Annotated in this window: 52 protein-coding genes, 1 tRNA gene and 1 other RNA gene (2 of these 54 running past the window's edge); 38 read left to right on the forward strand and 16 right to left on the reverse strand. The window is 68.2% G+C overall.

Annotation, left to right across the window (positions count from 1 at the left end):
- A protein-coding gene (locus tag FHU38_RS01425; RefSeq protein ID WP_208415514.1) for a PQQ-dependent sugar dehydrogenase crosses the window boundary here: on the forward strand, positions 1–1,717 show its 3' portion. It extends 1,301 nt beyond the left edge of the window; the window shows 1,717 of its 3,018 coding nt (coding positions 1,302–3,018); its start codon lies beyond the left edge, outside the window; its stop codon occupies positions 1,715–1,717.
- A gap of 75 nt (positions 1,718–1,792) precedes the next feature.
- Here FHU38_RS01425 and FHU38_RS01430 read toward each other — a convergent pair whose 3' ends face one another.
- On the reverse strand, positions 1,793–2,437 hold the full coding sequence (locus FHU38_RS01430) for an FAD-binding protein (RefSeq protein WP_313886635.1): 645 nt from the start codon (positions 2,435–2,437) through the stop codon (positions 1,793–1,795).
- Between the two features lie 103 nt (positions 2,438–2,540).
- Here FHU38_RS01430 and FHU38_RS01435 point away from each other — a divergent pair, with 103 nt between their 5' ends.
- Positions 2,541–3,203: a GNAT family N-acetyltransferase gene (locus FHU38_RS01435; RefSeq protein ID WP_243852177.1), complete on the forward strand. Its 663-nt coding sequence runs from the start codon at positions 2,541–2,543 to the stop codon at positions 3,201–3,203.
- Here FHU38_RS01435 and FHU38_RS01440 read toward each other — a convergent pair.
- Positions 3,164–5,056: a DUF2075 domain-containing protein gene (locus FHU38_RS01440; protein WP_167165757.1), complete on the reverse strand. Its 1,893-nt coding sequence runs from the start codon at positions 5,054–5,056 to the stop codon at positions 3,164–3,166. The two genes, FHU38_RS01435 and FHU38_RS01440, sit on opposite strands and share 40 nt — an antisense overlap.
- A gap of 575 nt (positions 5,057–5,631) precedes the next feature.
- Here FHU38_RS01440 and FHU38_RS26900 point away from each other — a divergent pair.
- Positions 5,632–5,898: a hypothetical protein gene (locus FHU38_RS26900; RefSeq protein WP_208415515.1), complete on the forward strand. Its 267-nt coding sequence runs from the start codon at positions 5,632–5,634 to the stop codon at positions 5,896–5,898.
- A 7-nt stretch (positions 5,899–5,905) separates the two neighbouring features.
- On the opposite strand, the gene FHU38_RS01450 is transcribed toward FHU38_RS26900, so the two are convergent.
- Together FHU38_RS01450 and FHU38_RS01455 are read right to left on the reverse strand one after the other, a co-directional pair.
- Positions 5,906–8,320, reverse strand: coding sequence for a LuxR C-terminal-related transcriptional regulator (locus tag FHU38_RS01450; RefSeq protein WP_208415516.1), 2,415 nt, complete (start codon positions 8,318–8,320; stop codon positions 5,906–5,908).
- Positions 8,317–9,552, reverse strand: a complete 1,236-nt coding sequence (locus FHU38_RS01455) for an Hsp70 family protein (RefSeq protein ID WP_167165759.1) — start codon at positions 9,550–9,552, stop codon at positions 8,317–8,319. The genes FHU38_RS01450 and FHU38_RS01455 overlap by 4 nt, the downstream gene beginning before the upstream one ends.
- A gap of 260 nt (positions 9,553–9,812) precedes the next feature.
- On the opposite strand from FHU38_RS01455, the gene FHU38_RS01460 reads away from it, so the two are divergent.
- The 4 genes from FHU38_RS01460 (at position 9,813) to FHU38_RS01475 (ending at position 14,959) form a co-directional block, all read left to right on the forward strand.
- The gene (locus tag FHU38_RS01460) at positions 9,813–11,258 is read left to right on the forward strand and encodes an IniB N-terminal domain-containing protein (RefSeq protein WP_167165761.1); all 1,446 of its coding nucleotides are present in this window, start codon (positions 9,813–9,815) and stop codon (positions 11,256–11,258) included.
- A gap of 96 nt (positions 11,259–11,354) precedes the next feature.
- Positions 11,355–13,160: a dynamin family protein gene (locus FHU38_RS01465; RefSeq protein ID WP_167165763.1), complete on the forward strand. Its 1,806-nt coding sequence runs from the start codon at positions 11,355–11,357 to the stop codon at positions 13,158–13,160.
- Positions 13,157–14,419 (forward strand): GTPase, encoded by a 1,263-nt coding sequence (locus FHU38_RS01470; protein ID WP_167165765.1) that lies wholly within the window; start codon positions 13,157–13,159, stop codon positions 14,417–14,419. The genes FHU38_RS01465 and FHU38_RS01470 overlap by 4 nt, the downstream gene beginning before the upstream one ends.
- Before the next feature lie 96 nt (positions 14,420–14,515).
- On the forward strand, positions 14,516–14,959 hold the full coding sequence (locus FHU38_RS01475) for a limonene-1,2-epoxide hydrolase family protein (RefSeq protein WP_167165767.1): 444 nt from the start codon (positions 14,516–14,518) through the stop codon (positions 14,957–14,959).
- Between the two features lie 2 nt (positions 14,960–14,961).
- Here FHU38_RS01475 and FHU38_RS01480 read toward each other — a convergent pair whose 3' ends face one another.
- Genes FHU38_RS01480 through FHU38_RS01495 form a run of 4 tightly spaced genes read right to left on the reverse strand, consistent with a single transcriptional unit; the run spans position 14,962 to position 18,608 of the window.
- The gene (locus FHU38_RS01480; RefSeq protein ID WP_167165769.1) at positions 14,962–15,327 is read right to left on the reverse strand and encodes a hypothetical protein; all 366 of its coding nucleotides are present in this window, start codon (positions 15,325–15,327) and stop codon (positions 14,962–14,964) included.
- Positions 15,320–18,079: an FtsK/SpoIIIE domain-containing protein gene (locus FHU38_RS01485; protein WP_167165771.1), complete on the reverse strand. Its 2,760-nt coding sequence runs from the start codon at positions 18,077–18,079 to the stop codon at positions 15,320–15,322. The genes FHU38_RS01480 and FHU38_RS01485 overlap by 8 nt, the downstream gene beginning before the upstream one ends.
- 8 nt (positions 18,080–18,087) lie before the next feature.
- Entirely contained in the window at positions 18,088–18,333 is a 246-nt protein-coding gene (locus tag FHU38_RS01490) for a hypothetical protein (RefSeq protein WP_167165773.1), read from the reverse strand.
- Positions 18,334–18,347: 14 nt separating this feature from the next.
- Entirely contained in the window at positions 18,348–18,608 is a 261-nt protein-coding gene (locus tag FHU38_RS01495) for a hypothetical protein (RefSeq protein ID WP_009156656.1), read from the reverse strand.
- Positions 18,609–19,008: 400 nt separating this feature from the next.
- Here FHU38_RS01495 and hisS point away from each other — a divergent pair, with 400 nt between their 5' ends.
- On the forward strand, positions 19,009–20,295 hold the full coding sequence (hisS, locus tag FHU38_RS01500) for a histidine--tRNA ligase (RefSeq protein ID WP_167175315.1): 1,287 nt from the start codon (positions 19,009–19,011) through the stop codon (positions 20,293–20,295).
- A gap of 30 nt (positions 20,296–20,325) precedes the next feature.
- Here the strand turns inward: hisS and FHU38_RS01505 are convergent, their stop codons facing one another.
- Positions 20,326–21,504: a cytochrome P450 gene (locus FHU38_RS01505; protein WP_167165775.1), complete on the reverse strand. Its 1,179-nt coding sequence runs from the start codon at positions 21,502–21,504 to the stop codon at positions 20,326–20,328.
- Between the two features lie 100 nt (positions 21,505–21,604).
- Here FHU38_RS01505 and FHU38_RS01510 point away from each other — a divergent pair, with 100 nt between their 5' ends.
- Positions 21,605–22,162, forward strand: coding sequence for a TetR/AcrR family transcriptional regulator (locus FHU38_RS01510; RefSeq protein ID WP_167165777.1), 558 nt, complete (start codon positions 21,605–21,607; stop codon positions 22,160–22,162).
- Between the two features lie 85 nt (positions 22,163–22,247).
- Here FHU38_RS01510 and FHU38_RS01515 read toward each other — a convergent pair.
- Positions 22,248–22,337 (reverse strand) — tRNA-Ser (locus tag FHU38_RS01515).
- 238 nt (positions 22,338–22,575) lie between these two features.
- Here FHU38_RS01515 and FHU38_RS01520 point away from each other — a divergent pair.
- Positions 22,576–24,420 (forward strand): transketolase, encoded by a 1,845-nt coding sequence (locus tag FHU38_RS01520; protein ID WP_167165779.1) that lies wholly within the window; start codon positions 22,576–22,578, stop codon positions 24,418–24,420.
- A 103-nt stretch (positions 24,421–24,523) separates the two neighbouring features.
- Here FHU38_RS01520 and FHU38_RS01525 read toward each other — a convergent pair whose 3' ends face one another.
- A complete protein-coding gene (locus FHU38_RS01525) occupies positions 24,524–25,024 on the reverse strand; it encodes a hypothetical protein (protein ID WP_167165781.1) in 501 nt (166 codons plus the stop codon).
- Between the two features lie 74 nt (positions 25,025–25,098).
- On the opposite strand from FHU38_RS01525, the gene FHU38_RS01530 reads away from it, so the two are divergent.
- From FHU38_RS01530 to FHU38_RS01570, 9 genes are all read left to right on the forward strand, one after another.
- Positions 25,099–26,154 carry a permease gene (locus FHU38_RS01530; protein ID WP_208415517.1) on the forward strand — a complete coding sequence of 352 codons (1,056 nt, stop codon included), beginning with the start codon at positions 25,099–25,101 and terminating at the stop codon, positions 26,152–26,154.
- An 85-nt stretch (positions 26,155–26,239) separates the two neighbouring features.
- Complete coding sequence (locus FHU38_RS01535) at positions 26,240–27,391, forward strand: GAF domain-containing sensor histidine kinase (RefSeq protein ID WP_167175321.1); 1,152 nt, start codon at positions 26,240–26,242, stop codon at positions 27,389–27,391.
- 132 nt (positions 27,392–27,523) lie between these two features.
- Positions 27,524–28,144 (forward strand): response regulator, encoded by a 621-nt coding sequence (locus FHU38_RS01540; protein ID WP_167165783.1) that lies wholly within the window; start codon positions 27,524–27,526, stop codon positions 28,142–28,144.
- A gap of 160 nt (positions 28,145–28,304) precedes the next feature.
- A complete protein-coding gene (locus FHU38_RS01545) occupies positions 28,305–29,117 on the forward strand; it encodes an ABC transporter ATP-binding protein (protein WP_167165785.1) in 813 nt (270 codons plus the stop codon).
- Positions 29,114–29,914, forward strand: coding sequence for an ABC transporter ATP-binding protein (locus FHU38_RS01550; RefSeq protein ID WP_167165787.1), 801 nt, complete (start codon positions 29,114–29,116; stop codon positions 29,912–29,914). The genes FHU38_RS01545 and FHU38_RS01550 overlap by 4 nt, the downstream gene beginning before the upstream one ends.
- A complete protein-coding gene (locus FHU38_RS01555; RefSeq protein ID WP_167165789.1) occupies positions 29,915–30,793 on the forward strand; it encodes a branched-chain amino acid ABC transporter permease in 879 nt (292 codons plus the stop codon).
- Positions 30,786–31,958 carry a branched-chain amino acid ABC transporter permease gene (locus FHU38_RS01560; protein WP_167165791.1) on the forward strand — a complete coding sequence of 391 codons (1,173 nt, stop codon included), beginning with the start codon at positions 30,786–30,788 and terminating at the stop codon, positions 31,956–31,958. Before FHU38_RS01555 ends, FHU38_RS01560 begins: the two co-directional genes overlap by 8 nt.
- Positions 31,955–33,208 carry an ABC transporter substrate-binding protein gene (locus FHU38_RS01565; RefSeq protein WP_167165793.1) on the forward strand — a complete coding sequence of 418 codons (1,254 nt, stop codon included), beginning with the start codon at positions 31,955–31,957 and terminating at the stop codon, positions 33,206–33,208. Before FHU38_RS01560 ends, FHU38_RS01565 begins: the two co-directional genes overlap by 4 nt.
- A gap of 179 nt (positions 33,209–33,387) precedes the next feature.
- Positions 33,388–34,509, forward strand: coding sequence for a 5-methyltetrahydropteroyltriglutamate--homocysteine S-methyltransferase (locus tag FHU38_RS01570; protein WP_167165795.1), 1,122 nt, complete (start codon positions 33,388–33,390; stop codon positions 34,507–34,509).
- 66 nt (positions 34,510–34,575) lie between these two features.
- Here FHU38_RS01570 and FHU38_RS01575 read toward each other — a convergent pair whose 3' ends face one another.
- Both FHU38_RS01575 and FHU38_RS01580 read right to left on the reverse strand, forming a co-directional pair.
- Entirely contained in the window at positions 34,576–35,208 is a 633-nt protein-coding gene (locus FHU38_RS01575; RefSeq protein ID WP_313886636.1) for a potassium channel family protein, read from the reverse strand.
- Between the two features lie 25 nt (positions 35,209–35,233).
- Positions 35,234–36,598: a TrkH family potassium uptake protein gene (locus FHU38_RS01580; RefSeq protein ID WP_167175324.1), complete on the reverse strand. Its 1,365-nt coding sequence runs from the start codon at positions 36,596–36,598 to the stop codon at positions 35,234–35,236.
- Positions 36,599–36,701: 103 nt separating this feature from the next.
- Between FHU38_RS01580 and FHU38_RS01585 the strand changes: the two genes are divergently transcribed.
- Positions 36,702–37,499 carry an IclR family transcriptional regulator gene (locus tag FHU38_RS01585; RefSeq protein WP_167165799.1) on the forward strand — a complete coding sequence of 266 codons (798 nt, stop codon included), beginning with the start codon at positions 36,702–36,704 and terminating at the stop codon, positions 37,497–37,499.
- Between the two features lie 89 nt (positions 37,500–37,588).
- Positions 37,589–38,767: a 4-hydroxybenzoate 3-monooxygenase gene (locus FHU38_RS01590; protein ID WP_167165801.1), complete on the forward strand. Its 1,179-nt coding sequence runs from the start codon at positions 37,589–37,591 to the stop codon at positions 38,765–38,767.
- Between the two features lie 4 nt (positions 38,768–38,771).
- Here the strand turns inward: FHU38_RS01590 and gndA are convergent, their stop codons facing one another.
- Complete coding sequence (gene gndA, locus FHU38_RS01595; protein ID WP_167165803.1) at positions 38,772–40,220, reverse strand: NADP-dependent phosphogluconate dehydrogenase; 1,449 nt, start codon at positions 40,218–40,220, stop codon at positions 38,772–38,774.
- A 108-nt stretch (positions 40,221–40,328) separates the two neighbouring features.
- On the opposite strand from gndA, the gene FHU38_RS01600 reads away from it, so the two are divergent.
- The gene (locus FHU38_RS01600) at positions 40,329–41,198 is read left to right on the forward strand and encodes a helix-turn-helix domain-containing protein (RefSeq protein WP_167165805.1); all 870 of its coding nucleotides are present in this window, start codon (positions 40,329–40,331) and stop codon (positions 41,196–41,198) included.
- On the opposite strand, the gene FHU38_RS01605 is transcribed toward FHU38_RS01600, so the two are convergent.
- On the reverse strand, positions 41,195–41,389 hold the full coding sequence (locus FHU38_RS01605) for a hypothetical protein (RefSeq protein WP_167165808.1): 195 nt from the start codon (positions 41,387–41,389) through the stop codon (positions 41,195–41,197). The two genes, FHU38_RS01600 and FHU38_RS01605, sit on opposite strands and share 4 nt — an antisense overlap.
- A gap of 240 nt (positions 41,390–41,629) precedes the next feature.
- On the opposite strand from FHU38_RS01605, the gene FHU38_RS01610 reads away from it, so the two are divergent.
- The 11 genes from FHU38_RS01610 (at position 41,630) to FHU38_RS01660 (ending at position 51,698) form a co-directional block, all read left to right on the forward strand.
- Positions 41,630–41,881 (forward strand): DUF397 domain-containing protein, encoded by a 252-nt coding sequence (locus FHU38_RS01610; protein WP_167165810.1) that lies wholly within the window; start codon positions 41,630–41,632, stop codon positions 41,879–41,881.
- A 61-nt stretch (positions 41,882–41,942) separates the two neighbouring features.
- Positions 41,943–42,035, forward strand: an RNA gene (ffs, locus tag FHU38_RS01615) — signal recognition particle sRNA small type.
- A 65-nt stretch (positions 42,036–42,100) separates the two neighbouring features.
- Positions 42,101–44,146, forward strand: a complete 2,046-nt coding sequence (locus FHU38_RS01620; protein WP_167165812.1) for a DNA polymerase III subunit gamma and tau — start codon at positions 42,101–42,103, stop codon at positions 44,144–44,146.
- A gap of 95 nt (positions 44,147–44,241) precedes the next feature.
- Positions 44,242–44,601, forward strand: a complete 360-nt coding sequence (locus tag FHU38_RS01625) for a YbaB/EbfC family nucleoid-associated protein (RefSeq protein ID WP_009156631.1) — start codon at positions 44,242–44,244, stop codon at positions 44,599–44,601.
- 1 nt (position 44,602) lies between these two features.
- The gene (recR, locus tag FHU38_RS01630; protein WP_167165814.1) at positions 44,603–45,199 is read left to right on the forward strand and encodes a recombination mediator RecR; all 597 of its coding nucleotides are present in this window, start codon (positions 44,603–44,605) and stop codon (positions 45,197–45,199) included.
- Entirely contained in the window at positions 45,189–45,779 is a 591-nt protein-coding gene (locus FHU38_RS01635) for a uridine kinase family protein (RefSeq protein ID WP_167165816.1), read from the forward strand. Before recR ends, FHU38_RS01635 begins: the two co-directional genes overlap by 11 nt.
- Positions 45,780–45,967: 188 nt before the next feature.
- A complete protein-coding gene (locus FHU38_RS01640) occupies positions 45,968–47,650 on the forward strand; it encodes an ABC transporter substrate-binding protein (RefSeq protein WP_167165817.1) in 1,683 nt (560 codons plus the stop codon).
- 9 nt (positions 47,651–47,659) lie between these two features.
- A complete protein-coding gene (locus FHU38_RS01645; protein WP_167165819.1) occupies positions 47,660–48,682 on the forward strand; it encodes an ABC transporter permease in 1,023 nt (340 codons plus the stop codon).
- Between the two features lie 3 nt (positions 48,683–48,685).
- Positions 48,686–49,660, forward strand: coding sequence for an ABC transporter permease (locus FHU38_RS01650; RefSeq protein ID WP_167165821.1), 975 nt, complete (start codon positions 48,686–48,688; stop codon positions 49,658–49,660).
- A gap of 5 nt (positions 49,661–49,665) precedes the next feature.
- Positions 49,666–50,655, forward strand: a complete 990-nt coding sequence (locus tag FHU38_RS01655; RefSeq protein ID WP_167165823.1) for an ABC transporter ATP-binding protein — start codon at positions 49,666–49,668, stop codon at positions 50,653–50,655.
- Positions 50,652–51,698 (forward strand): ABC transporter ATP-binding protein, encoded by a 1,047-nt coding sequence (locus FHU38_RS01660; RefSeq protein ID WP_167165825.1) that lies wholly within the window; start codon positions 50,652–50,654, stop codon positions 51,696–51,698. Before FHU38_RS01655 ends, FHU38_RS01660 begins: the two co-directional genes overlap by 4 nt.
- Here the strand turns inward: FHU38_RS01660 and FHU38_RS01665 are convergent.
- The gene (locus FHU38_RS01665; protein ID WP_167165827.1) at positions 51,655–52,584 is read right to left on the reverse strand and encodes an EamA family transporter; all 930 of its coding nucleotides are present in this window, start codon (positions 52,582–52,584) and stop codon (positions 51,655–51,657) included. The genes FHU38_RS01660 and FHU38_RS01665 overlap by 44 nt on opposite strands.
- Before the next feature lie 122 nt (positions 52,585–52,706).
- Here FHU38_RS01665 and FHU38_RS01670 point away from each other — a divergent pair, with 122 nt between their 5' ends.
- The 5 genes from FHU38_RS01670 to tsaA all read left to right on the forward strand — a co-directional run.
- A complete protein-coding gene (locus FHU38_RS01670; protein ID WP_167165829.1) occupies positions 52,707–53,975 on the forward strand; it encodes a cation:proton antiporter domain-containing protein in 1,269 nt (422 codons plus the stop codon).
- Positions 53,976–54,301: 326 nt separating this feature from the next.
- Positions 54,302–55,381: a hypothetical protein gene (locus tag FHU38_RS01675; protein ID WP_243852178.1), complete on the forward strand. Its 1,080-nt coding sequence runs from the start codon at positions 54,302–54,304 to the stop codon at positions 55,379–55,381.
- Positions 55,382–55,486: 105 nt separating this feature from the next.
- Entirely contained in the window at positions 55,487–56,395 is a 909-nt protein-coding gene (locus tag FHU38_RS01680) for a LysR family transcriptional regulator (RefSeq protein WP_167165830.1), read from the forward strand.
- Positions 56,396–56,438: 43 nt separating this feature from the next.
- Entirely contained in the window at positions 56,439–57,356 is a 918-nt protein-coding gene (locus tag FHU38_RS01685) for an SDR family oxidoreductase (RefSeq protein ID WP_167165833.1), read from the forward strand.
- A 28-nt stretch (positions 57,357–57,384) separates the two neighbouring features.
- On the forward strand, positions 57,385–57,399 hold the 5' portion of the coding sequence (tsaA, locus tag FHU38_RS01690) for a tRNA (N6-threonylcarbamoyladenosine(37)-N6)-methyltransferase TrmO (RefSeq protein WP_167165835.1). Its footprint extends 393 nt past the window's final position; 15 of the gene's 408 nt are visible here — the first part of the coding sequence; its start codon is at positions 57,385–57,387; its stop codon lies off the right edge, out of view.

Consider the following 57,399-nt stretch of genomic DNA (forward strand, 5'->3'; position numbering starts at 1 on the left):
CTTCGACGGCGACCCGCTGACCTACCACTGGGACTTCGGGGACGGTCAGACCGCGAGCGGACCGAACGTGACGCATACCTACGCCGAGGGGACGGAGCGGTTCACCGCGACGCTCACCGTCACCGACTCGCTCGGCGCGTCGTCGAGCACGCAGGTCACGGTGGTGCCGGGCAACCACACACCGGTGATCGACGCGCAGACTCCGGGTGACCGCACGTTCGCCGTCGGAGAGCCGGTGCGGCTCAGCGCGACGGCCACCGACGCCGAAGACGGTCCGCTGGGCGTGCACTGGCAGGCGACCGTGCTGCACTGTCCCGAGGAAGCCACCTGTCACGCCCACCCGACCGAATCGGCGGACAGCCCCACGTTCGAGCAGCCGTTCACCGACCATCCGGACTCCCGGATGGAGTTCACGGCAACGGCGACGGACAGCCAGGGGGTCACCACGACATTCACCTACACCGCGTGGCCGAGGGAGCATCGGCTCGCGCTGGACAGCAACGTGCCCGCCGCGCTTGAAATAGCCAGCGAAGGCGGCGGGGGTGGCGCGAGCACCGGGCGCAGCGCCACGCAGGTCACCGAGGGCGCGCAGGTCAGCGTCTCGGCGGCGGCGGTGGCGCTGGACGGAGCGTCGGAGTTCGCCGAGTGGGCCGACGGCTCCTCGGAGCGGGTGCGAACCTTCGAGATGGCCGACGCCGACGTCGTGCTCACCGCGCTGTACTCCACCCCGGTCGCTCAGCGTTACGCCTCCGACCCGGATGTCAGAGCCCTGCTCGGCGAGCCGACCGGTCCCGAGGTGATCGATGGTGGGGTGTACTACCGCAGCTACGAGCACGGGCGTCTCTACTGGTCGCAGCCCGCGGGCACGCACGAGGTGCACGGCCCGATCGCGGACAAGTACGTCGGCCTCGGCGCTCACCGCGCCTTGGGTCCGCCGACAACGGACCAGCGCACGACACCCGACGGAATTGGTCGGTACAACCACTTCGAGGGTCGTACCCCCGGGCTTCCGGCGTCGGTGTATTGGACGCCGGACACGGGTGCGCACGGCGTTTGGGGTGCGATCCGGCAGCGTTGGGCGGCGTTGGGTTGGGAACGTGGGCCGCTGGGTTATCCGGCGACGGATGAGTCGGTGACGCCGGATGGGGTTGGCCGGTACAACCACTTCTCCAAGGCGGCGTCGGTGTATTGGACGCCGGACACGGGTGCGCACGGCGTTTGGGGTGCGATCCGGCAGCGTTGGGCGGCGTTGGGTTGGGAACGTGGGCCGCTGGGTTATCCGGCGACGGATGAGTCGGTGACGCCGGATGGGGTTGGCCGGTACAACCACTTCTCCAAGGCGGCGTCGGTGTATTGGACGCCGGACACGGGTGCGCACGGCGTTTGGGGTGCGATCCGGCAGCGTTGGGCGGCGTTGGGTTGGGAACGTGGGCCGCTGGGTTATCCGGCGACGGATGAGTCGGTGACGCCGGATGGGGTTGGCCGGTACAACCACTTCTCCAAGGCGGCGTCGGTGTACTGGACTCCGAGCACCGGAGCACACTCGGTGTACGGCGCGATCCGCGGCCGCTGGCGCACGCTCGGCTGGGAACGGTCCTACCTCGGTTACCCGACGACGGACGAGTTCTCGGTGAACATCGGCAGGCGGGGCAACTTCCAGCGCGGCTACATCGTGTGGAACTCCTCGACCGGAGCGGTCACCGACCGCCGGTACTGAGCGAGCCGTCGGGAGGGTTGTGGCCGGATGTGGTCGCAGCCCTCCCCCGCGTTCGGGGTCGCAACACCGGCACGGTCAGCGGGCTCGTCCCGCTCCGTTGCCCGCGATCCTGCCGAACACCGAACCGTTGGTGAGGCCGCTGCCACCTGGGTAGTTGAAGTAGAAGATGCCTCCGACGAGTTCTCCGGCCGCGTACAGCCCCGGGATGGGGTAAAGGTCGGTGTCGAGCACCTCCGCGTTGGTGTTGATCCGCAAACCGCCGAAGGTGAACGTGATCCCGCATGTCACCGCGTAGGCCTCGAACGGTCCCCGCTCGATGCGGTTGGCCCAGTTGGTCTTGTCCACCGCGAGCCCGTGGGTGCGCCGCTTGTCCTTGACGTTGGGGTTGAATGGGGTCGCGGTGTCGACGGCGGCGTTGTAGGCGGCCAACTCGGCGAGGAAGCCGTCGGTGTCGACACCGTCCAGCTTGCGGGCCAGCTCCTCCAGTGTGGCCGCGGTGACCTTGGTGACCTGGCGGATGCGGTACTCGTCCCGCAGTAGGTGACTCACCTGCTGATCGAAGATCTGCCATGCGAAGTGGCCGGGTTGTTCCAGGATGCGCCGCCCGTACTTGGCGTAGGTGTAGGCGCGGAAGTCGGCGCCTTCGTCCACGAAGCGCCTGCCGTGGGCGTTCACCATGATGCCCCAGGGGTAGCTGTGCTTCTGGAAGTTGTCGCCCACCGACAGGTCGGGCGGTAACCCCGGCCGAGCAGGCGATGGCCGACGTGATCCTTGATCTGGGGCGCAACGGGCAAGTCGCGTGCTGAGTGTGGAGGGTACGGCGATGACGGTGAACAGTTGGAGCGAACGCTCGTCCGGCTCGGACCCGGTGCTGGAAACCACCAGGATGCGCCTTCGCCGTTTCACAGCGGCCGACGCGGAAGCTCTGGCAGCTCTGCATGGCGACCCGGAGGTGATGCACTACCTCGATGACGGGCGGCCGGTGCCGCCCACCGTCGTGGTTGAGCGGAACCTTCCCGCGATCCTGCGTGAGTACGACCAACTTCCGGACGGGCTCGGCTGCTTCGCCGCCACCGAAGTGGCCAGTGGCGGCTTTCTGGGTTGGTTCAGCTTGCGGCCCGCGAGCAGCGTCGGCCTCGACGGCGGGATCGAACTGGGGTACCGGCTCCGCCGCGCGGTGTGGGGCAGGGGGTATGCGACCGAAGGGGCCCGCGCGCTGGTTCACCACGCCTTCGCCGCGCTCGGCGTGGAGCGGTTGGTCGCGACCACGATGACCGTCAACACCGCATCCCGGCGGGTGCTGGAGAAGGCGGGGCTACGGCTGGTTCGTACGTTCCACCAGGCGTGGCCCGAGCCGATCGAGGGCGCCGAGCACGGAGACGTGGAGTACGCGCTGACCCGCGAAAGCTGGCAGCGGGACTCCCGGTGTGATGTCCAGCCTGCCTGTCAGCGCGCCATCTCAGCCAGGAACGCTTGCGTTTCCTGATCGGTTGAATACAAGCAGACGCCCTGCATACCCCGCGTCAACAGAACCTTGTACGTGTTGCGGATCAAGCCTGCGAAGTGGGGTTCGTCGGCCTTCTTGACCGCCGGATCGTGGGAACGTTCTCTCCGCGCCACCCACCGCCCGTCCCGGCGAACGAAGTCGGGGCCGAAGATCACTCCCGCCCAGTCGTACTCGAAACCCTGCGCGGTGTAGATGCAGCCAACCTGGCCGAATCCACGCTCGTCAGATGCCCAGTAGTACGACTCGGGCGCGTCCGGAACGCGCTTGTCGGGCTTGGCGTTCCATGGTCGCTTCCAGCCGCCGATCACCACGTCTTCGACGAGGCGCTTGCCGTTGTCGGTACTGATCGGGTCACTCCACGGCCAGCAATAGCCTGCCGCGATCCGGGCGGTCCCGCCCTGCTCGGCCTGCTTCATCAGCAGCCAGGACTCCATGGCTTCCGGAGAGTCGGCGCTGGTGACCGCGAACTCGTCGTCAAGCGGCGAGGCGAGTTGACTCCAGCGCACCGGCCGCAGCGGGTCAAGGCCGAGAATGCGAGCCACCCAGGTGTCGAACGCGGCCGAGCCGCCACAACGGAACTGTCCATGCAGGTGTACGACTTCGAGTTCACACCCCTTCGCCGCTGCGGCGGCGGTGATCTCGTCGAGTGAGCCCATCTCCCCTGGCCGCACGATCTGGTTCTCATCAAGCAGGAAGACCGGCACCGAGGCCACGTCGATCAGCTCGTCGATCTGTCGGCCCGCACGCTGTCGGACTTCCTTCCTGGTATAGCGGTTGACGCTCGTCTCGCGAATCCGGTGTGCTTCATCGCAGATCAGCACATCGAGTTCCCTAGGCTCGGCCGCGGTGTAGTTGTTGAAGTACTTGAACAGTCCCTGTACCCGGCGGTTCCGCCTGCCGGCGATCTTGCGCATGGTGTTGGTGAACGCGCTGGATCCTGTCGCGTGGTGGACAGGACGGCCGCTTCTCGCGAGCTCACCGACGAGGCTCAATGCGATGGCGCTCTTTCCCGACCCGGGCCCGCCGAGCACGACCACGACGGTCTTCGTACTGGCCGCGCGAGCCTTGTGCAGAGCCCGCATGACCAGTTCGTAGGCCACCTTCTGCTCGTCGAGCAAGATGAACTGTTCCCGCTCCTGGATCTCCTTGGCCGCCAGGTTCAGCAGTGGCTTCGACGGGGCGTGATGAAAGTTCAAGAAGTCGTCGGCTGCGGTGAGTGCGGCCGTACGGCTGCCTTGATGGTCCAGAACGGCACGCAGGTGTCCTACCAGCTCGGCCCTGTCGTCCAGAGTGAAGAGCCGACCGTGCTCACTCGGCGCGTGCTGCTTGAGCGACGCGATGCCAAAGTCCTGGGCGTTGTGCAGGTAGGCGATGCCGTGAATGACATGCGGACGCGCCGCGAGGGCCGGTGTCGAGTCGATGAGGTACTGGCAGTAGGCCCGCACCTGTTCGATGGGGTGCAACAGAGTGTCGGCGCCGTAGCCAGGAACGCGGACGAGGTCGTAGGCGACGAGTTCCGCATGGGACCACTGCTTCAGCTCCACGAGCACGTAGCTCGGCTCGCCGGTTCTGGGGTGAGTGCCGCAAAGAACGGCGTCGACGCGCTTGGGGCTATGCGGTAACCGGTGTTCGAGAAGAACCTCGACGTGCCCCAGACCAGCGTCGGCCAGGTCCGCGAGTAGCACTGGGAGGCTGCGTCGCCATGACCGTACCTCGCCGACTCCTACCCGTGCGTCGAGCTGGAACTTGGCCTGCCCCGACAGCAAGACGTGCAGCCGATCGGCGCTCGCTTCTTGTCGCAGGTCTGCCGCGCTTCGACGAACGAGCGCCACTTCCAACCCCCACTGGGCACGCGTGTTCCACGCGCGGGTGGGGGGCAGCGACGAAGCGGCTACTTCGGTGCCCGTCGGGCCGCGATCCTGAGTCGCAAGGCTAGTGCGTGCAGGGGCGGTCGCATCCCATGGGGTGCTGATGAGTCCACTGAGCAGTCCCCTTACTCGGCTACGGTCGGCTGTCTCGGTGTGAGTCGCCGACTCGTTGTCACGATCCGCGAAAGCCGGTCGCAGGCGCAGCGGTGGCGTGGGCGAGGTCAGCGACTCCGCGGTGACGCTTCGCACGCTCGCCTTATCGGTTGGGGTTGCACGACGGTTTCCCGCGTGCTGCACGCTAAGCCTGGGCAAACCCACCGCGCCCGCTTGCGGCGCGGCGATCCGGCGCGTCCGGGAGCTGGCAGGCGAACTCGGTTACCGGCCCAACCCGCATGCCAGCAGTTCGCGCACCAGGCGCGGCAACCTCGTCGCGGTGCTGGTGCCACGGCTGTCGGACACCGTGCTGGCGACGATCTGCGAGGGCATCGGCGAGGCGGCGGGCGAACGGCCTGTCGACGCTCATCACCAACACCAGGAACGTGCCCGCCGTACAGCGGGCCCGCGCCGAACGGGTTCTCGGTCACCGGGTGGACGGAGTGATCTTCGGTGACGCCTTTGTGGACATCGCGTTGCTCGCCGAGATCTCCGCGAGCGGTATGCCGTTCGTGCTCGTCAACCGGGGCCGAGTATCGCTCGCCATGGAACTCCTCGCCGAACCGCTTCGCGGTGCTCAGGTCACTTCCCCGCTGCTGCGGCCCGTGCTGGCGATACGCGAGTCCACCAGCCCGGCCCGACCACGGCCGTAACCGGGCATCACGACTCCTCGGCGAGAATGCCGCGCAGCTGCGCCAGCAACTCGCCGCGGCTGGTGGCACCCAGCCGCTGCCGCATGCGGGCCATGTGGTGCTCCACAGTCTTCGCCGAGATAAAAAGCCGGTCTCCGACCTGCTTGTACGTCATGCCCGCAACTACCAACTCGGCGACCTGCCGCTCCCGGTCGCTGAGCGCGGGCGTGCCATTGGGCGTCGACGAGGTCGCGGCCGACCGCCCCTGCAGTATCCGCGCGCAGTCGAGCAGGGACACCATCGCGGCCCGGTCGGTGGTCCTGATCGCGGCCTGTCCCGCCAGCCGGGCGCCGTCCCACCACAGCCCCACACCGTGCAGTCCCTTCGCCGCCGCCTCGACCCGTTGTGGGTCAACGGCGCCGGTGAGCACGTTGAGCCAACACTCCGCTGCCTCGGCGACGACGGCGTGGTAGCGACTGTGGTCGGCGCCGTTCGCGAGCGCCGCGACATGTTCACGCGCCTCCGCCTGTTGTTCGGCCATGATCGCGGCGTGCAGCCCGCTCCAGTGCAGCGGTGTACTCCACAGTGGTGGGTCGCCGAGCCGGTGCAGCAGCTCGCCCGCCTGCCGGACGTGGAGGGCGAGCCGGTCGCGGTCACCCAGCCTGGCCGCGGCCACGATGAACTCTCCGAACGGCAACAACGTGAACAGATCCACCCGGTGGCGCATCACCGCCTCGCACGCCTCACCCCAGATCGTGCGCAATCCGGCGAGGTCGCTCGCCCTGCGGGCGAGTCCGGCCCGAAGCCCCACCGCGAACAGCCAGTCCCTCGGTGCGAGCTCGGACTCCACCGCGGTGAGCCGCTGGGTCGCCAGCTCGGTGTCGCCGCGCACCATCGCGATCCACGCGAGCAGCAGCCGATGCCGGTTCGCCAGCGCACGACCGCCCGACCCGGCGGCGATCGCGCGTTCCAGCAGGGTCTGCGCGATCCCCAACTCTCCACAGTGGATGCCAACCAGCGCGCCGAGCGCGGACGGGCTTTCCGGCAGCAATGGTGAGCCGCCTACCGGCTCCAGCATTTCCGCCGCGTTGACCAGGGTGGACAGTGCGCCCGACGCGACGCCGGTGACCGACTCCAGGACGCCACGCGCCATGGCGGACATCGCGCCCGACAGCAGCGTTGGTGGCTGCGCGCGGCCGGGTTCGAGGCTAACCGTTCGCGCCTCGTCGAGCCTGCCGGTGCCGACGAGGCACAGCACGGCGTACAGCTCGGACAGTTCCGTCGCCGACCAGCGGTACAGTTCGGCACTTCGCGCGAGCTGACCACGATGCACGAGCGCGGTGCCCGCCGTCAGTGCCGCCTGGCCCCGGTCGGGCGCCTGCGGGTCGGCGATCACCTGGTCGGCCAGCCGCAGCGCGGTGTCCAGATCGCCCGCGCGAGCGGCGGCCTCCGCCCAGCGTGCTCCGACGGCCGTCGGTGACCTGCCCGCGTCGACAGCAGCGGAGAGGAACTTGGTGGCCAGCGCCGGGTCAGTGTCGGCGGCCTCGGCCGCCGCGGCTTCGAACGCGGCCGCGGCCTCGGTGCCGGTGTAGCCGCTGCCAAGCAACGGCCGGACGAGCGTGAGGACGGGACCACCGCGCCGCAGTTGCAGCCGGACGAGCCGCTGTGAGACGGCCAGCCTGCGGTCGGCAGGCACCAGCGCGTCCAGCGCTCGCGCCGCGATCGGGAGCAGCGTGCCGTCATGGGCGAGCAGTCCGGTCGCTCTCGCGGCGTCCACGGCATCGGCGACGCCAGCGTGGTCACGGTCGAGCAACCTGCTCAGCAGGTCGGCGTCCAGCCCCGAGCCTGCCCTCGCGGCGAGCAGGAGCAGCAGAGTGTGCTGACCGAGCCGGTCGAGTTCGGGGCGGAACTCCGCGAGCGCTCGTGCCGGAATCTCCGGCTTGTCGCCGATGGCGGTGGCCAGCCGTGTCACGAACCCAGGAACTCCGCCGGTCTGCTTGTGCACGAACTCGGCGAGTCCCGCGCGTTCCTTGCCCAGCAGCGCCGCGACCCGCTGGCGGTCGAGCGGGCGCAGCACGAGTTGCCCGCGTAACCGTGCCAGCGCGCCGTTGAGGTCTTCTGACCTCGGCCAGGGCCGGGTGGCGATCACCAGGCCGGTGCGTTCGTTGTCCGCGAGTTCGCGCAGCCGCGCCAGTTGTGGCTCCGCCAGTTCGTGTGCGTCGTCGACGAGCACCAGCTCGGCTCCGTCGTGCTCGCCGAAGCGGGCGGTGGGAACACCTCCGCGTTCGCAACCGCGGGCGAGTTCATCCAGTACCGCTGTCTTGCCGTACCCGCCAGGCGCGACGATCGCGAGTCTTGCGGGCATGAGCCGTCCGCTCGCGACGGCAGCGCACAGTTCGCGCGTCGGATCGTCGAGCACGATGTCGGAGTGCGTTGCGATCAACGGTCCTCGTCTCGTTCGGTTGTCGAGGAGCCGCCCTTGCGGGCGAGGGAGAACCGCCGCTTCGGTGGCTCGAGTGGAGTGATCTCCACCGGCGGCCGCGGCGGCGGCGGTTCAAGCTCCTCGTCGGCCTGCCCGAACACGGCGGGTAGCTCGTGGCTGCCAGTGACGAGCGTGCCTGAGGTCTCCGCCTGCGCGGGTGGTGCGGGCTCGTGCCGTGGTTGTGCGGCTAGCGCGGCACCTCGGCACAGTGCGGTGCCGGGGTCGTCGTCGACCGCGACAGGGCACGAAAGCATAGTCTCCGCCAGCCGCGTGGCAAGTGGGATGCGGGCGGTGCCACCGGCGAGGGTCGCACACGCTAACTGCTCAGGCGGCACGGTGGACGCCAGTCTTTCCAGCCCGCTCACGGCGGCACTGAGTACCGGCCGCGCCAGGTGTTCGAACTCCTCGCGGTTGAGATAGACCTCCTCGGTCACGATCACTTCGGGCACCTGGGAAAGCCGTTCCTTCGCCGCGATGCAGGCGGATCGAAGCCGCGCCATGGCGCCGGGGTCGTTCTCGTCGATGCCCGCGCGCGGCAGCACGTGCCGCAGTAGTAGGTCGTCGAGCCGCGAACCGGCCTCACCCTCACCGCCTGCGTGGTTGAGCAGTTCGAACCCGCGGGGGCCCCTGCGCAGCACGGCGGTCTCGACATGTTCCCCGCCGATCGCACATACCGCGACAGCCTTGCCGACCTCGATGTCCTGGTTCCACAGGCAGCTCTCCGCCGCCGCGATCGGGCTGGGCAGTGCCAGCACGCCAGGCAGTTGTGCCTGGTCGAGCGCTTCGTGCAGCAGCCCGCGCCGAAACGCCGACCAACCCGGCGGGTGGGTGACCACGATGCGTTCCGGTTGTGATCCCTCCATCTCGGCCACCCGGTCGGCCACCCAGCCGATCAGCGCGGCGGCGAGCGACTCGGCCGGGTACGACACGTCGCCGAGGACGAAGGGCACCGGGTCACCCGTTCGGTGTAGGGGGGATCTGGCGATACGTTCCGGCTCGGCGGGGGCGCGGTGCAGGGCAGCCTGGCCAACCAGCAGGTCACTGTCACGGGAGACGTACACCACGGCGTCGACCCACGGCGCGCCCGCTGAGAGCGTCACCACCTCGGGCGGGCCCCATGGGCCCCCCTGGTACCTGGACACCGCCGCCGTGGCACGGGTCGCACCGAGATGAATGCCCAGCACATAACGCATCTGCGGCGTTTCCTCACGTTCGGTCGCTTCGGTGGTGCGGTGTTGGGTTCTTTCGTATCAAAGCGGTGTGTGGGCACAACACCCCCGAAGCCGCGACGGCGCGATCCCCTAATCCCCTAATTCGGGCCCGGTTTCACGTTGGCAACGATCCGGACCGATCCCCGATGCCTCGTACCCGGGGAACTCATACCGTCTGCCGCGGCGAGCACGCCCCGGACGCGCTCGCCCCAAAGACATAGACGAACGAGGAGAGATTTCCCTTGATCAAGGAAGAGGGCCAGGTCTCGCAGGAGGCAACCGTGGCCGAGCCCGCACCGCAGGTCACCACCGCGCAGGAAGGCTCCGAGACCTTTGAGGTCGCGCCGCAGGAGCAGACACTGCACGACTTCGTGCTGAACCTGCTGAACGACAGCGCCGCGCGTGCCACCTTCGCCGACGACCCCGCCCACGCGCTCGGCTGTGCCGGGCTCGGCGACATCACCGCGCAGGACGTGCAGGAGGTGATCCCGCTGGTGATGGACTACGGCCAGCTTCCGGACGCTAGCTCACTCGGTTCGCTCGCTGACCTGCCCGTTGGCGCGGGCGGCCTAGAGGGCGCCATCGCGCAGCTGCAGAGCGTGGCCGACGTGGCGGGGATGGAGCGTCTCGGCGGCATGGAAGGCATGGAGGGCTCTGATTTCCACGGTGGCATGACCTCCGCTCTCGGCGGTTTCGCTACAGCTGGCACTGGCGGTCTCGACGGTGTCAGTGCAGCGATCGAGTGGACCACTCAGGTTGCCACTGGCGAGGCTGTCGCGTCGCTGAGCGCCGATGGTGCCAACATCGGTTCCAGTGTCGACTCCGTCGCGGGGCACTTCGCCGGTCTTGGTGGCGTCGGACTGGAGAGTTCCGGTGGCGGCGCTTCGTTCGAGAACGACTTCGCCAGCGGCACCGGCATGCTCGACGCCAGCCTCGACGGCGTTGTCGGCGACCTCGCGATCGACTCCGAGCGGGTCGACCTCGGTGCCTTCTCGGCGGTCGGCGCCGACGGCGTTGCGGGTGGCGTGGCACTCGACAGCGACCTGATTTCGGTCGAGGGCAGCGGGGCTGCTTCTCTCAACTCCTTCGTCGCGGGCGGCTCGATGGAGACCCCGCTCGGCACATACGGCGTCGAGCTCTCAGGCGCGCCTTCCGCGCCCGCCATCCCTGAGCTGGATGCCACGGGCGACCTCGCCGACTGCCTCGACACCGACGCGCTGAACAGGGGCAGCGAGGCGGCCGCCAGCACGCTGGCCACCTACGTGACCTCCGGTGGCGCGGCGCTGGGCGGCATCGCTCCGGTCAACGTGCCGGACGCGGCGAACCTGCCCACCAACCTTCCGGCGAACCTGCCAGCCGACGTGCCTGCCAACCTGCCCGTCGACGTGCCCACCGAGCTGCCGTCCACCGCCGCCGAGGTGGCACGCAGCGTGCCGGAGACCGGCTCGCTGCCGGTGGATCTGCCTGCCGAGGTTCCCACCGACCTTCCGGTCGACTTGCCGGTGGACCTGCCGACGTCGCTGCCCGACCTGCCGGTGGCCAACCCGCTGCCCGCCCCGCAGGACCTGCCCGGTGCCGACCAGGTGACCGACGCCGTCAGCTCCAGCCCGCTCGGCGGTGTGGCCGACACCGGTCAGCAGCTGCTGTCGGACACGCCGGGTGTTGGTGACCTGGACCTCGGGCACTGACAACCTGCGATTTCGGAGTGATAACAGGCTGGGCTCGGTGAAAATCACGAGCCCAGCCTTCACTGCGGAGAGTTAACAGGGCACACTGTCCGTCCGATGATGGCTTCGCCCTGGCTCGACGTGCTGGATGAGACCATCCAGGCCTGTGCGGCGCAGGACCGCGCGGATCTGGTGCAACGCCTGCGCATGCGCAGGTCTGAGCTGGTCACGCCCAAGGTACGCGTCATCGTGCTTGGCGAGTCGAGCCAGGGCAAGAGCCAACTGATCAACGGCCTGCTCAACGCGCCCGTCTGCGCCACGGGCGACGACGTGACCACCACCGTGCCGGCGATCGTCGAGCACGCCGCCTCACCCGTGGGTGCGCTCGTCACCGGCGAGGTGACGCCCGCTCTGGAAAGCGCCGACCGCGTCCCTGCGGCGGCCGAGTCGGTCACCGCGCAGGCCAACAAGCAACCCGGTGTCGTCAGAGCCGAGGTCGGGTTGCCGCGCAAGCTCCTCGAATCCGGACTTGCCCTTATCGACACCCCACCCGTCGGGCCAGAGGTTTCCGAACTGACCCGAGCCACGCAGTCCGTGCTGCCGCAGGCCGATGCCGTGCTGCTGGTCAGTGACGCCACCCGGGAACTGACCCCAGCCGAGCTGGATCTGCTGGAGCGGGCCAGCACACTGTGCCCCACCGTCGTGGTGGTGCTCACCAAGATCGACCTGGTCCCCGGCTGGCGACTGGTGGCCGAGCGCAACCGTGCCCGGCTGGCCAAAGGTGGCTTTCCCGCGACGGTGCTGCCGGTGTCCGCGGCGTTGCGGCTCGCCGCGGCACGTAGTGGCGATTCGGTGCTGAACGAGGAGTCCGGCTACGGCGCGCTGGTCTCCTACCTGCATCGGGACCTGATGGGCCAGGTGGAACTGCTGCGCCGCCGCTCGGTGAGCGCGCTAACCCGCATGACCGTCGACCAGCTTGTGGTGCCGCTGCGCGAGCGGCTGTCGAAGGTGCAGGACAGCGCGACCGACGAGCTGACCGCCCGCTGGCGTGCCGCCGGTCGGCAACTGGAGGAGCTGCAGCGGGAATCGGCACGCTGGCAGACCGTGCTCTCCGACGAGGTCGCCGACCTGATGGCGGACCTGGATTTCGATCTGCGGGACCGCACGCGACGCATCCTGCGGGAGGCCGACGAGTACTTCGAGGTCGCCGACCCCGCCAAGGACTGGGACGAGTTCGAGGACTGGCTGCGCGAGAACCTGAAGGCGGTGGCGGAGGCCAACTCCAACTGGCTGCTCGACCGGTTCGAGTGGATCGCCCGCAAACTCGCCACACAGATCGCGCCGCACCGGCCGGAGGTGTTCGCACCGGAAACGCTGCTCGACGACGTCTACCGCAACGAGGTGGGGGACCTGCGGATGCCCACGGTGGAGCGGTTCACCATCGGGCAGAAGCTGTTCGTCGGCATGCGCGGCTCCTACAGCGGTCTGCTGATGTTCGGGCTGGCCACCACGCTGGCCGGGATGGACCTGATCAACCCGATCTCGATCGGTGCGGGCGTGGCCTTCGGCGCGAAGAGCGTCTTCGAGGAGCGGGGCAACCGGCTGAAACGGCGCCAGGCGACCGCGCGCACGGCCGCGCACCGCCATGTCGACGATTTCTTCCTCACCTACGGCAAGGAGAGCAAGGACACCGTGCGTCTGATCCACAGGGAGCTGCGGGACCGCTGCACGGCTGTGGCGCACGAGCTGCGTGCGGAGATCTCGGAGACGGCCAAGCGCATCAAGCAGGTCATCGACGCGGAGACAGCGCAACGCGGCACGGCCACCCGTGAACTGACCAAGGGCATCGAACAGCTCGACCTGCTGCGCAGACGCGGCCAGGCACTCGCGGGCATGTCCGCCGTGCGCGGGCTCACGGCGTGAACCTGCCGGACCGAGCCTGGACCCTGCTGAACCAGGCACTCGACGTCTACGCGGACAGTCCAAGGGCGATCAACTGGCTGCGCCGCCACCTCGCACGGTTCACCGACCCGTTGCGGCTTGCCGTCGTGGGAGCCCACGCGTCGGGCAAGTCCACCCTTGTCAACGCCATCGCGGGCGAGTGCGTCGCGACCGAGGGCGGGCAGGGCATGGCGTGGTACCAGGTGCCGCCGGTCAGGTCACAGTCGCCACTCACCTTGATCGACACGCCTGCGATTGGACCGGACATGGAACCGGGTGCGGTCGAGTCGATCTGCATGGAGGCGGACGCGGTGCTGTACCTGATGGGCCACCCGCACAACGCGGACCTGGCCTTTCTACGCGCGGTACAAGACCACCCGGTGGCTCGGGTGGCCGCGGTGAACTCGGTCGCGGTGCTCTCCCGCGCGGACGAACTCGGCGGAGGCCGGGTCGACGCGCTGATCTCGGCACGTCAGGTCGCCCGCAAGTACCGCAAGGAGGGCGAGCTGAGCGGGCTGTGTCAGGACGTCATAGCGGTGGCCGGGCTCGCCGCGAGCGGCGGGAGGACGCTCACCGACGACGAGTTCGAACTGCTGGCCGGGCTGGCGGCCGCTCCGAAGGAGGAGCTGGACCCGCTGCTGCTGTCGGCCGACAGATTCGCCGCCGACCCGGAGCGGGAGCGTTTGCTCGTGCGGTTCGGGCTCTTCGGCATCCGGTTGGCCGTCACCCTGATCCGCAGGGGAGCCGACACCCGTGCCGCACTGTCCACGCAGCTGGCGCAGCGGAGCGGGCTGGGCGACCTGCGCGACGCGATCTCGCTGTACTTCACCGATCGGGCGCCGGTGCTCAAGGCGCGTTCGGCGCTGATCGGGCTGGACGTGGTGTTGCGAATGGAACCACGCCCCTCGGCGGCCCCGCTCGTCGCGGAGTTGGAACGCACGCTGGCGGGAGCCCACGAGTTCCACGAGCTGCGGCTGCTCGCCACGGTCAGCACCGGCAGGGTGCGGCTGCCGGAGGAGCTTCGCGAGGAGGCGATCCGGCTCGCGGGCGGCTACGGGCTACAGCCGCAGGAACGGCTCGGCGCGCAGGTGCAGGGGCCGCCGCTGCGGCAGGCCGCCGCAGCGGCGCTGCGGGTGTGGCGGGCCTACTCGGAGAACCCGGTGTTCGGTGCGGCGGAGCGCCACGCGGCGAGGACCGTGGCGCGAAGCTGCGAGGCGCTCATCACCGAACCCGCGCCGTGAGCGTCGCCGCGAAGACCACCCCGGCCTCGCGCGGCGACAACGCTCGACGCGCGGTACGGTCTAGCCGGTAACCGGTCCGGACCGCGAGGAGTTCCGATGCCCGAAACCGCCTCTCCCAAGGAAACGGTCAAGGCGTTCCTGTCCGCCTTGGAAGCACTCGACATCGAGCAGGCCCTGACCTACGTAGCCTCGGATGTGGTGTACCAGAACGTGCCGCTGCCACCCGCCCGAGGGATCGCCGCGTTCGAGAAGCAGATGCGGATGATGCAGAAGTACGGCTCGGGTTTCGAGGTAAAGGTGCATCACATCGCCGAGGATGGCCCGATCGTGCTGACCGAACGCACGGACGTGTTGGAGTCCGGGCCGTGGCGCGCCGGGTTCTGGGTGTGCGGCACGTTCGAGGTGCGCGACGGCCGCATCGTGCTGTGGCGCGACTACTTCGATTGGGCCACCGTCATCGCCGCCAGCGCCAAAGGTGGTTTCCGCGCGCTTGTCTCCACCGTGTCCAAGCGGTTGAAGCCCCAGCCGGATCGCCCCTAGCCTCAGCGGGCCCGCCAGCCCAACTTCAGAATCGCCTGATTGAGTTCCTGGTAGGCGGTGCGGATGTCCTCGGTGTAGCGGTCCAGCCATTCACCCCTGGCGGAGGAAACCGGTTCGGGGTCCGCCCCCGGTTCCAGCCACGACAGCCGCGACACGTTGTCACTGGCCATGCGCCACCATCGGTTGGCGCGTTCGGTGACAGCTCGTTCCCGCTCGGCCGCCGCCGATACCCGCTCCTCTGCGGCGGCGATCATCGCTGCCAGCTCGTCGGCTCTGCCCAGCTCCCACGTTCTCAGCTCGTCGGCGGCCTTGCGGGCAAGGCCCACGATGTCCTTGTAGCGCACGGCCGCCGCGGGTTCGTCACTCATCTTCGGCCTCCGGCATTCGGAACGGGATGGCCACCTCGGGAGAGCCGTGGGCCGTGCGGTCGAAGAACAGCGCACGGCCGGGCCGGGGCGACCACTGCACCAGTTGTCCCGCGCAGAACGGCGCCAGTTCGTTGCCCTGCACGTCGAGCGCGGCCCATGCGCCGATGTCGTCGGTGCCCGCGAAGCCGAGCGTGTCCTTCAGCCTCGCGACCGCTCGCCACCAGCCGAGCACGTGTGTCCGGTGGCCGGGGCCCTGTTTGAGCAGTGACCGCAACGCCTCCAGCGGGCTCTGCGTGCCTGGCTCCTTGCGTTCCAGCGCGGGAAGCGCCGCGTCGACGCCGTAGAGCACGACATACCTCGGAAGGTTTCGATCTGGCAGTTCCTCGGCCAGTGAGGTGATGGTTGCCGGGAGGTCGTCGGTGGCCACGGACCTGACTTTGTGGCCCTCGGAGCGCAGCGTGTCGGCAAGCCTGTCCACCGTGGGAAGGCACGCCTCGACCGGGCAACTGAGCACGAACTCGACCTCGCCCGGATGGTGCTGCCTGGCGAGCGACCGGGTCGCGGAGTCCAGGATGGACAGCGCTTCCCTCGTGCTGGTGCCGAGTACCGCGATGTTCCTGCCCGGGGCGGCGGGCAGCTCCACACCGTGTGCGCGGTCGGCGACCTCGATCGCCTGGCCGATAAGGGCTCGTGGCCGTTCGGTGGGTGCCGCCGCGGCGAACGCCGCCGACTCCTCGAGCGTGGGAGCGTGCGCGCCGTCGAACAGCCTCGGCCTGCCGTGCCCCGCGTAGCGTTGCCACAGTTGCCGTTGCAGCGCGGGAAAGACACCTCTACCGCTCGCGTCGGGGACATGTGCGAGCTGGTTTCCGTGCGCGACACCGGATTCGTGGTTGACCACAGCGTGCCAGCGGGGTGCGGCCACGGCCGCCTGGTTGGTCTCGGCCAGCACCCTGCGCGCCTTCGGCATCGCGATGCGCAACGTGCACTGCTCGAACACCGCGGGCTTGCCCCAGAACGCCTCGATACCCGCGATGTCCTGGCTGGCCAGGATCAGGTGGATGCCCTGGGAACGGCCTCTGCGGGCCAGGTCCTCAAGCAGCGAGGTGGCGAGTGCGGTGACGGTGTCGCGTTCTGCGAACAGGTACTGGAACTCGTCGATCACCGCGACGATGCGGGGCCAGTGTCCTCGCGGGTCCTGCTCCCGCAACTCCGCGATGTTGGTGACCTCGTGTTCCTTGGCGGCTGCCGAGCGGCTGCGCATCTCGTCGGAGAGGAATCGCAGCAGCGCCAGGCCGAACTCCCGGTCGGTGTTGACGTTGACACCGACCAGCCGCGCGTGCGGCAGCCAGCTCTCGTCCTTCTTGCCGGGTGCCAGGCCCGCGAAGGAGACGCCTTCCTTGAAGTCGAGCAGATACAGTGCCAGTTCGTCGGGCGAATACCTGGAGGTGAGACCCGCGAGCAGGACGTAGAGGAAGTTCGTCTTTCCCGACCCGCTCGGGCCGCCGATCAGCGCGTGCGGGGTGGCGTCGCCGATCACCACCTCCACCGGTTCACCCTCGTGAAACCCGACCGGTGCGCGCAGTTCGTGGGCGGAATGCTGCTGCCCGAACTCCGAGGGCAGCAGGTCGGCGAACGACCGAGGGCCGCCCTGCTTGGCCACGAGCGCGTCGGCGATTCGCGCGCTCGCGGTCGCGACCTGGCCCGCGGGCAGTGGCGGGTCGAGGTCCACGACGAGGTCGGTGCCGGTCATGCTGCTGATCGCGCGCCGCTCATCCAGCAGGCTGACCGTCTCCACCGCACCGCCCAGCACCGTTGGTACGTCGACGAGGATCAGCGAGATGCCCGCCTCGAGGGCACCGCTTGCCACCCGTTTCAGCTCCCGCAGCCGTTCCGGTTGCAGGTCTTCTCCGTTGCCGTACAGCACGGCGACTCGCCACGGCTCGGTGCGGTTGCCCGTGGCCTCGCGCATCGCTCGCAGCGAGGGGTAACCGGCCTGAAGTGTTCGGGCGTGGATTCGGCGCACGTGCCCTGACAGTTCCTCCAGCAGATCGACGAGTCTCGTCGGGTCGTGCACGGTCAGCGCGCTTGTTCTGCTCAGCGAGTAGAAGTTGGGCAGCACGGCCGTGAGCCTGCCGACGTCCCACAGGTGGATCTTGACCGCGCCTGGCTCGAACGAGCTGAGCACGCGCATCAGCAGGGTTTCCACCAGCGCGTCCACGGTCGGCCTCGTTTTCGGTGCCGAGGTGATCGCCAGATGTGACTCGTCGAGCAGCGGTACCGCGACGTCGAAGGTCAGCGCCGTCCCCGGTGTTCTTCCCGCCACCGAGCCATCCACTGTGGAGGACCCGATCCGCCACAGTCGCGGCACCTTGACGCCGTCACCGGTGCCCACCCGGCCGAGCCATTCCCCTGGCGGCCTGCCAGCGGGGCCGGGCGCGGCCACGGCCACCAGGTCGCGCAGCCGACTCGGCCCGTCGGCCCACTCGGCGTAGAACTGGCCACGGACGCTGTTCAGCCATTCGAGGACGTCGACCATCGTGGGCTCGCTCGACCTTCGTGCCACCTCCGGGTCGTCGAGGGCCCGTTCCATGCCCGCCTTGACGACGAGCCGCTCCAACTCGAGCTTGGCGAGCTCCAGTTCGGCGGCCTCGCGCGCGTTGCGCGCCGAACCGAGTGCCAGCCCGATCTGCTGCCGCAGCCGATCGAGCGCGGCCACCACGCGAGCGCGCTGCTCGCGGACCTTGCGTCGCATAGCTTCGCCTACAACCTCGACCGGTAGCGGTCCAGCAGATCGGTGACACCGTCGAGGCGTCCGTGCTGGGTGTCGAGCTGCTCGACGGCATGGGCCAGTTGCGGAGGCAACCACGGCTTGGCCTGAGCCTGCACTTCAGCAACGACCCGTTCGAACTCACCGAGCAGTTCCTTGGCCCTGGCCGTGTGGGCGCGGGCCTCCGCGACCGCGCCGAGGATCTCGGTGAGCGACTGGCGTAGCTGCTCCGCTGACATGACCGCCCGTTCCGCTACAGCCGGGCCGAGTAGCTTTCGGCCGAGGAGATGCACGCCCGGATCGTGCTCTGGGTGCCGTTGATGCCCTGCAGGGCCTCCGCCAGCAGCCCATGCGCCTGGTTGACCTCTTCCTGGGTGCTGCCCGAGGTCGCCTGGGCAAGTGACTGTTGCGCCTCCTCGAGTGATTGGGCGGCTTGTTGCAGAGCGGCGATGCTTGCGGAAGCCTTCTCGTTCGCGAGGGCGATCCCCGCGCGGATTTCTTCCACACCGGGCATGTGTCGGACTCCTCGATGAAGTCGGATCGTTCGGTAACCAACGTAGCGTGACCGGGTGAACCCGGACAGCAGTTGGTTGGGGTAACCGGTACCTACATCTGCGCACCCGCCTACGACAGAACGCCGGACCCTTGGCGGGTTCCGGCGTTCTGCTGTTCACAAGCACGCTGGGGCACGGGATCGAACCGGCGACGGCTTTCGCACCCACCACATTCTCCGACCCCGAACCCGGATGTCCACGGGCTTACTCCGTGGGACGGCTGAAACACTAGTGGAGGAGTCGAACACGGTCGCGGGTGCCCCCCGCGCGGCCATCGGCATCGGTCGGCAGGGCGTCACCGGGTTGCGACTACTGTTGTGGTGTTCCGAACTATCCGAGCGTCATCGAAGGATCGCCGCCGTGGGCAAGTACCTGCCGACCGAACCATACCGAGGCACCCGGGATTTCCTGCCGGAGGAGATGTCGGTCCGGCAGCAGGTCTTCCAGCGCCTCTACGACGTCATCGAGGTCTTCGGATACCAGCGCTACGACGGGCCGGTCCTGGAATCCACGGAGATCTACGAGGCCAAGAGCAGCCGCGAGATCGTCGAGCAACAGCTGTACACGCTGACGGACCGGGGTGGTCGGCGCCTTGCCTTGCGCCCGGAAATGACGCCTTCGGTGGCGCGCATGATCGCGGGCAACCTGGGTCGGTTGACGTTCCCGGTGCGCTGGTACTCCCACCCCAACTGCTTCCGTTACGAGCGTCCGCAGCGCGGCCGGGTCAGGGAACACTGGCAGATCAACGTCGACCTGTTCGGTTCCTCTTCCAGCGCCGTCGAGGTCGAGTTCATCGAGCTGATCCACGCCATGATGGCCGCGCTCGGCGCGACCGAGGACATGTACGTGCTCAGGATGAGCGACCGGGTGCTGCTCGATGCCATCTTCACCGAGATCCTGGAGGTTGCGGGCGAGCAGCGACGGCAGGTGGCAGGCCTGCTCGATCGGTGGGAGAAGTACCCCGAGGACAAGCTGCGCGCAGACGCGGAGGAGATCGGGCTGACCGAGTCCGGGTTCGCCCGGCTGCGTGAGGTCGTGCAGGCAGGTGAAGAGATCTTGCCGGAGCTGTCCGAGCAGGCGCGCGCGGGCTCGAAACTGATCGAGGTCATGAACTCCCGCGTCCGCGACCGGATCAAGGTCGACCCGCTGATCGTTCGGGGGTTCGACTACTACACCTCCACGGTGTTCGAGGTGTTCGATGCCAGCCCTGAGAACCGGCGCAGCCTGTTCGGCGGGGGCCGCTACGACAACCTCGTCGGCCTGTACTCGGCCCAGGCGGTTCCCGGCTTCGGATTCGGCATGGGCGACGTCACGTTGATGGACTTCCTCTCCACGCACGGTCTGCTTCCGGAGCCAGCCAACAAGGTCGACGCCGTCGTGATCCCAACGGTGCAGGCGCTCTTCGAGCCCGCGCGCGCCGCCGCGGCGCAGCTGCGTGCGGCGGGCGTTCGCACCACGACGCCGCTGGAACCCGCCAAGCTTGGCAAGGAGATCGGGCGCGCGGACAAGGCGGGTGCGAGAGCCGTCGTCATCATCGGTGAGCAGGACCACGCCGAAGGCAAGGCGACCGTAAGGGACCTCGTCTCCGGCGAGCAGGACCGGGTGGCGCTGGCCGACATCGCGCATGCGGTGCGAAAGCTGCTCTGAACGAGTACTTCGGGCAAGTGATGTGGCCCGTCACCACGTCACCGGCAGCTCGGCCAGGCCGCCGGTCAACACGTCTCGGCGCAGGGTCAGTCGCTGCGCGGGCACAGCGGGCCGCATCGTCGGGAACCGTGCGGTGAGTGCGCCGAACGCGGCCTGGAGTTCGAGGCGGGCCAGCGGTGCCCCGATGCAGTACCGCATGCCGTGCCCGAAGGTCAGGTGGGTCCTGGCGGCGTCGCGGCCGATGTCGACGCGGTCGGGTTCGGCGAAGACGGCCGGGTCGTGGTTGGCGGCACCGTTGTCCAGCAACACGAGCTCGCCCGCCCGGATGGTGACGCCACCGACTTCGAGATCCGTTCGCGCGTAGCGCGGGATTCCGCCGTTGCCCTTGCCCGGCGCGCGAAGCAGCTCCTCCACCGCGTTCGGTACCAGGCCGGGGTTCTCGGCCAGTGCCTGCCACTGGGCTGGGTTGGTCAGCAGCAACAGCGCACCGATGCCGAGCTGCGTGACGGTGGTTTCGTGTCCGGCGAACAGTAGTGCCATGGCGAGCATGGCGGCCTCGTCGTCGGCGATGTCGCTGTCCGCGGCCAACCGGGAGATAACGTCGTCGCCGGGTGCGGTGCGCTTGCGATGGACAAGCTCCCGGCCGTAGTCGAACAACTCGGCAAGGCCCTGCTCCGACCGGGCGCGGTCGCGGATGTCGCCCGCGGCCTGGGTCCAAACCCGGAACCTGTCCCTGTCCTCGTAGGGCACACCGAGCAGTTCGCAGATCACCAGAATCGGCAGCGGTAACGCCAGCGCGGTGTGCAGATCCGCGGGTTTCGGCTTCGCGGCGAGTTCGTCCAGCAGTTGTTGGGTCAGCTCCTCGACACGTGGTCGTAGGGCGCGCAGGTGTTTGGGCGTGAAGTGCGGCTGTAGCTGTGAGCGCATCCGGGCGTGGTCGGCGTACTCGGTGTCGAAGTTGCCCAACGGTCCACCGAACAGCGCTGACTCGCCGGTGCGGGGCGCGTGTTCCGGATCGGGATGCGCTCGCCCCAGCCGGTCGTCGGCCAGTAGCCGCCGTACCTCTTCGTAGCCGGTGACCAGCCATGCGCCGTGGCCGACCGCGGTGCGCACCTCGTGCACCACCCCTCGGGTCCGTAGCCGTCGTAGCACTGGTGGAACCCGCAACGGATGTGGCTGTGCGAACGGCAGCGTCGGGGGAGTGATCATGGCAGTCCCTCAGAAGTAAACGGGCTCATGTATATCTTCTAGTAAACAACGCTACATGTATTCTCTGCGGTAAACAAGACGGCGGGGACGATGGCAGGCGATGACACCTCGACGGATGCCGCGCGCACAGCGGCGGGAACAGATCCTGGACGCGGCGACACGCGCGTTCGCCCGCGCGGGATACGCCACGACGGGACTGGATGACGTCGCCGAGGAAGCAGCCATCACCAAGGTGATCGTTTACCGGCACTTCGAGTCCAAGAACGCGCTCTACCGGGCCGTGCTCGACCGTGCCTGCGCTCGGCTGGACGAGGCCGTGGGCTCCGACCACTTCGACGACACCAGCATTCCGGCGCTGTTGCGGGCCGCCGCCGCCGATCCGGACGGCTTCCGGCTGCTGTTTCGCCACGCGGCCACCGAACCGGAGTTCCGGGAGGTGGCCGAGGCTCTCGCCGCGTCGTCCACCGAGGTCGCCCATCGCAATCTCGCGAACCGGATCGCCGCGGGCCCATGGGCCGACTGGGCAGCCCGGCTGGTTCCCGTCGTGGCCACGGAAGCGGTCATCGCCTGGCTCGACGCTGGACGGCCTGATCCGGAACAGGCCGCCGACCGCATCAGGCGAGCCGTCCACGGCGTTATCGACGCCGCCAAGCCATGACCAGACGGCCGCGCAAAACTGCAACTCAAACGGCAGAACGCCGGGCGACCCGATGCGCGGGTGCCCGGCGTTTCGCCTGCTCAGCTGGCGGAGGATACGGGATTCGAACCCGTGAGGGCTGTTACACCCAACACGATTTCCAATCGTGCGCCTTAGGCCGCTCGGCCAATCCTCCGCCGAAGAGAGTAGCAGGGCGTGTTCGCATCGCTTGAGCCCGCCTGCCGTCCGTCGCCGGTGAGCAGGCGACCCGGTGACTTCCGCGGGCGAACCGCTTCACGCGCTGTGTCCACTCCGGACCGCCGGTGGCAGCCGCGGGACGGCCGGACCACCCGGGCACGCGAAGGCGTTTGCCTGGCAAGCACGCGGGTAACCGCCGTAGCGGACGATCGCCCTACGCCGGGAAGAGGTAGGCCATGTCGGTGGCGACCGTGGACGTCGAGAGGCTCACCGAACTGGGGCAGCAGCTAAGGGTGGATGCCGTGCGCGCTTCCGGCGCCGCGGGCTCGGGACACCCCACCTCCTCGATGTCGGCGGCCGACCTGATGGCCGTGCTGCTGGCCGGACACCTGCGCTACGACTTCTCCGCCAGCCAGAACCCGGCCAACGACCACCTGATCTTCTCCAAGGGCCACGCCTCACCGCTGTTGTACGCGATGTACGTGGCGGCGGGCGCGATCTCCGACGAGGAACTGCTCAGGTACCGGACCTCGGGCAGTCGCCTCGAGGGCCACCCCACACCGCAGTTGCCGTGGGTGGACGTCGCGACCGGGTCGCTCGGGCAGGGTCTGCCGATCGGGGTGGGACTCGCGCTCGCGGGCAGGGACCTCGACCGCCGCGACTACCGGGTGTGGGTGCTGTGCGGTGACAGCGAACTGGCGGAGGGCTCGATGTGGGAGGCCTTCGAGCACGCGGGAGACCAGCAGCTGGCCAACCTGATCGCGATCGTTGACGTCAACCGGCTCGGACAGCGCGGGCCGACGCGTCATGGTTGGGACACCGGTGCCTACGCACGCCGGATCGGCGCGTTCGGCTGGCACACCGTGGAGATCGACGGCCACGACGTCGATCAGATCGAGCGCGCCTACAGCGAGGCGGAGCGATCCGACCTGCCCACGGCGATACTGGCCCGCACCAGGAAGGGCAAGGGCGTCGCGGCTGTCGAGGACGCCGAGGGCGCCCACGGCAAACCGTTGCCAGACACCGAATCGGCGATCGAGGAACTCGGCGGGCGCCGTTCCATCCGTGTCGAGGTGACCAGACCGCAGGCTGACGACCGGCTGCCGAAGCTGACCACGAGGTCGCTGGAGCTACCGGTCTACTTGGCGGGCGAGCAGGTGGCCACCCGTACCGCGTTCGGCGAGGCCATCACGGCGCTCGGCAGGGTCCGCTCGGACATCGTCGTGCTCGACGGCGAGGTCGGCGACTCCACGCGCAGCCAGTTCTTCCAGCGCGAGCACCCCGAACGGTTCTTCCAGTTCTACATCGCAGAGCAGCAGATGATCGCGGCGGCCGTGGCGATGCAGGTGCGCGGCTGGGTGCCCTATGCCGCGACCTTCTCCGCCTTCCTCAGCCGCGCCTACGACTTCGTGCGGATGGCAGCCGTGAGCGGAGCGGACCTCTGCCTGATCGGCTCGCACGCGGGGGTTTCCATCGGTCAGGACGGGCCTTCGCAGATGGGGCTCGAGGACCTGGCGATGTTCCGCGCGCTTTGGCGCAGCATCGTGCTCTATCCCTGCGATGCCAACCAGACGGCACACCTCACCGCCGCGATGGCCGATCACGCGGGAATCCGGTACCTGCGCACCACCAGGGGTGACACTCCGGTGTTGTACGGCGGGGAGGAGACATTCCCCATCGGGGGTAGCAAGGTGCTGCGCTCCTCACCCGACGACCAGGTCACGATCGTCGGCGCGGGAATCACGGTGCACGAGGCACTGGCCGCCGCCGACCGGCTCGCCGACGACGGGGTCGCGGCCCGCGTGATCGACCTGTACTCGGTTAAGCCGGTGGACGTCGTGACCCTGCACCAGGCGGCCGCCGAAACCGGGCGGATCGTCACAGTGGAGGACCACTGGCCACAGGGCGGGCTCGGCGACGCCGTGCTCGACGCGTTCACACAGAGCACGGCATTTCCTCGAGTGGCGAAGCTCGGGATACTCGCCCTGCCAGGCTCGGCGACCCCTGAAGAGCAGTTGCAGCACGCGGCGATCGACGCCGACGCGATCGTGGAAGCCGCGCTCGGCCTCGTCGAGAGCTGAGGCGTGGAGAGCCGGGGCGTCGAAGGCCGGAGCGACAAGGGCTCAGACCAAGGGCCGCTGCTCGACGAAACCGAGCGCGGGCGGTGCCGGCCGGAGCGGTTGTTCAGCGGCCGAACCGCCAGCGCAACCTCCAACGCCGCCGACGGTGCTCGGTCGCCTCGTAGGTCGCGGCCGCCACGAACCCGTAGGCCAGGTGCGGCACCACATCGCTGAGCCAGTCCGACACCCCCCACGTGCGCGGATCGGTGATACCCAGCACGGTCATCGGTGCGCTCGAACCGATCATCGCGGCAATACCGGCTACCGTGCCGCCCGCGAGCCGCGGGGGGCGCCAGCCGAGTTCGCGCAGCACGCCGTACCCGACTCCGACCGTGGTACCGGTGACCATGCCCAACATCGCGCCAAGCCCGGACTTGCGGCTCTCCTGCTTGTCCTCGTCTCCCGGGATCGAGGTGCCCGTCTTCTCGCTGAGCTTCTCGACGGTGCGCTCCGGCGTGCTGCTGGCCGGACGGCCACGCAGCACCATGTCCAGGTATGTCGCGGCCTGCAACGCCGTTGTACCGGCGGCGCCAGCGGCGGCGCCTCGCATGATCGCACTCAACATGTCGTTCGGGTACCCACGGCGAGTAGCTCGGAACCGGAGTGTGTAGATCCGGTCGTGCTGGGTAACCGGCCGCCGTGGTGCGGCAGACCGCAACGACCGTCCATTCCCGATCCCGGCTGCTCGGTATCGCCGTATTCGCCGTGTTGTCCGTACTCGCGCTGCTTGTCGCCAAGTGGTGGCCGTACGCGGGCAAGACGGTGTCGCTGGCGGACGGCGGCACGTGGCAGGGCGGTTCGTTGCTGGACACCAGCACCCCCGAACCCGGACTCGCGGCGGGTTGGGAGTTCCTGCTCTCCTACGGCGAAGCGGTGTGGCTCGCGCTGGTGGCCGCCGTGCTGATCGGCGCGGCGATCGAAGCGCTCCTTCCCCGCGACTGGCTCGCGCGTTCCCTTGGCAGGTGGGGACCGATCGGCGGCGGCTTGCTGGCACTGCCGAGCATGATGTGCACCTGTTGCGCCGCACCGATCGTGAAGTCGATGCGTCGCGGGGGCGCGCGAACCGGCCCCGCCGTCGCCTACTGGCTGGGAAACCCCGTGCTCAACCCTGCGGTACTGGTGTTCCTCCTGCTCATGTTCCCGTGGCAGTGGGCCGCGACCAGGCTCGTCGCCGGGCTGGCACTCGTGCTGGGTGTATCCGCGCTCGCAGCCAGGTTCGCACGTGAACAAGCCGTTTCCGGTGTTCCTCGGCCGATGCCCGTTCCCGCCGACCTGACGGGCTCGGCACGCCGGTTCGCCCTGGCGCTGGCCCGCTTCGCGCTGCTGCTCGTGCCCGCGTATGCCCTGCTGGTGTTCGCGGTGGGCGCGCTGCGCGGCTGGCTGCTTCCGCTGGGTCCGGAGCTTGCCGGCGCCTCCGCCGTGGCCGCGGTGGTCGCCGCGGTGCTCGGCCTGCTCGTGGTGATCCCGACAGCGGGCGAGATCCCGGTGGTGCTCGCGCTGGCCGCCGCGGGGTTCTCCCCGTTCGTGCTCGGGATCTTGCTGATCACCCTGCCCGCGGTGAGCCTGCCCTCGATGTTGCTGCTGGCCCGCACGCTGACCTGGCGCACAACGGCGATCGTCGCGGCAGGCGTCACGGCCGCCGGGGTGCTCGCGGGTGCGCTGCTCACCGGGCTGAGCGCAACCGGTGCGCTATGACGGGCGGTGCGCCGCGAAAGAATCCGAACACTGTTACGCCTTGACGTCCTATAGTGTGCTCGTGGCTGCGGAGCAGCGAAGCGCGATGGAGCGTGTGGTGGAGCGCAGCATTGCGCTCGACGGGCTACTGCGCGAGCGGGAAGCCCTGCTCGCGGTGATGGATCGTGTCGTGGCACTGCACGGGACCGCCCGGCTCATCCGTGACGCGATCGGTGCCGACTCCGGCTTCGTCGCGGATCTCGCCAGCCCCGACCAGGCGGTGATCCGCTGGCTTTCCGGCACCCGGACCCACGAACTGCAGAACCTCATCGTGCCCATCGGGCAAGGCATCGGTGGCCGTGTGCTCGCGCTCGGTAAGCCGGTTCGGGTCAGCGACTACGTCAGCTCGCCGACCATCACCCACCAGTTCGACGCCCAGGTACGCGGCGAGGGACTCGGCGCGATGCTGGCTGTGCCGATCGTGAGCAAGTTCGACGACAGCGAGCGGACGGTTGCCGTCGCCTACGCCGCCATGCGCAAGGCCGCCGACTTCGGTGACGACGCCGTACGCACCATCGAGAGCATCGCCGACCATGCCGCGACGGCGCTGCACATCGCCACGGTCGCGGAGTCCAACAGGGCCGATGCGATCACCACGGAGCGGCAGCGCATGCGCAGCGCGTTGCACGACTCGGTCGGTGCGCTGCTGTTCTCCATCGGTGTGCAGGTCCGCGACCTGCACGAAAGCATCCGCGACAACCCGGCACTCGATCACAGGCTGCGCAGGCTGGAGTCGGACGTTTCGGCGGCGTCCAGCGCGTTGCGCGAGTCGCTGCTGGCCCTTTCGGAGAGCACGCCGGAACGGGCGCTGCCGGTCGAACTGGCCGAGCACGTCCGTTCGTTCGAGGCGCGCACCGGTGTGCCCGCGCGGTTGGTGCAGCTGGCGCCGGTGTCGCCGATGGACGCCGAGCGCACGGCGCTGTTGATCTCCGTGGTGAGGGAGGGCCTGCTCAACGTCGAGAAGCATGCACGGGCGTTTTCCGTGGTCGTCAGTCTGGGGCCGTGTGACGGCGGGGTGCAGCTCGTGGTGGCCGACGACGGCACGAGTGAACCCGCCGCGCCCGGTCCCAGTACCGGGATGGGGGTGCGCACGCTCGCCGAGCGTGCCGCCCGCCTCGGCGGGAGGGTGAGTCTGGTGCGCGACGAGGACGACGGCTGCACGTTGCGTGCCTGGCTGCCGAATGTCGAGCCTCGGTGACTTGTCGAGGTCTGTTGGTGACACGGTGTCGTCCGGTGTCGCCGGGTAGGTCGCGGAAGGGTGGAAAGGGCCGGTTGTGAGTGAGGAAAGCCCATCATGCGCGAGGGGCTCGCTCGCGGATTCTCGTGCAGCATGACCGCGACCGTGCTGGTCGTGGACGACCATCCGGTCGTCCGTGACGGGGTGGCGCTGCTGCTGCGGTCCGACCCCTCGTTGACCGTGATCGGTTCCGCCGAGTCGGGACAGGCCGGTATCAATCGCGCGAGTGAGCTGCGGCCGGACGTCGTCCTACTCGATCTGCGGCTGCCGGACATGCTGGCTCCGGAGGTGATCGCGGGCCTGCGCAGGGCACATCCGGGTGCGAAGGTCGTGGTGTTCACCGCGCACGGCGACCACCAGGGCGTGGTCGCCGCTATCGAGGCGGGCGCGGCAGGCGGGCTGCTCAAGGACGTCGCGGGCACCGACCTCGCGGCCGCGTTGCGGCGGGTGCTGCGCGGCGAGCGGGTTGTCGACCCTCGCATCTTTCCCGATAAGGGACAGCGCTCCGACGCGCTCGCGCGTAGCGGGCTCACCAGGCGCGAGTACGAGGTGCTGCGGCTGGCCGCGCAGGGCAAGACGAATCCCGAGATCGCGGAGGCGACCGGGCTGACGCGTAACACCGTGAAGACCTACCTGCAGTCCGCGTTGCACAAGCTGGGCGCGCGTAACAGGGTCGAGGCCATCGGCAAGGCGAGCGAGGCCGGGCTGTTGTGACGAATTAGTGACCGATTGGGCGGTTTTTCTTCGCTGCCTCTCCAAGTGGGGGTATGCGGGCCTCCTCCTCCCGCTCAGGATTAGCCGCCACTGGCAGTGACGCCAGTCACGAATTCGGAGGAGGCCTTGTGCGCACTGTGGCGCGAATTTGGGCAGCGAGATGTTGACGGTCCGTGACCTCCGGGTGCGTTATGGGCGTTCGGTGGCCGCCCTCCACGGCATCGACCTCCAGGTGCCCGACGACGGCGTGGTCGCGGTGCTCGGCAGCAACGGAGCGGGCAAGTCGACCCTGCTGCGCGCCATCTCCGGAACCCTTCGGATGCACAGGGGCACCGTGTCCGGTGGGCAGATCCACTACGGCGACCGCAGGATCGACCGGCTCGATCCTGCGGCGATCGTGCGACTCGGCGTTGTCGGTGTCCCTGAGGGCAGGCAGGTCTTCGCCAGGATGACCGTCGAGGAGAACCTGCGTGCGGGTGGGATCGGAGCCGGTTCAGCGACCGACCGTGCCGAGGCGAGGAAGCGAGTGCTTGACCTGTTCCCGGTGCTCGCAGAACGCGCGGGGCAGCGGGCGGGCCTGCTCTCCGGTGGTGAGCAGCAGATGCTCGCTATCGGCAGGGCGCTGATGACCGGCCCCAGCCTGCTGCTACTGGACGAGCCGTCACTCGGCCTGGCGCCCAAGGTCGTCGAGCGGATCGGCGAGACCATCAAGGAGATCCACGCGCAGGGCACCGCCGTCGTGCTGGTCGAGCAGAACGCGGTGATGGCGCTGGCTGTGGCCGACTCCGCCGTCGTGCTCGAGGTGGGCAAGGTCGCGCTTTCCGGCTCGGCCGCGGAGCTTTCGGCCAGCGAGGACGTGCAGCGGCTCTACCTCGGCGGGCATGCCGAGTCCGAAGCGGAGGCCGAGCGGGAGGCGGAGCAGGCTCGTGCCCTGCGTGCCCGGCGACGCGGATTGTCGAGGTGGGCCGGATGAACCCGCGCGAACTGAACGTGGAACGGTTGACGCTTCGCTTCGGTGGGCTGTGCGCGCTGGACGAGGTTTCCTTCACGGTGCGACCCGGCTCGCTGCACGCGCTGATCGGGCCCAACGGCGCTGGAAAGTCCAGTTGCTTCAACGTGATCAGCGGGTTGTACCGCGCCAGCGACGGCACGGTGAAGTTCGGCGAACACGAACTGACTCGTGAGCGCCCCTCGCACATGGCACGGCTGGGTATCGGCAGGGCGTTCCAGAACACCGCGCTTTCGCCGCACTCCACCGTGCTGGACAACGTGATGCTCGGCAGGTACGCGCTGACCAGGGGCGGCTTCCTCTCCTGCGGGCTGCGTCCACCGTGGATTCGCAAGCAGGAGCACAGGCACGCGGCAAGGGCCGCGGAAATCTGTGACTTCCTCGGCATCGGTGACGTGCTGCATACCCCGGTCGGGGTGCTGCCCTACGGCGGGGTGAAGCGGGTGGACATCGCGAGGGCGCTCGCGGTTGAACCCTCACTACTGCTGCTCGACGAACCCGCAGCGGGGATGAACGCGACCGAGACCGCGGAGCTGGCCAGCACGATCCGGCAGATCCGCGACGAACTCGGCATCTCGATCCTGCTGGTGGAACACGACATGGGACTTGTGATGGGCATCGCGGATCAGGTGACGGTGCTGGACTTCGGCCGAGTCATCGCGGACGGGGAGCCCGCCGCGGTGCGTGCGGACCCCGAAGTCATCAGGGCCTACCTGGGCACCGAAAGCACCCACAGCGCCACGAGCACGGAGGCCGGATAAGTGGAAACGTTCGTTCAACTCTTCGTCAACGGCCTCGGAAAGGGCGCCGTCTTCGCCTTGCTCGCACTGGGTTTCGTGGTGATCTTCAAGGCCACCGAGGTCGTCAATTTCGCACACGGCTCGCTCGTGCTCTTCGGTGGCTACCTGGTGGTCGTCACCCGCGAGACGCTCGGCTGGGCGGGAGCGGCGATACTCGGGATCGTCAGCGCGGGTCTGCTCGCGCTGGCCATCGAGCGGCTGCTGCTTTCCCGCTCGAAACTGGCGGACCCGTTCAGCCTCGCGCTGCTGACCATCGGTGTGGACGTGATCGTCACCGAGGAGCTCGTCCGCAGGCTCGGCGTGTCGCTGCCGTTCGTCGGCGACGCCTGGGACGCGCAGCCGATCCAACTCGGTGGGATCACGCTGTTTCGCACGCACCTGGTCGCTCTGCTCGTGGCGACCGTGCTCATCACCGCCTTCTTCCTCGCCTTCCGGTATTCCAACTGGGGTATCGCCATGCGAGCGCAGGCGGAGAACAAGGAGGCCGCCGCGCTGGTAGGCATCCGTAGCTCCGGGGTCACCGCGACGGCATGGTTGGTGGCTGGCCTGCTCGCCGGGGTCGCCGTGCTGTTCATCGCCACCCAGGACTTCTCGGGCGCAGGGTTGTCGCGGGGGACGCACTCGATCGCGCTCGCCGCGTTCCCTGCCGCCATCATCGGCGGGCTCGACTCCACGGCGGGCGCCATCGTCGGCGGGATAACGGTTGGCCTTGTCGACGCGCTGTCCACGCACTACATCTCGTTCGCCTTCGCCAAGAGCGCGGTATTCCTCGTGATGCTCGTCGTGCTGGTCGCGCGCCCCTCCGGGCTGTTCGGGACGAGGGAGAGTACCCGTGTCTGAGGCCTCTGTGACCGATCGCTCCACAGTGGAGGAGCCTGCCCGTGCCCCGGTGCCTGCTTCGCGCCGCGACATCGGGTGGTGGGCACGCAAGGCGATGTGGTTGGCGCTGCTGATCGTGTTGCTCGCCTTGCCGCTGTACCTGGAGGCACAGTGGCTGAAAGCAGGGCAGTACGTGATGGTCGGCGCGGTCGGCGCGATCGGGCTGACGCTGTTGACCGGACAGGCGGGTCAGCTTTCGCTCGGGCACGCGTTCTTCCTGCTGGTCGGCGCCACTTCGTACACCGTGCTTTCCGCTCCGACGGACGAGGAACGGGTGATCGGCTTCGGTATCGACCCCGCGCTCTCGCTCGTCGGGGCCGTCCTGATCACCGCGGTGCTCGGGTTGGCCTTCGCCCCCGTCGCGGCACGGCTGCGCGGCATCTACCTCGGTGTGGCCTCGCTGTCGCTGGTGTTCCTCGGCCTCTATTTCGGACAGGCCGCGGAGGAACTGACCGGCGGGACCTCGACCGGCCGCTCGCCCGCGACTTTCGAGTTGTTCGGCTTCCCGTTCTCCAACGAGGGTGACCTGGAGATCCTCAACGTCCCGATCCGGCAGACGGAGCGGGTCTGGTACCTGTTCCTCGCGCTGCTGGTGATCGCGTTCCTGCTGGCACGAGGCGCGGTCAAGGGCAGGATCGGCAGGTCATGGCGGGCGGTGCGTGACAACGAGGCATCGGCGGCGGTGATGGGTGTTGGCGTCGGTCGCACCAAGGCAGGCGTGTTCGCGGTTTCCTCGGCATACGCGGGGCTCGCCGGGGTGATGACCGTGCTGTGGTTCGACATCCTCAAACCGGACGAGAGCGAGTTCGGCACCTACGGGATCAACGTCTCCATCGCGTACCTCGCGATGATCATCATCGGCGGGCTCGGCTCGGTTCCGGGTGCGCTCGTCGGCGCCTTCATCGTGAACGGCCTGCCGCAGGCACTCGCTCTCTACTCAACCCAGGCGGGCTGGTCAACGGGCACAGGGGAGGGCGCGTTCACGCCCATCTTGATCAGTTCGTTCGTCTACGGCGCGGCGATCATTCTCGTCGTGCTCTTCGAGCCCGGGGGACTGGCGGCCATCGGTCGCAGGATCGCGGGTCGCCTCAGCGGCACGCAGCGTGGAAAGGAAACGACACAATGAAACGACGGATGGTGGCACTTGCCTGTGCCTCCGCGCTCGTGCTCGCCGCCTGCGGCACCAAGGGCGGCGGCTCCGAGGAGGGCGCGGAGGGCGCTGGCGGGGTGAAGGCCGGGGTCGGTGTCACCGACACCGAGATAACCCTCGGTGTGATGACCGACCAGACCGGTCCCTTCAAGAACCTCTCGACCGGCATCACGCACGGCAACGAGCTGTGGGTCAAGGACTTCAACGCGGCGGGCGGTGTCTGCGGCCGCAAGGTGAAGCTGGAGATCGTCGACCACGGCTACAAGGCCGACACCGCCAAGACCCTTTACCCCCAGATCGAACCGAAGGTGCTCGGCTTCGTGCAGGTCGTCGGGTCGCCGATCATGGCCGCGCTCGGTGGTGACCTTGAGGCCGACCAGGTGACCACAACGCCCGCGTCGTGGTCTTCGGAACTGCTCGGCAACCCCTACGTGATGATCGTCGGAACCACCTATGACGTCGAGATGATCGACGGGCTCTCCTACCTGCAGGAGGAGGGCATGATCAAGGACGGCGACACGATCGGGCACATCTATATCGACGGTGAGTACGGAGCGAACGGCCTGCGCGGCTCGAAGGCCTACGCCAAGGAACACAACCTGAAGCTGCGCGAGGTCAAGATCACCTCCAGTGACAACGACCTCACCAACATCATCACCGGGTTCAAGGGCCAGGGTGTCAAGGCGATAGCGCTGACCACGACGCCGACACAGACCGGTTCGGCCGCGGCGGCAGCCAAGGCACTCGGACTGAACGTGCCGATCCTGGGCAACAACCCGACGTTCGACCCGCTGCTGCACGACAGCCCCGCCGCGGGAGCGCTCGACAACCTGTACGTGGTGGCCAGCAGTGTTCCGGTCGCCGCGGACATTCCCAAGGCGAAGGAGGTCGCGAGCAAGTACAAGGAAGCCGGTTTCACCGAGCCACCCAACGCGGGCGTGCCTTACGGCTACGCGGTCGCGGAGGTGTGGGGCGCCGTGCTCGAGAAGGCCTGCGAGAACAAGGACATGACCAGGGAGGGCATCCACAAGGCGCTGCAGGAGACCACCTCGGCGCAGACAGGTGACCTCGTGGCGCCGCTGGACTTCTCCAAGCCGGGTGCTCCCGCCACCCGCCAGGTGTACGTGGCCAAGCCGGACGCCTCCGTCGAGGGCGGCATGGACTACGTGAAGCCACTGTTCGAGGCCGAGGAGGCCAAGGCGTACAAGGCGCCGCACGAGCAGTAGCGACACAGCCACACTCGTCTCGAACCAGGGTCACCGCGACCGTTTCCCCCGGCGGCCGCGGTGACCCTTCCCATTGCCTGCCCTGGAATTCTTTCACTCACTGCAAGTCGACTTCCGCCCGGCGGAAGGTATGGTGACTCGTATTGAAGCTGGTCAGGACGACGTGTGAAGATTCGGCAATGAGTCAGCGTTCGACCCCACCTTTTCGCGCGGACCACGTAGGCAGCCTGTTGCGGCCGCCCGAGCTGCACCAGGCTCGGGAGCGGGCGGCGAAGGGCGAGATTACCCAGGAGGAGTTGCGAGCCGTCGAGGACGACGCCATCCGGCGCGTCGTCGACCTGCAGCGCAAGGTCGGACTGCGGTCCGCCACCGACGGCGAGTTCCGGCGAGCCTCGTGGCACATGGACTTCATCTACCAGCTCAACGGCGTCTCCAAGAGCGACGAGAAGCTGCACGTCAAGTTCCACAACGCCGCGGGGGACCTGGAATTCAGCCCGCCCGGGTTGCAGGTCGACGGCAAGGTCGGGCTGGAAAAGCCGATTTTCGGTGACCACTTCGAGTTTCTGAAGTCCGTTGTGGACCCCGGTGTCACGCCGAAGCTCACCATCCCTTCGCCCAGCATGGTGTACTACCGGGGTGGCCGGTCGGCCGTCGACGAGAACGTCTACCCCAACCTGGAAGACTTCTTCTCCGACCTCAGCGCCGCCTACGGCAAGCAGATCAAGTCGATGGGCGAGCTCGGCTGCACCTACCTGCAGCTCGACGACACCAGCCTGGCCTACCTCAACGACCCGAACCAGCGTGAACTGGTTTCGAGGATGGGCTTCGACCCGCAGACCCTGCACCTGCGCAACATCGAGGTGATGAACGCCGCGATCGCGCACAAGCCCGCGAACATGGCGATTACCACTCACCTGTGCCGTGGCAACTTCCGCTCCTCCTGGGCCGCGGAGGGCAGCTACGACTTCGTGGCGGAGGCACTGTTCAACGAGCTCAATGTGGACGGTTACTTCCTCGAGTTCGACGACGAGCGATCCGGCGGCTTCGAACCGCTTCGGTTCGTGCCGAAGGGCAAGTACGTTGTGCTCGGGCTCGTGACCACCAAGCGCGGCGAGTTGGAGTCGATGGAGTCGCTCGAACGCCGTATCGAGCAGGCCGCCAAGTATGTCGACCTCGACCAGCTCTGCCTTTCGCCGCAGTGTGGGTTCTCCTCCACCGAGGAGGGCAACGATCTCACCGAGGAGCAGGAGATCCGCAAGCTGGAACGCATCGTGGAGACCGCTGCCAAGGTGTGGGGCTGACCCGCGCCACCAACCCAGCCAAGGAGCCGGTCGTCCGTTGGGCTCGCCCCCGGGCGGCCGGCTCGCTCATGTTCGGTCCGCGAACTCCTCCACCTGTTCCCTTCGGCCCGCGACGATGAGGATGTCGTCGCGCTGCACGACCGTCTCGGGCGTCGCGTAGGTGAAGCCCTGACCAGGGCGCTTGATGCTCACGACTGTCACCCCGAACTTGGTACGCAGCCGGGTCTCGCCGAGCGGCAGGCCTACCGCTTCGCCAGGAGCCGTTGTCTTGACGATCGCGTAGTCGTCCTCGAATTCGATGTAGTCGAGCATCCTGCCGGTGACAAGGTGGGCCACGCGCTCTCCCATGTCGTGTTCGGGAAGCACCACCTTGTGAGCCCCAACGCGCTCCAGTATGCGCCCGTGCTGCCGGTTCACCGCCTTGGCCCAGATGCGTTCGATGCCTGCCTCCGACAGCAGTGAGGTGGTGAGAATGCTCGCCTCGATGTCGCTGCCGATGCCGACCACGGCGCGGCGGAACTCCGGCACGCCGAGCTGGTGCAGTGCCTCGACATCGGTGGTGTCGGCGACTACCGCATGGGTGAGGTCGTCGGCGTAGCGCTGCACGCGCCGGGGGTTGTGATCGATGCCGAGCACGTCGCAGCCGGCACGGGCCAGCTGGACGGCCAAAGAGCCGCCGAAACGTCCAAGTCCGATCACGACAACCCGGTGTGTGTGTTTCCTACTAGCCAACGATCGGCCTCTCTTCAGGTAGCTCGTAGCGCCGGGTGCGCTCGCGCAGCGCCAGCGCGGAGGCCAGCGTTATTGGTCCTAGCCTGCCAAGGAACATCATTCCGGTGACGACCAACTCGGCCGAGGGAGGAAGCTGTCCGGTGATGCCCGTCGAAAGGCCCACCGTTCCGAATGCGGAGACCGTTTCGAACAGCACCCGGTCAAGGCTGAACGGGGTGAGTGCGAGCAACAGCAGTGTCCCGCTGACCACCGCACCCACGCTCAGCAATGCGACGGTAAGCGCCTGTCGCTGCACCGTCGATTCAAGCCTACGTCCCATCACATGGACGCTCGGCCTGCCTCGGATCTCGGCGAGTATGACGAAGGCCAGCAGTGCGAAGGTCGTCACCTTGATGCCGCCTGCCGTGCCCGCGCTGCCTCCACCGATGAACATGAGCACGTTGTTGATCAGCAGCGTGCCCGGCTCGAACTGGCTCACATCGAGGCTGTTGAAACCGGCGGTGCGCGGCATGACGCCGTGGAAGAAGCCGGCCAGCAGCTTGCCGCCCACGCCGAACTGCCCGAGCGTCGCGGGGTTGTTCCATTCCGCGGCCGTGATGAGGACACTGCCGACGGCAAGCAGTGCAGAGGTTGCCAGCAAGGTGATCTTGACGTGCAGCGACCACCGTCGCGCGCCGCGCAGCCGGTGGCGCCACAGCTCGATCCAGACGGGAAAGCCGAGACCGCCCGCCAATACCGCGAAGGCGATCGGCAGGCAGATCGCGGCATCGGTTGCGTAGCGCATGAGGCTGTCGGAGTACAGCGAGAACCCGGCGTTGTTGAACGCCGAGATGGAGTGAAAGGCACCCTGGTAGAGCGCTTCTCCCCAGTGCTGACCCAGTCCCAGCCACAGCCGTAGGAACAGCACCAGGAAGATGACGACCTCGAAAACGAGGCTGATCAGCACAACGCCTGCGACCACGCGACGTACATCGCCGAGCCGGAGGGTCTTCGTCTCGGCTTGGACCGTAAGTTGCAGCCTCAGCCCGAACCGCCTCACCACCAGAATGCCAAGCAGGGTCGCAAGGGTCATGATTCCGAGGCCACCCACCTGGATCATTCCCAGGATCGCCAGCTCCCCGAACGTCGACCAGTAGGAAGAGGTGTCGACGACGACGAGACCGGTGACGCAGACCGCTGACGTCGCGGTGAAAAGCGCCGTCACGAAACCGCTTGACTCGCCCGACTCGGTCGCGACCGGCAGCATCAGCAGGACGGTTCCCGCGGCGATCACCAGTGCGAAGGCGGTGACCACGATCTGAGCCGGTTGGCGCCATGTCGGCAACAAGCCACGCAAGACGGTGAGGCCCGACGCCAGCGTCAAATCCGTACTCCGTTCGCGGTCAAGGGCCTGGCATGCGTCAAACTAGTCAAAGTGGAGAGGTAGCGCATACCTGTTCCGGGAAAGTCGGGTGAGTTAGGTGCGGCACACTGCGCAGGAGTCACCGAGCGTGGTCGGTCGTGTGCTCGGCCTGCTCGGCGCGTTCAGCCCGCAGCGCCCGGTGCTCACCCTGTCGGAGCTGAGCAGACGTGCGGAGCTTCCGCTGTCCACCGTCCACCGGCTGGTCCGCGAACTCACCGAGCGGGGCGCACTGGAACGGGATGCCGCTGGCGGTTACCGGATCGGGTTGTGGCTGTGGGAGGTGGCGTCGCTCGCGCCGCACGGCGCCGAACTGCGGGAGAGTGCCCTACCGTTTCTCGAGGACCTGTACGAGGCCACCCACCAGAACGTGCAACTGGCGGTGCTCGACGGCGTCGAGGTGGTCTACGTCGAGCGCATCTCCGGCAGGCACGCCATCAGGATTCAGTCCAGGGTCGGTGGCAGGCTTCCGGTGCACGCGACGGGTGTCGGCCTGGTGCTGCTGGCCCACGCGCCGCCGGAGGTGCAGGAGCGCGTGCTCTCGGGGCCGTTGAAGCGGTACTCGCCTCGCACCATCGTTTCCCCCGCTCAGCTTCGCCATGTGCTCGCTGACGTGCGGCGGGAGGGGTTCGCCGTCAGCGAGGGTCAGATCGAGCTGGACGCGATCTCGGTGGCCGCCCCCGTCTACGGCGAGAACGACATGGTGGTGGCCGCGATCTCGATCGTGGTGCCGGTGGAAGGTACCGACCCGCGCACGCTGGTTCCCGCCGTGCGTGCCGCCGCACGGGGCATCTCCCGGGTGCTCGGAGCCCCACGTGCGCTCCGTGTTGCCGAGGGAATGCATCGCGAGACCGACTAGCCTTCCACTGAGTGGGAGTCGCGGTGGCCGGGGATGGGGCCGCGGACGCACCCTGTTCGCACTGATTGACGTGTGAGACGGAGGAACCGGTGACGGACACCCAGGTTGGCATCATCGGGGCGGGCCCGGCGGGCCTGCTGCTGTCGTACCTGCTGCACCTGCAAGGCATCGACGCGGTGGTACTCGAGGCCCGCAGCCGCGAATACGTCGAGAAGCGGGTGCGCGCGGGCGTGTGCGAGCAGCCGACTGTCGACCTGCTGCGCAACATCGGCGTCGGCGCGCGGATGGACGCCGAGGGCATGCCGCATCACGGGCTGTCGTTCCGGTTCGAAGGTGAGGACCACCGCATCCCGCTGACCGAGCTGACCGGCAAGTGCATCACCGTCTACGGCCAGCAGGAGATCGTGAAGGATCTCATCACCGCGCACGTGGACAAGGGGCTGCGGATCGAGTTCGAGGTGTCCGATGTGGTACTGCACGACCTCGAAACCGAACGGCCGCGCGTGACCTACACCGACGCCGACGGCAACGCTTGCGAACTGATCTGCGCTGCCGTCGCCGGTTGCGACGGCTTCCACGGGGTCAGCAGGCCCTCCATTCCGGAGGGGCAGCTGAAGGTCTACGACCACGAATACCCGTTCGCCTGGCTCGGAGTGCTCGCCAAGACCCCGCCCTCACACGAGGAACTGATCTACGCAAGGCACGAGCGCGGCTTCGCGCTGCACAGCATGCGCTCGCCCGAGCTCACCCGGCTCTATCTGCAGGTCCCGCCAGGGGAGTCGCTCGACAACTGGCCGGACGAGCGCATCTGGTCGGAGTTGCAGCAGCGGCTGGAGACCAAGGACGGCTTCACCGTGCGGGAGGGGCCCATCCTGGAGAAGAACATCACGCCGATGCGCAGCTTCGTGGTGGAGCCCATGCAGTACGGCAGGCTCTTCCTCGCGGGCGACGCGGCCCACATCGTGCCACCCACCGGCGCCAAGGGGATGAACCTCGCGATCGCGGACGTGCGCAACCTCGCCTGGGCCCTGAAGGCGCTGCTGCAGGTCGGCGACCCTGAGCCAGCGGCGGCCTACTCCGACCGCTGCCTCGACCGGGTGTGGCGAGCCGAGCACTTCTCCTGGTACATGACGCAGATGCTGCACGCCGATCCGGGCGCCGATGCCTTCCAGCAGCGACTGCAGCTCTCCCAGTTGCGCTACACCGTGAGGTCCAAGGCCGCGGCGGGCAGTCTCGCCGAGAACTACGTGGGCCTGCCCTTCAGGTGAGCAGCTACGGTTGGTCAACGCGGCGCTCGGGCCGCGAGGGCTCGGCCCACTCGGTGTGGAACGTGCCTTCCTTGTCCACCCGCCGGTAGGTGTGCGCACCGAAGTAGTCACGCTGCGCCTGCACCAGCGCGGCAGGCAGCCGGGGCGCTCGCACGCCGTCGTAGTAGGCCAGTGCCGTGGAAAGGCCTGGGGTGGGGATGCCGAGCCGCACGGCCGTGGAGACCACCGATCGCCACGCATCCTGCGCTTCTTCCAGCGCCTTGCGGAACTCACCGCTGGTCAGCAGGGTGGGTTGGGCGGGGTCGGCGGCGAAGGCGGCTCGGATGTCGTCGAGGAACTTCGCACGGATGATGCAGCCGCCTCGCCAGATCGCGGCCACGGAACCGAGGTCGATGTTCCAGCCGTACTCCTCGCTCGCGGCCCGGATCTGGCCGAAACCCTGGGCGTAGGCCACCACCTTGGAGGCGTAGAGCGCCTGCTCGACGTCGTCGGCGAAGCGCTGCGCCGACGAGCCCGACAGTGGTGTGCGCGGCGGCCCGGCGAGATCGCGAGCCGCGGCCCGCAGGACGGCGTGTCCGGAAAGCGACCGCGCGAAGGTGGCCTCGGCGATGCCGCTGATCGGGATGCCGAGGTCCAGCCCGGTCTGCACCGTCCAGCGGCCCGTGCCCTTCTGTTCGGCCTGATCGGCAACCACGTCGACGAACGGTCTGCCGGTCTCGGCATCGGTGTGTGCGAGCACCTCCGCCGTGATCTCGATCAGGTAGGAGTCGAGCCGGCCGGTGTTCCAGGTGCGAAACACCTCGGCGATCTGGGCGGGCTCGTAGCCGAGCGCACCACGCAGCAAGTCGAACGACTCGGCGATGAGCTGCATGTCGGAGTACTCGATGCCGTTGTGCACCATCTTGACGAAGTGGCCGGACCCGTCAGGGCCGATGTGAGCACAGCAGGCAGTGCCGTCCACTTTCGCGGCGATGTCCTCCAGCAGCGGACCGAGTGTCCGGTATGACTCCGCCGAACCGCCGGGCATGATGCTCGGACCGTGCAGTGCGCCCTCCTCGCCACCGGACACGCCGGTGCCGACGAAGTGCAGGCCGCGTTCCCGAAGTGCCGCCTCCCGCCGCCTGGTGTCGGCGAAATGCGCGTTGCCCGCGTCGACCAGCACGTCGCCGGGTTCCAGTAACTCGGCGAACTCGTCGATCACCGCGTCGGTGGCTGCTCCGGCCTTCACCATCACCACGATCTGGCGCGGCCTGCTCAGCGCCGCTACGAACGCCTCCGCCGAGTAAGCGGGGACGAACTCGCCTTCGGAACCGAACCGATCGACGAGGTCGCGGGTGCGTTGCGGGGTGCGGTTGTGCACCGCGACGCGGTAGCCGTGCCGGGCCAAGTTCCGCGCCAGATTGCGGCCCATCACCGCGAGGCCGGTGACTCCGATGCTCGCCTTCTCGCTCATGCCCCGCACCTTACGCTCTGTGCTGATCACCGGCCGCCGAAAGCGTGAAGGCCAACCGGTGAGGCGATTTCTACTCGACGCCCGAAAACGGTAACGTCAACTTCCGCCATGACCACCACCGTCACCTCCCGCCGCAAGCAGCTCGGCAATGAGCTGCGCCATGCGCGTACCTCCTCTGGTCTTACCCAGCAGCAGGTCGCCGACATCCTCGGGTGTACCCAGGGTAAGGTCAACAAGATCGAGTCCGGCTCGGTAGGCGTCAAACTCGGCGACGTGCGGGCGATGCTCGACGCGTTCGGCATCGTGGGCGACGAGGCCGACACTCTGCTCGGGCTGGCCAGAGCGGCGGCGGGGCAGCGAGGGCACTGGTCGGGTTATCGCTCGGTGGTTCCGCACTGGTTCCGCACGTTCACCGATCTGGAGCCCGCAGCGTCGGAGATCATGACATGGCACGGTGAGCGGATTCCCGGCCCATTACAGTCCGAACACTTCATGCTCAAGCAGTTCACCGAGTTCGGCGCCACCGACGTCACCTCGTTGGTGCGCAACCGGCTCGACCGCAAGGCGGTTTTCGACCAGCAGCAGCCGCCCTACTACCGGTTCATCATCAGTGAGGCGGCGTTGCGCAGGGCGCCGGGAGGACATGCGCCCGCGGTGATGCTTGATCAACTCGAGCACATGCTGGAACTGGAGCGGCGGCAGCGGGTTTACGTGCACGTGTTGCCGTTCGACGCGAAGCTCGCCGCCGTTCCGAACGACTTCACCATCATGCGGTTTCCGGACCGTACCCGGGATTTCGTCTACATCGAGCACTCGGCGGGCGGGCTCTACCTCGACGACGTCAAGGACTTCCAGATCTTCGTCGATGCGTGGGACCGGCTGCGTGGTGCGGCGTTGGAACGCCAGGAGACGAGGCAGTTCTTCAAGCAACTGGCTGAGGAGTACCGCGACGTGCTCAATTCCGAGCCCGCGGGCTAGGCGAGGCTGTGCTGGTAGAGGTAGCGCAGCGCGAAGGAGTCGTCGACCGGAGACGGTGAGGTTGACTGCCTGGGTTTCGTCCGCCTGCGCAGACTGAGTCGGGTTCGGCGACCACGGTTGGCTGGTTCGATCTCCGCTGTGCGACCGGACGGCTCGGTCAGCGCCCGCTCCACGTCGAGTCGTACGGCCATCGTCACTCCAACCCCCGGCGCTGTTGCCGATCTCTCACGGATCGACCCCCGCTACCATTCAAGATCACCATACCGATAGTAATAATCTTAGTCTGAGAATAATCACGCTGTCGAGCCGACGAGTCGCATGTCCCACGGATGGCGGCATTCCTTTGTCGGATCGGCGCTCGGGCGCGGGAAATGTGTGACTACTGACACACTGGTTCGCGCGTCCCGAAACCGGGGCACGGAGGTATTGCCATGGCCGATTATCCCCCGCGAGGGGATTATGATCCGGCAGCCGCCGCGGACATGTTCGACGCGACGGCCTGGCAGAAGTCGTTCGCCAGCGAACCCAACGGCGGCAACTGCGTCGAGGTGAATCTGAGCCGGGGCAGAGTGGGTGTGCGGGACACGAAGCTGCCGGACAGTCCCGTGCTGGTCTTCGACGCGGCCGAGTGGCAGGCGTTCCTCGTCGCGGTCAAGGCCGGGCAGTTCGACCTGCCCGGCTAGCCGCCGTCCCGCCGTCGGCCCGGCCGGATCACCGCGCCGACCGGATGTGGCCTAGACTGTAGTCGGACCCCCGCGGCGTCCACCCTGTGAACCTCCCCAGGGCCGGAAGGCAGCAAGGATAAGCAGGCTCTGGCGGGTGCGGGGGTCCCCTTTTGTGTTCGGCTTGTGTTCGGCGGGGAGCAGGGCGGAACCGTCGGAGGTTGGCGGTACTCTCGCGGCGTGGCACTAGCGCTGTACCGCAAGTACCGGCCAGCGACCTTCGCCGAGGTCGTCGGACAGGAGCACGTCACGGAACCGCTGCGCACCGCGCTCGCCGCCAACCGCATCAACCACGCCTACCTGTTCTCCGGCCCGCGTGGTTGCGGCAAGACCTCAAGCGCTCGCATCATGGCCCGCTCGCTGAACTGCGTGGAGGGGCCGACACCGGACCCGTGCGGCAAGTGCGAGCCGTGCAGGGCGCTGGCTCCGGAGGGACCGGGCAGCGTGGACGTCACCGAACTCGACGCCGCCAGCCACGGTGGGGTCGACGACGCGCGGGACCTGCGTGACCGGGCGTTCTACGCGCCCGCCGAGTCACGCTACCGGGTGTTCATCATCGACGAGGCGCACATGGTCACCCCGCAGGGGTTCAATGCGTTGCTCAAGATCGTCGAAGAGCCACCGGAACACCTGATCTTCATCTTCGCGACGACGGAACCGGACAAGGTGCTGCCCACCATCCGGTCGCGCACCCATCACTATCCGTTCCGGCTGATTCCGCCGAGCGCGATGCGGGAGTTGCTGGAACGCAACGTCGCCGCCGAGGGCGTCGCCGTGGAGCCCGCGGTGTTCCCGCTGGTCATCAGGGCAGGCGGCGGCTCGGCCCGTGACACGCAGTCCGTGCTCGACCAACTGCTGGCGGGCGCTGGTCCCGAGGGGGTGACCTACGAGCGTGCGGTGGCGCTGCTCGGTGTCACCGATGTCGCGCTGATCGACGCGATGGTGGATGCCCTTGCCGCCGACGACGCCAAGAACGTCTTCGCCACCATCGACCGGCTGGCCGAGGCTGGGCACGACCCGCGCCGGTTCGCCAGCGACCTGCTCGACCGGATACGGGATCTGATTCTGCTGCGCTCGGTGCCGGACGCGGCGACGTCGGGGATGGTCTCGGCCCCCGACGAGCAGATCGAGCGGATGGTCGGGCAGGCGGAGCGGCTGAAGCCGGGCACACTGACGCGCTACGCGGAGATCCTCCACAACGGCCTGCTGGAGATGCGTGGCGCCACGGCACCCCGGCTGCTGCTCGAATTGCTGAGTGCACGGATGCTGCTGCCCGAGGTCTCCGACGACGAGGGGTCGATGCTGCAACGGCTGGAACGGCTGGAACGGCGGGTCACGGTAGCGGCCGTGCCCACCGAGGATCCGGACCGGGGCCAGGACAGTCGGGGCCAGGACCACCTGCCGCAACCGCCACGGCAACCGCCGCAGGCAAGCAGGCCAGCACAACCACAGCCACAACCACAGCGGTCGTTCGAGCGGCCGTCCCAGCGCGCCGCCGCCAAGCCGGGTCATGAACCCGCCGCCACGGAGGCAACGGGAGAGCAGGCCGCACCGGAGGCCGCCCACACGCAACCGCGACCGGACGCGGCTGCCGAATCCACCCGTAGCGGGGTGGACGCCGCTGGGCTCCGGCAGTGCTGGCCACAGGTGCTGGCGGCGGTGCGCAAGCTCAGCCGCAGTACCGAGGCCCTGCTGACCGGCGCCGCTGTGCACGACGTGGAGGGCTCCACCGTGGTGCTCACGCACACGGCCGAGCCGTTGGTGCGGCGGCTTTCGGAGCAGCGCAACGTGGAGTGCATCGCCACGGCGCTCGGCCAGGTGCTCTCCGGCGAGTGGACGGTGCGTTGCCTGCACGCTGGGGCGGCGAAGTCGCGGCCGAAACCGGACGCCGCCGCGCAGCAGCCCGCCGTGACGCGGCAGCAGAGGGAACGCTCGCGGCCAGGCCCCGAACAGCCGCGGTCACAGTCGCCGTCGCAGTCAGCCCGCCGACCGGAGCCGCAGCCGGCAGAGGAGCGGCTGCGCGGCAGGCCCACCCAGCCCACCTCGGAACCCGACATTCCACTACCCCCGGAGCCGGAGGACGAAGAGGAGCCGTACCCGCCCGCCGCCACGGCGGAGCGTGGCGCGGAACAGCCCTACGGCGACACCGAGGCGGACAGTGCGGACCCGGACGCCCGCGCGCACCGGTTGATCTCCGACCATCTCGGGGCGCGGCCGCTGGACTGAACGCGACGCCACCGCACGGTGTACGTGGTGCGGGGCGGCGCTGCGACTAGGCTGGACAGCACTGCAACCAAGCGATCGGATCGGAAAGCCTCATCATGGTGCAACCCGGCGGCGGAATGCCCGACATGCAGCAGATCCTGCAGCAGGCGCAGAAGATGCAGGAGCAGCTCGTCACGGCGCAACAGGAGCTGGCGGAGGCAGAGGTGACCGGCACGTCCGGTGGCGGGCTCGTGACCGCGACCGTCACCGGCGGCCTGGAACTGAAGAACCTCACCATCGACCCCAAGATCGTCGATCCTGATGACACGGAGACGCTGGCCGATCTGGTGGTCGCCGCCGTGCGCGACGCGACGCACAACGCGCAGAAACTCACCGAGGAGAAGCTGGGACCGCTCGCGGGTGGTCTCGGCGGGGGCATGCCCGACCTGGGCGGCCTCGGGCTTCCCGGACAGTAGCTTGTACGAAGGCGTCGTTCAGGACCTGATCGATGAGCTGGGGCGGCTGCCCGGCATCGGTCCCAAGAGCGCGCAGCGCATCGCCTTTCATCTGCTCGCGACCGATCCCGCCGACCTCGCGCGGCTGCAGGACGTGCTCGGCAGGGTGCGGGAGGGTGTGCGGTTCTGCGACACCTGCGGCAACGTCTCCGAGAACGAGCGCTGCCGAATCTGTTCCGACCTCAGGCGGGACTCCTCTCTGCTGTGTGTCGTCGAGGAGCCGAAGGACGTACTCGCGGTCGAGCGCACCCGCGAGTACCGGGGCCGCTACCACGTGCTTGGTGGAGCACTCGATCCGTTGTCGGGTGTCGGCCCGGACCAACTACGCATCAGGGAACTGCTGGCCAGGATCGGCGCCGAAGAGGTCTCCGAGGTCATCATCGCGACCGATCCGAACACCGAGGGTGAGGCGACGGCGACCTACCTGGTCCGCATGCTGCGTGACTTTCCCGGGTTGACCGTCACACGGCTGGCTTCCGGCCTACCGATGGGCGGTGACCTGGAGTTCGCCGACGAGTTGACGCTCGGCCGCGCGCTCTCCGGCCGCCGTGCGCTCTGAGCGAGCCGACGCGGACCTCCTCGCGGAGTCCGTGCTCGCGGCACCGCCGAGGCTGGGTTCGGTGCGGGTGCTCGCCATCGACGGTCCCTCGGGGGCAGGCAAGTCGACGCTCGCTCGCGACGTGGTGTGCGTGCTGCGCACCTCCGGTGTCACGGTCGCGATGGTGAGCACCGACGACTTCGCGACGTGGGATGTGCCGGTCGCCTGGTGGCCCAGACTCGTCGACGGGGTGCTCGAACCATTCGCGGCGGGTCGTGCCTGCGGCTATCGCAGGATGGACTGGACCGGCGGCGTGCCGCGGCTCGGTGAGTGGGTGCGGGTGCCGGTGCCCGACGTGCTCGTGCTGGAGGGCGTCTCGGCGGGGAGGGCGTCGGTGCGGCGCCGACTTTCCGCGCTGTGCTGGGTCGGCGGCCCACGACCGGCGGAAAGGCTCGAGCGGGCGGTCGCGCGGGACGGTGAGTCAGCCAGATCACGACTGCGGGATTGGCAGCGGTTCGAGCACGGTTGGTTCGCCGTCGACCGAACAGCCCACAACGCGGATCGCGCGATTGGCCTAGTCCAGTCCGAACGGGCGCGGTGACGAACCCCTCATTGGTTACACAGTGTCGCTGTGCGTTGGTGAATTCACGCCATGGTCCGGTCCTGTGTAGCCGGATCGTAACTTTGGGGTCTTAAGTAAGCGAGCGATAACAGCTAGGGTCTCCCACCAACCGTGCACACGATCGTGTGTACGGCTCGGACTGATGTAATTCCTCGAGGAGTGCCAACATGCTCCAACTGCGGGTGGCCCGCCCGCGCCGCATCGCCCTGATCGGGCTTGCAGGCGCGCTCGCGATCTCGATGTCGGCGTGTGCCGAGTCCCAGCGCGAAAGCGGTGGTGACTCCGACGGCGGCACGCTGGTGTTCGGAGCCACGGGGGCTCCGTCGAACTTCGATCCCTTCTACGCCTCCGACGGTGAGACGTTCCGCGTCACCAGGCAGATGTTCGAGAACCTCGTCGGGCTCAAGCCGGGCACCGCTGAGTTGGAGCCGGAGCTCGCCAAGGAGTGGAAGTCCAGTGAGGACGGCAAGACCTGGACCTTCACCCTCCAGGAAGGCGTGAAGTTCCACGACGGCACACCGTTCAATGCCGATGCCGTCTGCAAGAACTTCGAGCGGATGTACAACCAGACCGGCGCCGGTGCCACCGCGGCCCTGTCCTACTACTGGATCGAGAACTTCGGCGGGTTCTCCGACGGCAAGCAGCCATCGCTGTACAAGTCGTGCACCGCCGAGAACGACTCGACCGTGGTGCTCGAGCTGACCCGCTTCCATGCTGGCTTCCCCACCCTGCTCAGTCAGGACTCCTTCGGCATGCAGAGCCCTGCGGCGATGGACGAGTACAAGGCCAACGACGTCAAGGCGCAGGGCGACAGCTTCGTCTTCTCCGAGTACGCCCGGCAGCACCCCACGGGTACCGGCCCGTTCAAGTTCTCCAGCTACGACGAGGGCAACGGCACCGTCGAGCTGGTGCGAAACGACGAGTACTGGGGCGAGCAGGCCAAGCTGAGCAAGCTGATCTTCCGGGTGATTCCCGACGAGACCGCGCGCAAGCAGGCACTGGAGGCAGGAGACATCGACGGCTACGACTTCCCGTCGCCGTCGGACTGGGACGCCCTCGAGCAGGCGGGCTTCAACCTGCAGATCCGCGACCCGTTCAACATCCTCTACCTCGGCATCACGCAGAAGAACAACCCCGCGTTGCGCGACCTGCGGGTGCGGCAGGCGCTGGCATACGCGATCGACAGGGAGAACCTCGTCAAGTCCGTGATGCCGGAGAAGGCCGAGGTCGCCAAGGAGATGTACCCGCCGACGGTTGACGGCTACGCCGATGACGTCATGGAGTACCCGCACGACCCCGAGAAGGCCAAGCAGTTGCTCAAGCAGGCCGGTCACGAGAACCTGACCGTCGAGTTGTGGTGGCCGACGCAGGTCACGCGCCCGTACATGCCGAACCCGCAGGCGATCTTCGGCGCCATCAAGGAGGACCTGGAAGAGGCGGGTATCACCGTCAAGCCCATCAGCAAGCCGTGGGCGGGCGGCTACATCGACCAGGTCGAGGTGGCCAAGGCGCAACTGTTCCTGCTCGGCTGGACCGGCGACTACAACTCGCCCGACAACTTCATCGGCACCTTCTTCGGCACGACGGAGAACCAGTTCTGGACCAGCGGATCCCCGTGGGGCAAGGAACTGGCGGCGGCGCTGGAAGAAGCGGCTTCCACGGTGGATCCGGCGCAGCGTGAGGCGAAGTACCAAGAGATCAACCGCAAGCTGATGTCGGAGTACCTGCCCGCCATCCCGCTCTCGCACTCGCCTCCCGCCATCGTCGTCTCCCCCGACGTGCAGGGGCTCGTGCCGAGCCCGCTGACGAAGGAGGAGTTCGCACCGGTTACCGTGTCGGCCTCCGAGTAAAGCGAGAACGTGCTCCGCTTCACCGTTAGGCGGGTGCTGCAACTCGCACTCGTGGTGTTCGTACTGTCGGTGCTGCTCTTCGCCTGGCTGCGGGCATTGCCGGGAGGGCCGGTCGCGGCCATCCTCGGCAACCGCGGCACGGCGGAGAGCAGGGCGCAGCTGAGGGAGGCGCTCGGGCTGGACGAGCCGATCTTCGTCCAGTACCTCGCCTTCCTCGGCAGGGCGTTGACCGGTGACTTCGGCACCTCCACCGGAGTCTCACCCGGCAAGCCGGCGACGGAACTGTTCCTGGAGCGGTTTCCCGCCACCATCGAACTGAGCATCGCCGCGATCGTGCTCGCGCTGATCGCGGCGATCCCGCTCGGTTACCTCGCGGCCAGGCACCGCGGCGGTTGGCTGGACAACGTCGGCGTGGTCGGCTCGATGATCGGTATCTCCATCCCGATCTTCTTCCTGGCCTTCCTGCTGAAGTACCTGCTGTCCATCGAGCTGGGTCTGCTGCCTACCGGCGGCAGGCAGAGCGCGGGGATCGACGCCACGAGAGTTACCGGGTTCTTCGTGCTCGACGGCATACTCACCAGGGAATGGGATGCCGCGCTCGACGCACTGAAGCACCTGCTGCTGCCCGCGCTCGCGCTGGCCTCCATCCCGTTCGCGGTGATCTTTCGCATCACCAGGGCGTCGGTGCTGGACGTGTTGGACGAGGACTACGTACGAACGGCAAGGTCCAAGGGCCTTGCCCAGTGGGTGATCCGCGATCGCCACATCCTGCGCAACGCGATGTTGCCGGTGGTCACGACCATCGGCTTGCAGACGGGAGCGTTGCTGTCCGGGGCCGTACTCACCGAGACGGTGTTCGCCTGGCACGGCATCGGTGAGGCGCTGGCACTCGGGTTCGAGCGCAAGGATTTCCCCGTGTTGCAGGTGGTGATCATCGCGGCCGCGATGGCCTACGTGCTGGTCAACCTCGTTGTCGACCTGTCGTATGCCGTGATCGATCCACGCATCCGCACCGTGCGCAAGGGGAGCTGAGACATGACGTCGCGTGCGACGAAGATCGATCGGCTTGCCGCCACGGCGGCCGGCCCACCCTCGAAGGGCGAAGGTCAGCACGGCGGGTCGTCAGGGGTACCGGACGAGGGCGTCAGCCTCGCCGTCTCGGCCTGGCGGCGGCTACGCCGAAACCCGATCTTTCTGGTCGGTGCCACCATCATCGGGCTGTTCGTGTTGCTGGCGCTGCTCGCACCGTTCATCGCCCCGCACGATCCGGGGCTGCGGCTGCTGGAGGACCAGGTCTCCAACGCCCGCAACGAGATCCCGCCGCCACAGCCGGGACATCCGCTCGGCGGAGACCAGTACGGCAGGGACCTGTTCTCCCGGATGTTGCTCGGTTCGCAGCAGACCCTGATGGTCGCGGTGCTGGCGACCGTGATCGGGCTCGGTGGCGGGACGGTGCTCGGCACCCTCGCGGGTGCCTTCGGTGGTTGGGTGGACACGGTCGTGATGCGGATCGTGGATGTGCTGCTGTCCATTCCTTCGCTGCTGCTCGCCGTCTCCATCGGCGCGCTGTTCGTGCAGCAGACCCAGTTCTCCGTCATCCTCGCGGTCGCGATCGTGCAGATACCGATCTTCGCGCGGCTGCTGCGCGGCACGATGCTCAGCGTGCGCGAGAGCGACCACGTGCTGGCCGCGAAGGCGCTCGGTGTGAAACGCGGCGCCATCGTGTTCCGGCATATCGTGCCGAACTCGCTCGGGCCGGTCATCGTGCAGTCCACACTCGTGCTCGCGATCGCGATTCTCGACGCGGCCGCGCTGTCGTTTCTCGGACTCGGCGCGGCGGATGACTCGACTCCCGAATGGGGCCAGATGCTCGGCAACGCACAGGACTACTTCGACAGCCAGCCGCACCTGGCCTTCTGGCCAGCGGCATGCATCATCGTGGTGGCACTCGGTTTCACGCTCGTCGGCGAGTCGATGCGGGAAGCCCTCGACCCACGGCAACGGCGGTGACGGCGGTGGCACTACTCGAAGTTCGCGACCTGTCCGTCGTCTTTCACCGCAGGGGTGAGGACCCCACCGTCGCGGTCGACTCGATCAGTTTCGACGTCCAGCCTGGTGAAACGGTCGGGCTCGTCGGGGAGTCTGGGTGTGGCAAGTCCGTCACCTCGCTGGCGATCATGGGCTTGCTGCCGAATAGGGGGGTGCGGCTTTCGGGGTCGGTCTCGTTCGACGGCACCCAGCTGCTCGATCTGTCGCAGCGGGAGATGGACGAGCGGCGAGGCCGCGATCTCGGCATGGTCTTTCAGGACCCGCTGTCCTCGCTGAACCCCGTGGTTCCCGTCGGTGTGCAGATCACGGAGGTGCTGCGGCGGCATCGGCGGGTCTCGCGCAAGGAAGCGAGGGACCAGGCCGTCGAACTGCTCAACCGGGTCGGCATCCCGGACCCGCTGCGCCGCGTCGAGGAGTACCCGCACCAGCTGTCCGGCGGAATGCGGCAGCGCGTGCTGATCGCCATCGCGCTGGCGTGCAGGCCGAGGCTGCTCATCGCGGACGAGCCGACCACGGCGCTCGACGTCACCATTCAGGCGCAGATCCTCAGCCTGCTCACCGAGTTGGTTTCCGGCACGGACACCGCGCTGATCATGATCACTCACGATCTCGGTGTCGTCGCAGGGCTGTGCGATCAGGTGAACGTCATGTACGGGGGTCGGATCGTAGAACGGGCGCAGCGGCACGCGCTGTTCTCGCAGCCCCGGCACCCCTACACCCACGGCCTGCTTGCCTCGATCCCCCGGCTCGACGCGCCGCGTGGAGAGAAACTGGTGCCGATCACAGGATCGGTGACGGACAACATCCCGTGGGCGACCGGCTGCGCGTTCGCCCCGCGCTGCCCCAACAACGTAGACAGGTGCTGGTCGCTGACACCGGAGCTGGTGGCCGACCGTGGTGGGATGCTGCGGTGTCACAACCCGGTGGAGGCCGCCGTCGCGGAGGGAGTGCGGTGACCGACGAAGCGCTGGTGACGCTCGAAGACGTCAAGGTGCATTTCCCGATCAAACGCGGGATCGTGCTGGACCGCACGGTCGGCCACGTGTACGCGGTCGACGGAGTGAGCCTGACAGTCCACAAGGGAGAGACATACGGGCTCGTCGGTGAGTCCGGCTGCGGCAAGTCCACGCTCGGCAGGGCACTGCTTCGCCTCGTGGAGCCCACAAGCGGTCGCATAGTGTTCGACGGTGTGGACCTTGGCACACTCAAGGGCGAGCGCATGCGCAGGATGCGCAGGCGAATGCAGATGGTTTTCCAGGACCCACTGTCCAGCCTGGACCCAAGGCAGTCGGTGGAGTCACTGCTCGTCGAGGGTATGCGAGCACACGGACTGGACACCGACCGCGAACGAACCAGGGCGCGGCTGAAGGAGTTGCTAGCGGCGGTAGGGCTGCCCGAGAACGCGCTGCGCCGGTACCCGCACGAGTTTTCCGGTGGGCAGCGGCAGCGCATCGGCATAGCCAGGGCGCTAGCGCTGGAACCTGATCTGATCGTGGCCGACGAGCCGGTTTCGGCGCTGGACGTCTCGGTGCAGGCGCAGGTGCTGAACCTGCTCGAGGAGTTGCAGGACGAGTTCGGCCTCACCTACCTGGTGATCGCCCACGACCTCGCCGTTGTCAGGCACATCAGTGACCGCATCGGCGTGATGTACCTCGGCTCGCTGGTGGAGGAGGCCGCGGCCGACACGCTGTACGAGCAGCCGCTGCACCCGTACACGAGGGCGTTGCTTTCGGCGGTGCCGGTACCCGACCCGGTGGTGGAGGACAGCAGGGAACAGCTCCTGCTCTCCGGTGACCTGCCGTCCCCCGCCGCGCCGCCGACCGGCTGCCGATTCCACACCCGCTGTCCATGGCGGCAGGAGACAAGGTGCGACACCGAACGGCCACCGTTGCGTGAGCTGACCGAGGGCCATCGGGTGGCCTGCCACTACGCGGAGGACATCCTCGCGGGTCGCATCACACCGCGTTCGGAGCAGACGGTGAGTCCTCGGCAGGGCTGAGTCGCGGCCGTGCGCTCGCCGCCGAGGGGCGAAGCGAGCCGAGCAGCACGCCAGCGACCACGACGACGCTCGCGCCGATCTCCACCACGGTCGGGCGCTCGTTCAGCACAACGAACGCCAGCGACAGCCCAACCACGGGGACCAGCAACGAGAACGGGGCCACAGTGCTGGCCGGGTTGCGGCGCATCAGTGTGGTCCAGATGCTCGAACCCGCCACCGTGCCGAGTAACACCACGTAGCCGAATCCGGCGAGTGCGGGCAGCGCCGATGGCTCGAACGCGGTGGACAGGGCGGCCCACTGCCGAGCGGGGCCTTCGAAGCTGAGCGAGAGCCCGAACATCGGAAGCGGCGGCACGACCGACATCCACAGCACGAAGTGCAGCGGGTTGTCCGGGCGCGCCTGCCGGGAGCACAGGTTGCCCGCCGCCCAGCTCAGTGCACCCAGCAGGGTGAGGATCACGGGGAGCAGCGCGGCGTGCTCCGCGCGCTGCCATGCGATCGCCGCCATGCCGATCACAGCAATGGCGATGCCGACGACCTGCCGCCCGGCGAGCCGCTCGCGCAGGAACAGCGCTCCGAGCAACACCGTGAACGGTGCCGAGGCCTGCAACACCAGCGAGGCGAGACCGGTGGGCATGCCCACGTCGAGTCCCACGAACAGGAAGGCGAACTGCAGGGTGCCGAACCCGAGTCCGAAGCCGATCAGCCAGCGAACCTTCACCCCCGGCCACGGCACCAGCAGCATCGTCGGGATGGCGATCACCACGAACCGCAACGCACCCGCGAGCAGCGGAGGGAAGTGGGTGAGCATCGCGTGGATGGCGAGGAAGTTGCAGCCCCACAGCACGGCGGTGAGCACGGCGAGCAGGCGGTCTCGCATTGGCATGTTTCCAGCCTGCCGCCCATGACCGTGAAGAACTACCGAATTCTTCTGCATTGACAGTACAGGTGTACTTCAAGGTCTCCCGGTATCCAGCGGTGCGGCCTGCTCGGTGAGAAGGTTTGCCCGTGGACGTGCTGACTGTCGTGCTGATCACCGCGACGATCTTCGTCTGGGGCATCGTCTCGGCACGGTTGGAACGCGCGGACCTGACCGCTCCCATCGTGTTCATGGCGGTCGGCGTGCTCGCGGCTTGGCTCGGGCTCGCGCAGACACCGTCGGCACCCGAGGGACTCAAACCGCTGGCCGAGGTCACGCTCGTGTGGGTGCTGTTCTCCGACGCGGCACGGGTGCGGGTGCGAGATCTGCGCCACGACCTCGGCGCTTACGTCCGGCTGCTCGCGATCAGCCTGCCGCTCACGGTGCTCTTCGGCTGGGGTCTGGCGAACTGGCTGTTCGACGACTTCGGTATCTGGTTGGCGCTGCTGGTCGCCGCCGCGCTCGCCCCGACGGACGCGGCACTCGGTGTACCCGTGGTGACGAACCCGCGGGTGCCCGCGCGGGTGCGCAGGCTCATTACCGTCGAGAGTGGTCTCAACGACGGCATCATCACGCCGGTGGTGATGGTCGCCCTCGCGGGGACGGCGACGGCGGAAGGTCTGGACGCACCAGGGCCCGCCGAAGCCGTGCTCGAACTGGCCGTGGGCGCGGCCGTCGGAGTGGTGATCGGTTTCGGCGGCGGGTGGCTGCTCAACAAGGCACGGGGCCGAGGCTGGGCCGCGGACGAGTTCGCGGGCATCGCCGTGCTCGCGCTGGCACTGCTGTCGTACGCGGGGGCCCTTTCGGTACACGGAAACGGGTTTGTCGCCGCCTTCTGCGCCGGGCTTGCCTTCGGCGCCGCCGCTGGCCCGCGTGGTCCCTCCGAACTGGCGTTCCTCGAGCACGTCAGCGGTCTTGCGTCGCTGCTGGTGTGGCTGGCCTTCGGCGGCGTCGCGATACCACTGGTGCTGGGCCGGTTCGAGGTCAGCACCGTGCTGTACGCGGTGTTGAGTCTGACCGTGGTCCGCATGGCTTCGGTTGCGCTTTCCCTCGTCGGTTCGGGACTGCGCAAGCGAACGGTGCTGTTCGTCGGCTGGTTCGGGCCACGAGGGCTTGCCTCGCTGGTGTTCGCCTTGCTGGCGCTGGAGGAACTGGGTTCGCGGGTGGAGGAGGCCGTCGCCGTGATCGCGGTGACCGTGGTGCTGAGCGTCATCGCTCACGGAGCCAGCGCGGCCCCGCTCAGCGCGCGTTATGCCCGGTCCGTGGTGGCGCACGGACCCGAGCACGGCGGCGCCGTTCCGGAGATGCCCGTTCGCGGTTTGCCGCGCCGCCGCGGGCCGGGGAGGCCAGCGAAATGAGCGTTGTGGAATCGGTGCGGAATGTGTTGTGGGCCCGGCGCGGGCAACCGGCCGAACTCAGCTACGGCGTCGCGTCGGCGTGCGAGCCGTTTGGACCCGAACGAACTGCCGCACCAGCGCCGACACCCTAGGGGCCACGGCGGAAAGATCAAGGCGCTTCGGCGGTTCGGTCCGGCGGCGATCGTGCTGATTAACGTTTCGGGCTGCGGACCTACGGCGAGTCGGTGCTTCACCGGCGGCGCGAGTGAGGCGGTGCGGGCTACGGCTGCGGGGTCGATCCGCGCGTTCCCGCCCCGGCGCGTTCAAGATCGACATACGCTGCCCGCATGGATCTCTCCGCTGCTAGCTCTTTGGTCCTCGCCGGTGAACCCGCCAAGCCAGGCCACGGCGTTTCGGCGACCGTGTCGGTCGCTGACGGTGAGCGGCGGGCCCTGCCGGAGCCGGGTGAGGGCGAGGCTGTCCTCGAAGTGCCGCTGTTGCGCGTAATCGGCGACCCGGGTAGGAGGAGGCTTATCGTGGGGTCGCTCGGTGTCCAGGTGAAGGGCCCGGACCTGGTGGCGATCAACCTGTGGCCGAAGGCGGTGCTGGCGGAGCCGGGCGGTTGGCACCGGGAGGACAAAGCGCTCGCAGCGGCCGACAGCCAACTGCTGGCTTCCCTTGCCGACCCGGCCCACGAGATCACCGGCGACGCCGGGGCGGTCGCCGTCACCGTCGCGAAGGCGTTCGCGGAGGCGTCCCGCAACAACGTGGCCGAGTTGCGCGGACTGCGCTACGAGCTGGAGCGGCAGATCGCCGACCTGCTCGCGGGACGGAGCGCGACAGCGCTGCGACCGGTGCTCGCCGCGCTGATCGAACTGTCCATGGCCATCGGCCGCGCGCGGGACCACGCCCGTGACGCCGTGCGGGAGGGCCTGCACATCTGGCTGTGGGACCAGCCGACCTACCAGCTCAACCGATCGGCGCAGGCGCCGGGAGCCGGCGACGCGCCGTGGGCGCGAACGCATCGCAACGCCCTGCGGCACTGCGAGGCGATGGAAGCAGAGCTGATCGAGGAGGCGGCCAGGCTGGAGGCACTGCTCGGCAGCATGTCGACGTTCGCGGTGGCGCAGGAAAGTGAGGCGCAGCAACGGTTCAACCTGCTGGCCGGGCTGGTCGCGGCCGGGCTGGGGTTGCCCGCGCTGATTCTGTCGCTCTACGGCGCGGAGCCGTTCCTGCCGCTGGACAGCTTCGACCGCGCGTGGCGGGCGTTGCTGCCGATCGCGTTGGCTCTGGTGGTGGCGCTGGTGTTGACGCTGCGTCGCGTGCCGGAACGGGTGAAGCCACGACACTACGTTTTCGCCTTCACGGTCGTCGTTGCGTTGGTATTACTCCTGCTCGTCGCGGGGGCGCTCGCCCCGGTGACCTAGCGCGTGCCAGCGGTGCCCGGACGCGGCCTCGGCGCCGTGTCGGAGTGCGGAACTCGCGGGTGGGAGCGGGGGACTCGCGGGCGGGGGCGTGTTTGACTGGCCTTCGTGGACATCGGCAGGCTCAGGACTTTGCGGGAGTTCGCCGACCGGGGCAGCGTGACCGCCGCGGCGGCGGCACTGCACTGCACGCCGTCGGCGGTGTCGCAGCAGTTGCGAGCACTACAGGCTGAGGTGGGGCTGGCGCTTACCGAACCGGCTGGAAGGGGGTTACGCCTCACCGACGCGGGACGGGCGCTCGTGGCCAGAGCGGACGAGGTCCTCGCGGCGCTCGACCGAGCAGAGGCGGAGCTGGACAGCTACCGCAGCGCGCCGCGAGGCCGGGTCAGGCTCGCGGTGTTCCCCTCCGCCGCGCTGCTACTGCTGCCCGGCCTGCTGACCCGGTTCGCCAACTACGAAGGGCTCGAGGTCGAGGTGCGCGACATCGACATGACACCCGCCGACGTGCCCTCGTTGGTCGCCGATTTCGACGTCGTGGTCACCCATCGCGACGAGCACGCCGCGCCGTTCGACTCCGAACGGCTCGAAGTGGTGCACCTGTTGCGCGAGCCGCTCGACGTCGCACTGCCGCCAGGACACCTGCTCGCTGAGCGCGATCAGGTGGAACCCTCCGAACTGGCCGGTGAGCACTGGATCAGTGTCGATGTGGGGTTCCCGGTCGACGATGTGCTGCACTCGCTGGCCGTGCGTACCGGGGTACGGCCGAGCGTGGTACACCGCATCAACGACTTCCGCGTCACCGAGGCGCTTGTCGCCGCCGGACACGGGATCGCGTTGCTGCCCCGGTACACGGTGGACATCAGGCGGGTGGTGCGCAGGCCGCTCGCCGGTATCAGGGCCGCTCGTCAGGTCGAGGCCGTGTTGCGGCCGGGTGCCGCGACGCGGCCCGCCGTAGCCGCCGTGTTGGAGGCGCTGCGTGCCGAGGCCGTGTCGGCCGCCCACAACCCGAATCCGTGAAACGCTGCCCGAGGTTGTCAGGGTTTCGCGCGACGGTCGAGTCATGGGTACGGACCTCACAGGCAAGGTAGCGCTGGTCGCGGGTGGCACCCGCGGCGCGAGCAGGGCCATCGCGGTGGAACTCGGTCGCGCTGGCGCGACGGTGTACGTGACCGGGCGCACTTCGGGATCTCACCGGTCCGAGGTGGGCAGGCCGGAGACGATCGAGCAGACGGTGGAACTCATCGAGCGGGCGGGCGGCAAGGGGGTGGCCGTCAGGGTTGATCACCTCGACCCCGACCAGGTCCGCGGGCTCACCGAAAGGGTGGACTCCGAACAGGGCAGGTTGGACGTGCTCGTCGACGGCGTGTGGGGCGGTGACAACTACCTGGGGTGGGGCAAGCCGGTTTGGCAACACCCGCTGGCCGACAGCCTGCGCATGATCCGGCTCGGCATCGATGCCCACATCATCACAAGCCACTTCCTGCTGCCGCTGGTGTTGCGCGAGCCGGGTGGGCTCGTGATCGAGCTGACGGACGGCACGGCCGAGTACAACGCGAAGTACCGCGAGGGCACCACGTTGGCGTTCTATCTCGCCAAGACCGCCGCACACCCGCTCGCCATCGCGGAGGCCGCCGAGACGGCCGAATACGGGTGCACGGCGATCGCGCTGACGCCGGGCTGGCTGCGCTCGGAAGCCATGCTGGAAACCTTCGGGGTGACCGAGCGGAACTGGCGTGACGCGCTGGTCGAGCAGCCGCACTTCTGTATCTCTGAATCGCCCACCTTCGTCGGTCGGGGTGTGGCGGCGCTGGCCGCCGACCCGGAGAAGTCGCGGTTCTCCGGGCAGACGCTCGACAGCGGCACGCTCGCCAAGCTCTACGACGTCGACGACGTGGACGGGAGCAGACCTGACGGGTGGCGTTACATGATGGAGGTGGAGCGGGCAGGCAGGCCCGCCGACCCCACCGGTTACCGGTAGGGGCCGCACGGCGGGTAAGGGGACGGGCATGAGTGAGGGCTTC

Origin of the sequence: Saccharomonospora amisosensis, from assembly GCF_011761185.1 — a bacterium.
GTDB lineage: Bacteria > Actinomycetota > Actinomycetes > Mycobacteriales > Pseudonocardiaceae > Saccharomonospora_A > Saccharomonospora_A amisosensis.

Excerpts from the sequence above, each read along its gene's own strand:
- FHU38_RS01435 (WP_243852177.1), top strand. The coding sequence starts at position 2,541 with ATGACGGTGAACAGTTGGAGCGAACGCTCGTCCGGCTCGGACCCGGTG.
- FHU38_RS01455 (WP_167165759.1), bottom strand. The coding sequence starts at position 9,552 with ATGCGTTATGTGCTGGGCATTCATCTCGGTGCGACCCGTGCCACGGCG.
- FHU38_RS01465 (WP_167165763.1), top strand. The coding sequence starts at position 11,355 with ATGATGGCTTCGCCCTGGCTCGACGTGCTGGATGAGACCATCCAGGCC.
- FHU38_RS01475 (WP_167165767.1), top strand. The coding sequence starts at position 14,516 with ATGCCCGAAACCGCCTCTCCCAAGGAAACGGTCAAGGCGTTCCTGTCC.
- FHU38_RS01480 (WP_167165769.1), bottom strand. The coding sequence starts at position 15,327 with ATGAGTGACGAACCCGCGGCGGCCGTGCGCTACAAGGACATCGTGGGC.
- FHU38_RS01485 (WP_167165771.1), bottom strand. The coding sequence starts at position 18,079 with ATGCGACGCAAGGTCCGCGAGCAGCGCGCTCGCGTGGTGGCCGCGCTC.
- FHU38_RS01490 (WP_167165773.1), bottom strand. The coding sequence starts at position 18,333 with ATGTCAGCGGAGCAGCTACGCCAGTCGCTCACCGAGATCCTCGGCGCG.
- FHU38_RS01495 (WP_009156656.1), bottom strand. The coding sequence starts at position 18,608 with ATGCCCGGTGTGGAAGAAATCCGCGCGGGGATCGCCCTCGCGAACGAG.
- FHU38_RS01505 (WP_167165775.1), bottom strand. The coding sequence starts at position 21,504 with ATGATCACTCCCCCGACGCTGCCGTTCGCACAGCCACATCCGTTGCGG.
- FHU38_RS01510 (WP_167165777.1), top strand. The coding sequence starts at position 21,605 with ATGACACCTCGACGGATGCCGCGCGCACAGCGGCGGGAACAGATCCTG.
- FHU38_RS01520 (WP_167165779.1), top strand. The coding sequence starts at position 22,576 with ATGTCGGTGGCGACCGTGGACGTCGAGAGGCTCACCGAACTGGGGCAG.
- FHU38_RS01525 (WP_167165781.1), bottom strand. The coding sequence starts at position 25,024 with ATGTTGAGTGCGATCATGCGAGGCGCCGCCGCTGGCGCCGCCGGTACA.
- FHU38_RS01535 (WP_167175321.1), top strand. The coding sequence starts at position 26,240 with ATGGAGCGTGTGGTGGAGCGCAGCATTGCGCTCGACGGGCTACTGCGC.
- FHU38_RS01540 (WP_167165783.1), top strand. The coding sequence starts at position 27,524 with ATGACCGCGACCGTGCTGGTCGTGGACGACCATCCGGTCGTCCGTGAC.
- FHU38_RS01545 (WP_167165785.1), top strand. The coding sequence starts at position 28,305 with ATGTTGACGGTCCGTGACCTCCGGGTGCGTTATGGGCGTTCGGTGGCC.
- FHU38_RS01550 (WP_167165787.1), top strand. The coding sequence starts at position 29,114 with ATGAACCCGCGCGAACTGAACGTGGAACGGTTGACGCTTCGCTTCGGT.
- FHU38_RS01565 (WP_167165793.1), top strand. The coding sequence starts at position 31,955 with ATGAAACGACGGATGGTGGCACTTGCCTGTGCCTCCGCGCTCGTGCTC.
- FHU38_RS01570 (WP_167165795.1), top strand. The coding sequence starts at position 33,388 with ATGAGTCAGCGTTCGACCCCACCTTTTCGCGCGGACCACGTAGGCAGC.
- gndA (WP_167165803.1), bottom strand. The coding sequence starts at position 40,220 with ATGAGCGAGAAGGCGAGCATCGGAGTCACCGGCCTCGCGGTGATGGGC.
- FHU38_RS01600 (WP_167165805.1), top strand. The coding sequence starts at position 40,329 with ATGACCACCACCGTCACCTCCCGCCGCAAGCAGCTCGGCAATGAGCTG.
- FHU38_RS01605 (WP_167165808.1), bottom strand. The coding sequence starts at position 41,389 with ATGGCCGTACGACTCGACGTGGAGCGGGCGCTGACCGAGCCGTCCGGT.
- FHU38_RS01610 (WP_167165810.1), top strand. The coding sequence starts at position 41,630 with ATGGCCGATTATCCCCCGCGAGGGGATTATGATCCGGCAGCCGCCGCG.
- FHU38_RS01625 (WP_009156631.1), top strand. The coding sequence starts at position 44,242 with ATGGTGCAACCCGGCGGCGGAATGCCCGACATGCAGCAGATCCTGCAG.
- FHU38_RS01640 (WP_167165817.1), top strand. The coding sequence starts at position 45,968 with ATGCTCCAACTGCGGGTGGCCCGCCCGCGCCGCATCGCCCTGATCGGG.
- FHU38_RS01650 (WP_167165821.1), top strand. The coding sequence starts at position 48,686 with ATGACGTCGCGTGCGACGAAGATCGATCGGCTTGCCGCCACGGCGGCC.
- FHU38_RS01665 (WP_167165827.1), bottom strand. The coding sequence starts at position 52,584 with ATGCCAATGCGAGACCGCCTGCTCGCCGTGCTCACCGCCGTGCTGTGG.
- FHU38_RS01675 (WP_243852178.1), top strand. The coding sequence starts at position 54,302 with ATGGATCTCTCCGCTGCTAGCTCTTTGGTCCTCGCCGGTGAACCCGCC.
- FHU38_RS01685 (WP_167165833.1), top strand. The coding sequence starts at position 56,439 with ATGGGTACGGACCTCACAGGCAAGGTAGCGCTGGTCGCGGGTGGCACC.